This window comes from Mucilaginibacter puniceus, from assembly GCF_054783175.1.
Genome location: NZ_BAAGRB010000002.1, coordinates 461,243 through 518,913, shown reverse-complemented (window position 1 = coordinate 518,913; position 57,671 = coordinate 461,243). Strand labels below are relative to the sequence as shown.

Genomic DNA, 57,671 nt, shown 5'->3' with positions numbered 1-57,671 from the left:
CCAGTTAAATTTTTCAAAAGTGTAAAAGGTCCACACACTTTGTACAGATTGTGCTGCAAAATACACGAGGAACAGACTAACTGCCAATCCTAATACAGCAGGGTATTTTTTTAATTGTAATAATGAACCCAGAGGATTGGCCCTTTTAATATCAAACGGGCGACGGTGTGCCGCATCTAAAGATTCTGGCAATACAAAATAACCATAAGCTGCATTTAACAAGGCTAACACCCCTGCCGCTATAAACGGAAGATGTGTACTATATTTACCTAATATTCCTCCTATAACAGGCCCCACAATAAAACCTATACCAAAAGCAACACCTATCATTCCAAAGTTTTGGGCACGTTTTTCGGGCGTGCTTACATCAGCAATATAAGCCGACGCGGTAGTGAAACTTGCACCAGTGATACCTGCAACAATACGGCCTACAAATAGCCAGCCGATAGTTGGGGCAAATGCCATAAAAAAGTAATCTATCCCGAAGCCAAATAACGATCCCAGTAATACCGGGCGGCGGCCATATTTATCACTTAAGTTGCCCAGTATGGGGGCAAATAAAAACTGCGTTACAGAGTAGGCCACAGTTAATAACCCCGCATAGCGCGACGCTTCACTTAAGCCACCATGTATTAAAGTTTGTATCAGTTTAGGCAATACCGGGATGATGATCCCTAATCCCGTAACATCAATTAAAAGTGTGATAAATATAAAGCTGAGTGCAGCTTGCTTGTTAGGTTTGGCCATAAGGTGGCTAAAATAGATATTACAATGTTAACTTAATAAAAAATGTCATTTCGAAACGCAGTGAGAACTATATCTTGAGCGTAGTGAAAAAATCTATACATATGCTACTAACGCGTGTATGGATTTCTCGCTATGCCCGAAATGACAAGGAAATTTTTTAAAAATTCGGTTTAAGTACGTATTTGTTGTAGAAACGCGTGATATGTTCAACAGCTTCTTCGGCGGTATCAACCAGCCGGTATAAGTTCAAATCATCAGGGTGAATATTATGCTCTTCGTTCAGCATTTTATCTTCCACCCACTTGAATAAGCCGCCCCAGTATTCTTTGCCTACAAACACAATAGGGAAGCGGGCAATTTTACCGGTTTGTATCAAGGTTATCGCCTCAAATGATTCATCCATGGTGCCAAAGCCGCCCGGCAATACTATAAAGCCCTGCGAGTATTTCATGAACATTACCTTGCGGATGAAGAAGTAATCAAACTCCAGTATTTTATCCCTGTCGATGTATTTATTATGGAACTGCTCAAAAGGCAGCTCAATATTTAACCCTACAGATTTACCCCCGGCTTCATAAGCACCTTTGTTGGCCGCTTCCATAATACCGGGCCCACCACCTGATATTACACCATAACCGTGCTCGGTTAATAAGCGCGCAGTGTCTTCGGCCAGTTTATAAAACTTGTTATCGTTGTGTGTACGTGCCGATCCGAATATGGATACACACGGGCCAATTTTAGCCAGTTTTTCAAAGCCGTCAACAAATTCGGCCATTATTTTAAATATCTGCCATGAGTCGGTTACTTTTATCTCCTGCCAGTTTTTGTTTTCAAATGCTTGTCTTATTTTTTCGTCACCAGTCATATCTTCTTATTATATCAAATCATTAATCATCCGTCGTCGACTCACCCCGACTTCTCCCGATATTTATCGGGATCGTCGCCCCTCTCTTCCGCAAGCGGTAAAGAGGGTTTTTACTTTGCTTCCCTCTTTACGCCAAAGGCGAAGAGAGGGTGGTCGAGCAAAGCGATGACCGGGTGAGTCTATCACCGACCAATCCTACTAAACTAAGCAGTTGCTGCTTTTGTTTTAGCAGATGAGGTAAGCCATAACCCCGCAAAGGTAATCAAACCATTTACCAGGATGAGTTCGTTATCAAATTTATAGCCAATTAAATCTACAGAGTTGTTGCTTAAATAGTAACATATAGCAGGCGATAACAAACAAATAAACGGTACCAACTTATCCAAAACCTGTCTGTGGCCTACAAATAAGCCAAATGCATATAAACCCAATAGTGGCCCGTAGGTGTATGAAGCTACAGAGAATATGGCAGTTACCACCGCCGTGTCATTTATGGCGTTAAATATAATTATGGTTAAAAACAACAATCCCGAAAAAGCTATATGTACGTAATGTCGAGTAGTTACCCGTTTTTTACTGTTATTATCACCGCCCTTATTAAAATTTAAAAAATCTACACAAAAAGAGGTAGTTAAAGCTGTTAATGCCGAATCGGTTGTGGCAAATGTTGCTGCGGTTAAGCCCAACATAAATACTATAGCGGGTACAATACCCAAATATTGTAAAGCGATGGTAGGATATAAATAATCAGTTTTTTCAACGCTGATACCGTACTTGGCGGCATAAATGTAAAGCAAGGCGCCAACACTTAAAAAGAAGATATTGATCAGCACAAACACCGCGGTAAAGCTGAACATGTTTTTTTGCGCTTCCTTGATGTTTTTCAGGCTCAGGTTTTTCTGCATCAGGTCCTGGTCAAGCCCGGTCATGCCTACTGTGATGAATAAACCACCCAAAAACTGCTTGCTCAAATGCAAACGGCTGCTCATAAAATCGTTCACAAAAAATATTTTAGAGTAGCTGCTGTTTTTAATGGCATCTGCGGCTTCAAATATCGTGTAATCCAAACTATCACAAATAAAGTATATCGACAGGAAAACAGACGAAACCAGGAATAGCGTTTGCAAGCTATCAGTAATAATAATGGTTTTTAATCCGCCTTTAAAGGTATAGGCCCATATCAATACCAGGCATATTAATACAGTTACTGCGAAGGGCACATTATAGCTGTCAAAAATAAACTTCTGTAATACGATCACCACCAAATACAACCTAAATGCCGAGCCAATTACCCTGCTTATTAAAAATATTCCCGCCGCAGTTTTATAGCTCCATGTACCCAGGGCATGCTCAATGTAGCTATAAATGGAGGTCAGCTTCATGCGGTAGTATAAGGGAAGCAACACCGTAGCTATAATGATAAATCCTGCCGCGTTACCCAGTACGAACTGGAAGTAAGCAAACTCATCGCCGCTTGGCGCGCCAACTTTACCGGGTACGGATATGAAAGTAACTCCGCTCAGCGCGGTGCCTATCATACCAAAGGCCACCAAATACCATTTGGAGTTACGGTTGGCCACAAAAAAGGTATCATTATCTGATGATTTACGCGAAGTAAGCCAGGAGATAACCAATAGCACCAAAAAGTAACCGATGATGAAAGAGAGTAACAGGGCTGGGGTCATATATTTATGAGTTCTACCCACTTGTCATTTCGAACGAGGTACGAGGAGAAATCTATACACCTGCTACGATTTGCTTATGTATGGATTTCTCACTGTCGTTCGAAATGACAGTTGGGAATTTTTTCTTGCCGACAAGTTATCGATACTATTTTATTAATCAAAAATAAACTATTCTAACATTTCCGGACTTTCCGACTAAACACTATATTCGCATAATGAATTTCTCTTCTAAACTATTAGAAAACGCCGTTGCTGAATTTGCTAAATTACCGGGAGTAGGTCAAAAAACCGCTTTGCGCCTGGTGCTGCATTTATTAAAGCAGGAAAAGGCCGACGTAGAGCAGTTTAGCAGTACGGTAAGCAAACTGCGTAACGAGATTCAGTTTTGTAAAACCTGTTATAATATATCTGATCAAGCCGTTTGCGAAATTTGCGCGTCGCCCAAGCGCGACCAAAGTCTGGTTTGTATAGTTGAAGATACACGTGATGTGATGGCCATAGAAAATACCAACCAATATAATGGCGTATACCATGTGCTTGGCGGGTTAATATCACCCATGGATGGTATTGGGCCCAGTGATTTAGAGGTTGATTCACTGGTTGAGCGTTTAAAGCAAAGCGAAGCCAAAGAAATTATTTTTGCCCTTAGCGCCACCATGGAAGGCGACACCACTATATTTTATTTAGATAAACGACTTAAACATTTTAACTTAAAATTATCCACCATTGCGCGTGGCATAGCTTTTGGAGGTGAATTGGAGTACGTTGATGAGATCACCCTCGGGCGGTCTATCACTACACGTGTTCCGTATGAAAATTCATTAACCAGGTAGCTTATGAAACTAACAGTTATTATGGTAAATTACAACCAATGTAATTTACTCAAACAGGCACTAAATTCTTTAATTGTTGCCGGTAAAGGCATTGATTACGAAGTTATTATAGTTGACAATGCATCGTGTGATAATACGATAGAAATGTTGGCTTACCAATTCCCTCAATTTAAAATTTTGGCTAACCAGGTTAATGAAGGCATACCTAAAGCATACAATCGTGCCCTTGAATTGGCTAAAGGAGAGTATGTTTTACTGGTCAATGCGGATACAATTTGCGGCAAGGATACTTTAGAGAAAGTACTGGAGTTTATGGATACCCATGATGATGCCAGCGGAGCAGGCGTACGTATGTTATCCCCGCAAGGGAAATTTCTTGCAGAATCAAAACGCGGACTAACTAAACCATGGGTTGCATTTTTTAAACTGGTTGGCCTGGCCAGGCAGTTTCCTAAATCAAGGTTAGGTAACCGCAACCGTAAAGAATGGGTAGAAGAGTTTCAAACTACAGAGGTTGATATACTGAATGGCGCATTTATGTTGCTGCGCAGAGACATATTTAACGAAACCGGACTATTTGACGAGCGTTTTGTACGTTTTGGCTATGATATCGACCTGTCGTACCGTATGAAACTGGCCGGACTTAAAAACTATTATTTCCCAAAAACATACATTATCAACGCTAAAACCCAGACTATACCTAAATTTAGCTGGCAATACATTAAATACTTTTACGGCGCTATGTTTATATTCGCTGCTAAATACCTGTTTAAAGTACCCGAAATCAAAGTACAGGGGTTACCGCAGGTGTTTAAGCCGCAATATGAAGTTGAAAGATAAAATTGTAATTATCACCGGTGCATCATCAGGCATAGGTAAAGCATTAGCTATTGAATGTGCCAAGCGTGGTGCAAATTTGGTTTTAGCCGCGCGGCAATATGTCACCTTATGCGAGATAGCGCAAAATCTGCAACAGCAATATAATATTAAAGCTGTGGCTGTTGAATGTGACGTGGCAGTTGAAACAGATTGCGAACATCTCATTAAACAAACCCTTACTACTTTCGAGAAAATTGATGTACTCATTAATAATGCAGGCATATCTATGCGCGCTTTATTTAATGATGTTGACGTTAAAGTTTTACAGCAGTTAATGGATGTAAACTTTTGGGGTACAGTATATTGTACGAAATATGCTATGCCCGAAATTTTAAAAACAAAAGGAAGTATAGTAGGTGTATCGTCTATAGCAGGCTATAAAGGTTTGCCGGGGCGTACAGGATATTCGGCATCCAAATTTGCTATGAATGGCTTTTTAGATGCTCTACGGGTGGAGAATTTAAAAACCGGTGTGCACGTTTTAACGGCTTGCCCGGGTTTTACAGCATCCAATATTCGTAATACGGCTTTAGATAAAAGCGGCACACAACAAGGCGAGAGTACCCTACAGGAAGAGAAAATGATGACCGCTGAAGAAGTAGCCAAAATAATAGCTGACGGGGTTGAAAATCGCTCACGTACATTGATCATGACCGGCCAGGGAAAGCTAACTGTTTTACTCAATAAATTACTACCGGGTTTATTGGATAAATTGGTTTATAATGTGTTTACTAAAGAGAAGGACCCGTTATTGAAATAGCATGATCAAAAATATATTTTCCGCTTGCTTTTGGTAAAAACTATTTCCATCTTTGTTGTGCAAATGAACGTTACAAAAATAAATAATAGCTGGTGGTGGTTTAACGAGTAATCGTAAGGTAACCCCATGATTTAAAATATATAATATTCAAAAAGGGTTGCCGTAGGTAACCCTTTTTTGTTTTTAACAATTAAACGCATTCTAACTAAATTCCCTTTTGGGATATATATGAAACAAATACTAAATCGTCTTTTTGAGAATAAAGCTTTTACCAGGGAAGAATCAAAAAAAATCTTAACCGATCTGGCACAGGGTACTTATAATAACTCACAAATTGCTGCCTTTATGACGGCCTATTGCATGCGCAATATTACGGTTAGCGAATTAGAGGGCTTTAGGGATGCTATGTTAGAACTTGCTTTGCCGCTTGACCTGGAAACCGAAAACCTGATAGACCTTTGCGGTACAGGTGGTGATGGTAAGGATACTTTTAATATTTCAACCTTAGCATCATTTGTGGTGGCAGGTGCAGGTTATAAAGTGGCCAAGCATGGCAACTATGGCGTATCTTCTGGTTGTGGCTCATCAAACGTAATGGAGTATTTGGGTTACCAGTTTACAAACGATGCCGGTAAACTAAAAGACAGTATCAATAAAGCCAATATTTGTTTTTTACATGCGCCGTTATTTCACCCGGCCATGAAAACTGTGGCACCCATCCGCAGGGAACTGGGTGTAAAAACGTTTTTTAATATGCTTGGCCCAATGGTTAATCCGGCCCGGCCAAAAAACCAAATGGTTGGGGTGTATAATTTGGAGTTAGCACGTATTTACGCTTATTTATACCAGCAGTCTGATAAAAAATATACTATTTTGAATGCTTTAGAAGGTTATGATGAAGTTTCATTAACCTGCGATTTTAAAACTTTCTCTGCCGATGGCGAAAAGATAAACAGCATTGAAGCATTAGGTTTTGAAAAACTTGATCCGTCACAGATAGTTGGCGGCAGTACTGTTCCCGAATCGGCCGATATATTTATGAAAGTGCTGAATAACGAAGCTACAACCGCACAAAACAATGTGGTTTTGGCTAACGCTGCCGTAGCTATCAGGACTATCCATCCCGAAAAAACATTTGCCGATTGCTTTTATGAAGCCGAAGAAGCCTTATTAAAAGGATCAGCATTAAAAAGCTTTAAAACGCTGCTAAGTAACTAAAAATGAAAATCAAGGTCTGCGGTTTACGGGATAATATAGAAGCAGTAGCAGCTTTAGCGCCTGACTATATAGGTTTTATATGCTACGAGCCATCGCCAAGATATGTTAAAGATATACCTGTTGATCTGTTAGCCAAATTACCTTCATCTGTTTATAAAACAGCGGTGTTTGTTGACGAAAAAGAGGAAACTATTAATGGGCTAATAGATACTTTTGGTTTCAATGCCATTCAATTACACGGTAACGAAAGCCCGGATTTTGCTAACTCGTTTCGCGATAAAGTAACCGTGTTTAAAGCCTTTGGTGTAAATGCCGATTTTGACTTTGAAGAATTAACTCATTACGCCAACAAAGTAGATTATTTCCTGTTCGATACCAAGACGGACCTGCATGGCGGCTCGGGCAAAACTTTCGACTGGAGTATACTGGATAATTATACACTTAACGTGCCTTTTTTTTTAAGCGGAGGGTTAAGTTTGGATAATTTGGCAGAAGTTAAAACTATTACTCATCCGCAGTTTTTTGGGGTTGATTTAAATAGTAAATTTGAAACATCGCCGGGGGTAAAGGATATTGAAAAATTAAAAAAAGCATTTAATATGCTTAATAACAGAACTAATGAAATACGGAGTTAACGAACAAGGCTATTACGGAGATTTTGGGGGAGCGTACATACCGGAAATGCTATACCCTAATGTGGAAGAACTAAGGCAGCAATACCTGCAAATTATTAATGACGCCGACTTTAAATCCGAGTTTAATAAGCTGTTAAAAGATTACGTGGGTAGGCCTTCGCCATTATATTATGCTAAGCGTTACTCTGAAAAATATGGCGCCAATATATTTTTAAAGCGCGAGGATCTGAATCATACCGGATCGCATAAAATAAATAATGCCATAGGGCAAATTTTATTGGCGCAGCGATTAGGTAAAAAGCGCATTATAGCCGAAACAGGTGCCGGACAGCATGGTGTGGCTACCGCTACGGTTTGCGCGTTGATGGGTATTGAATGTGTGGTGTACATGGGCGAGGTGGATATGGCGCGCCAGGCACCCAACGTATCGCGTATGAAAATGCTGGGTGCAAAGGTTGTTCCCGCCACATCCGGTAGTAAAACGTTAAAAGATGCTACCAACGAGGCTATGCGCGATTGGATAGCTAACCCGGTTGATACGCATTATATCATCGGCTCGGTAGTAGGCCCATATCCTTACCCGGAAATGGTGGCTAAGTTTCAATCTATCATATCCGAAGAAACAAAATGGCAGTTGAAAGAACAAACCGGGAAAGAGCTGCCTGATTATGTTTTAGCCTGCGTAGGCGGTGGCAGTAACGCCATGGGTGCGTTCTATCATTTTTTAGATGATGAAAGTGTGAAATTAATTGCCGTTGAAGCAGCGGGTAAAGGTGTAGATAGTGGGCATTCCGCAGCAACTACTTTCCTTGGACGTGAGGGTGTTTTGCACGGTAGCCGAACCATATTAATGCAAACGGACGATGGGCAGGTTGTAGAGCCTTATTCTATCTCTGCCGGGTTAGATTATCCGGGCATTGGTCCGCAGCATGCGCACTTGTATAAAATTAAACGGGCGCAGTATGCCAATGTAACTGATGAAGAATCGTTACAAGCCGGTTTATTATGCTGCCAGTTAGAAGGTATAATCCCGGCAATTGAGTCGGCTCATGCTTTGGCATACTTAGAAAAAATGAAATTTAAAGCAGATGATAATGTAGTTATCTGTTTGTCAGGTCGTGGTGATAAGGACTTGGATACTTATATAAAATACTTTGGCTATTAGCCCCCTCTAAATCTCCCCCGGTAGGGGAGACTTGTTAATATTAAAATAAAAAATCCAATAGCCCCTCTCTACCGGAGAGGGGTTGGGGTGAGGCTTAATGAATCGCTTAAATAAACTTTTCGCAACTAAAAAAGATAATTTATTATCTATCTACTATACGGCGGGCTATCCTGCCATAAATACTACTATTGATATTGCGGAAGCATTGGAAAAAGCGGGGGCTGATTTTTTAGAGATAGGCTTCCCATATTCCGATCCGGTGGCTGATGGGCCGACCATTCAAAACAGCTCACAGCAGGCATTAGATAATGGCATGACGCTTAATGTGCTTTTTGAGCAATTGAAAGATCTGCGTAAACGGGTAACTATCCCCATTTTATTAATGGGCTATGTAAACCCGATAGTACAGTATGGTGTTGAGCGTTTTTGCAAAGCAGCAGCCGAAGCAGGGGTGGATGGCGTGATAGTTCCCGATTTGCCGATGTATGAATATGAAAATATGTATTCAGGCTTTTTTAAGGATAATAACCTGAGTAATATATTTTTGGTTACTCCTCAAACTGCCGAGGCACGCATCCGTAAGATTGATGAGTTGAGTAATAGCTTTATTTATCTGTTATCATCATCCAATATAACCGGGGGTAGTTTAAATGTATCTGATAGTATTGAAGGTTATTACCAACGTGTGAAGTCCATGAACCTTAAAAATCCAACCATCATTGGTTTTGGCATATCCAATAACGAAACCTATACCAAAGCTTGCCAATATGCTAATGGTGCTATTGTAGGCAGCGCGTTTGTGAAGCTGTTGGGTGAGGATGGGTATATGGAGAAGATACCCGGATTTGTGAAATTTATACGAGGTTGTTAACCAAACGTCATTGCGAGGAACGAAGCAATCTCTACGAAGGACATTCATTAAGATAAGTGTTCTTTTTAACTGGCATTGATGAGATTGACTGGCGAGTGCAGAGATTGCCACGCTACGCTCGCAATGACGCACGGGGGGTATTATTTACAAATACGCTTCCAAATCCCCTTTACCTTCACGAATGATCTCAAACTCGCCGGAGGTGCAGTCAACTACGGTTGACGGTATGTTATCACCATAACCGCCATCGATAACTATATCAACCAGGTTCTCATATTTTTCGTGGATCAATTCCGGGTCGGTTGAATATTCAATAATATCATCCTCATCATGTATGGAAGAGGATAGGATAGGGTGGCCCAATTCCTTTACAATACAACGGGCAATAGTATTGTCAGGTACACGTATACCTACTGTTTTTTTGTTAGAGCTTAACAGTTTAGGTACTTTATGGCTGGCGTTAAATATAAAGGTAAATGGTCCCGGTAATGCTTTTTTTAAAACGCGGAAAGTGGTGTTATCTATCGGTTTAATATAATCTGATATATGGCTCAAATCATAACACACAAATGAGAAATTAGCTTTTTCCGGTTTAATGTTCCTGATCTTGCAGATAGCCTCAATAGCTTTCTGATTAGTAATATCGCACCCCAAGCCATAAACCGTATCAGTAGGGTAAATGATGATGCCGCCTTTACGTAATACATCCACCACCTGCTGTATGGCTTTTTCATTAGGATTTTCGGGGTAGATTTTGATTAGCATATGGGGTAGAATTTCGGATTTCGGATTTTCGATTTCGGATTTTCTTTTCAAAAGTATACAAAAAAAGGCTCATGATGTTTTTAAACTTCATAAGCCTTTGTATAACGGTATAAATAAATCCGAAATCCGAAATCGAAAATCCGAAATTAATTATGCTTGTTTTGCAAACTGTACGCTGGCGTGTAATTTAATATCTTCGCCAACTACAATAGCACCGGCTTCGGTAATGCCATCCCAGGTTAAACCAAATTCTTTACGGTTAATTTTGCCGGTTACGTCAAAACCTGCTTTAGTGTTGCCATAAAAGTCAGCAGCCGAACCACCAAACTCTACATCCAGGCTAACCGGTTTGGTCACGTCTCTAATGGTAAGGTCACCTTGTAATTTATAATCATCACCGTCTTTAGTTAATGATGTAGAAGTAAAAGATATTTTTGGATATTTTTCCGCATCAAAAAAATCAGCAGATTTCAAGTGTCCGTCGCGTTGCTCCTGGTTGGTATCAATGCTGTTTACGTCTAACGTAATATTCACTTTCGCGTTTTGAAAATCTTCGCTATCAGTTTCTAAACTGCCTTCAAAGCTTTTAAATGCGCCTGTAACGGTTGATATAACTAAGTGTTTAACTTTAAATTGTACTTCTGAGTGTGTTGGGTCCAATACCCATTTTGTTGTTGCCATGATATGATTGTTTTTTTGTTAGGACAAATATACGAACAAAATAGATGTTTAAACATCTATTTATTATAAATTACATTTGTCAGACATTTTGCAACAAATTAACGTTGTAACACGCTTTTTGTTAGCAACAATCGTTTAGATTTACAATATAATTAAATACGCATGAGAAAACTTTTTATCGTATCAGTCATTATTATCATAGCCGTATTAGTAGGGTGGAGCATAATTTGGAGGCCGGCGGTGTGGTCGTTTGTTATATTTGTACCCATTTTTGTTTTGGGTGTTTATGATCTGCTGCAAACCAAACATACTATTGTGCGTAATTTTCCCGTGGTAGGCAGGTTGCGTTACCTGGCTGAAGATCTTCGCCCTAAAATATACCAGTATTTTGTAGAGAGCGATACCAATGGCAGCCCTTTTAACCGCCAAAACCGTAGCGTGATATATCAACGTGCCAAAAAGGTAGATGATACCCGCCCCTTTGGTACCGAGTTGGATGTCTATCAAAATGGGTACGAATGGTTAAATCATAGTATAGGTGCTATTGATCATCATACGCTTAATATTTCACCGCGTGTCAAAGTTGGCGGGCCCGAATGTACCCAACCCTATGATGCCAGCGTATTTAACATCTCTGCCATGAGTTTCGGCTCGTTAAGTACCAATGCTATTTTAGCCTTAAACAGTGGCGCCAAAATTGGCAATTTTGCGCATAATACCGGCGAGGGTGGCTTAAGCGATCATCATTTACAACCCGGCGGGGATATCATTTGGCAGATAGGCACAGGCTATTTTAGCTGCCGAAGCGCTGATGGTACCATCAATTATGAGGCGTTTGCCGAGCGGGCCAAATTGCCGCAAATAAAAATGATCGAGATCAAGCTATCGCAGGGAGCCAAGCCGGGGCATGGCGGTATTTTACCCGCGGCCAAGGTTACGCCCGAAATTGCAAGGATACGTTTGGTAGAGATGGGACAGGATGTAATTTCGCCGCCACATCACACCGCTTTTAGTAACCCCATTGAGATGATGCACTTTATTAAAAAGCTGCGCGGGCTTTCGGGCGGTAAGCCGGTTGGTTTTAAGTTATGCGTGGGCCATAAAAGCGAGTTTTTAGCTATCTGTAAAGCCATGATCAAAACAGGTATTTATCCTGATTTTATTACGGTTGATGGGGGCGAGGGTGGTACTGGTGCGGCACCGTTAGAGTTTTCCAATTCGGTAGGTATGCCGTTGCGCGAAGCGCTGGCTTTTGTTTATGATGCCCTAACGGGATTTGATTTGAAACAACATATCAAAATCATAGCATCTGGCAAAGTGGCTACGGGATTTGACCTGGTAAAGAACTTTGCTTTAGGTGCCGACATGTGCAATAGCGCCCGCGGAATGATGTTTGCGCTGGGCTGTATACAGGCGTTAGAGTGTAATACCAATACCTGCCCAACCGGCATAGCCACGCAGGATAAAAACCTGGTAGTAGGTTTAGTGGTGGATGATAAAAAAACACGGGTAGCAAACTTTCATAACCAAACGGTAAGCAGTGCTATACAAATGATAGGTGCTGCAGGCTTAAAGCACCCGGACGATATACACCGAATGTTTATTTACCGAAGGATAAGCCATAGCCAGATCATGACCTATGCCGAGCTTTTCCCTTACGCGCCTAAAGGTAGTTTACTGCAAACACCTTATCCGGCCAATTTTGAAATGGATATGGCCATTAGCAGCGCCGAAAGTTTTGTACCCGATTACAATAAAATTAGTACGATAGACAGGGTGGAGGCGAGTGCTTACACCAATAATTAAAATCGACGCGTCATTGCGAGGAACGAAGCAATCTCTACGTAAGCTAAGTATTCCCAGATTATAGCATCGGCCGCTCAATTGCCGCGGAGGCTGTTACTTTTGGCTTGATCCAAAAGTAACCAAAAGATCAAGTCAGCAGAGAGGCTTCTTTGCCGCACAAGCCTTTGCCCTGCAAATCAGGTAAAACCTGGGCTGCAAAAATTGCCCCAATGCTCAGCCAAACGCTTCGCAAATGTTGCTATGCCCTGCAGCTGCACCGCCCACCATTGTTTTACCTGATTTCGCCCGAAGCTTTTCTGCTGACGAGATGACAATTAATAATACATGGCTCAAAAATCCTTATGTTTATAACAAGTATCGCTTATCTTCAATCTATGGCACAACCCAAATTATCCAATACCGAATTAGTATCCGATTATATTGAAAAACTGGAAGAACCAACAAAAGAGATCGTTCAAGCCCTGCGCCAGATTATTTTAAGTACCGACCCTGAAATTTCCGAGGAAATTAAATGGAACGCCCCCAGCTTTTATTATACAGGCGAGATGAAGCCTTTTGATCCGAAAGAATACTTACGGTACATTATTGTGATGAACCTGCATAAACGAATCCTCATGGTTTTCCCGGGTGGTGCAAAGATCGACAACACATCGGGCCTGTTAACCGGCGATTATAAGGATGGCCGAAGGCTGGTATATGTAGAGACAATGGATGATGTAAAAAGCATAACCCCGGCATTGCAGGAGGCTATAAGGGATTGGTTGAGCAAGGTGGAGAAATGATAGCATAAAAAGGAGTTCAAACCGATCCACGTTTGAACTCCTTATATATCACTTAAAATTATTTTAAACTGGCCTGCAGTTGTTGTGCCCGTTCCAGGTGCATTTGTACAACAGGAGCAGTTTTGGCTGCAAAATCTTTCAAGTTTGCATCTAAACCCGTGGATGCCTGTGTTTGTAATAAATTCAGCATTTTTTGATGGCCCTCAACCATTGCGGTCATATAAGCCCTGTCAAATTCGGCCCCCGTTAAATTACGCAGGTTATCTGCTAAAGCTTTGTGTTCTGCATCAAGCGTATCAGGTAATACAAAACTTTTGTTTTTGGCCATATCCATTAATTCTTCACTTGATTTGGTATGGTCTGTTACCATCATATTGGCAAAATCTTTAACACTGCTATTGGCGGTTTTAGCCAATGCCAAATTGCCTAATTCAACTTCGGCCTTGCTACCGGCCGCTGCTTTTGCAATAAAGATCGAATCAGATAATAGTGCTGTGTCTGAAAGTCCTGCAGAGACACTATCTCCCATAGTTGTCTCGCTGGCTGATGAACATGCCTGGGCCAACCATAGTGTAGCCGCGCATGCTGATAATAAAAATAACTTCTTCATGTTTTTATAGATTGATATAATAAACTAACAACCAATAAATTAATTATGTTTTAAGAAGTTATTGTATAACGAAATTGTTATGTCGGTATTACTGAATTGAACAAAAAAAGGGGCTAAAAGCCTCTTTTGATCTTTAAAGCAAATATTTATTCTACTCAATCTTAAAAACCGCTGATGTAGCAAATGAAGTTTTAGCCGGATAGGTAATGGTAAGCCCATCAGCTTCCTGTTTCCATTGCAGGTTGCCGTTGTATCCCAATAGTTTTACCGATTTTATAGGTTTTTCCAGGTTTTTAGTTTCTGTACCAAATGATTTGATTCTTATTGATGTTCCCGCATCCGGTACGGTCATACAAAACGCGTATAGCGCATTGTTTTTGCCTACCGTAAAACGTATATCCTGCGTGTTAAATTTAAACTCAGCGTGTTTACGTCTTAATGCACCACCTGGTAACATTTTTAGTTTGCCGTTAACTTGTTCACCTTCGCCGGGTAGGGTCCAAGCATGGCTACCATAAACTGCTTCACCATTTCGGCGCATCCATACACCCACTTCCTTTAACATCTTTTGGCTACCTTCGTCTAAAGAGCCATCCGGTAGTATCGATATACATAAAGCAGCATTACCATCGCGGGCTATAGCTTCAATAATATAGCGTATCATCATACCTGAATCATACGTAAAATCTGGCTCGTAAAACCAATCGCCTACAGGTGCTTCGGCAATCCAGGGTTCGTTATTAATTATTTTTTCGGGAACACCAAATTCTTCAGTAGTAACTGTGCCGTTGGTTTTTTTACGGAACTTAACAATACTAAATGTATTTACCTTTCCGCGTCGTTGTAGGGTGCGATTATAAAAATCGGCAATAACACGCTGCATGGCATCGGCTTTAATACCCGTGCCTGTACCACTTCCGCTAAATGGCTGCTGGCTGGTGCCGTCAGTATAAATAAAATCTGGGTCGTAATGCTCAACAACATCCATCATGCGTAATGCCCATTGTGTGGTGTACCATTTGGAATAATCTATGTGGTTGATAAATATCCCTGCCGGTGCTGGTGACCAATCTGAATGCGCTTTTTCATTAACACCTTTATATTCGCGCAGGTCAATGCCATACAATAAGCGTGGATCATATCCTTCCCACCATTTTCCTTTTCCGTCACTTAGGGTAAGGTTGCCGTCATAGGGAATACCCTTTTTAGGGCCATTTTTGTCGCTGCCAAAAGCGGTTTGCCACCACCACCAGCTATATTCATGATGAAAGGTGACACCAAATCGTATTCCGTTGGCACGCGCCGCTTTGGCCCATTCGCCAATAAGATCACGTTTGGGGCCAATATTGACCGAGTTCCAGGGGTGATAGCGTGAGTTCCAAAGATCGTAATTGTCATGATGAACGCCTTGTATCATTAAAAAGCGTGCACCGGCGTCTTGGTATATTTTGGTAAGCTTAGCCGGGTCAAGTTTAGTCGGATTCCAGTCTCTTAGCACTTCTTTATAACCTACTTCAGATGGATGCCCATATTTTTTTAGATGATTTTTGTTGGCTTTTGTATCTTGTGAGTATAGTCTGCGGGCATACCAGTCGCCACTTTCTCCTGCAGATTGTGGGCCAAAGTGAACCCAAATACCAAACTTAGCATCACGAAGCCATGCAGGTTCTCCCGGATAATTTTTTTCGATAGATTCCCATGTAGGTTCAAATGGTCCGGGTGCAATTGGTATATCCAGTTTTATTTCCGTAAAGGTTCTGAAATTACCGACAGTTACACTATCAATAGGTAGCCTGGCCGGTATCGCCGGATATGGAGGTAATTTGGGAAGCTGGGTTTTGGTAGTAGCTTTTGTTTTTGCAACAACTTTTGCCCTTGGTGAACTTTTGGACTTTACTTTAATGTTTTGTGCATTTAGGTTAAATGACACAACTGTAATAATAAGGATCGCTCCTAAAATTCTTTTCATAATTAATTACTAATAGGTTTGATATTCAAGTTGGTAGCTTGATATTGGTATTTGTACCTGTTTTTAAGGCTTAATCAAATATAGATGGCATAAAGGGTAAATATTTGACTAAATGAGACTTTTTTTATACAAAGACAGCCCTTTAAATTAACTTTATATATTCAAACATCATTATGCTAAATAAAAGAGTTTTAAAACAAAGGCTATCTCTACTAAATACCGACTATGTTAAGTTAGATGACCGGTGGAACTATAAAAATATAGTAAGTCCATATCATCGTATATATTATATTGATGATGGGGAAGGAGAAATTTCAGATACCAGCCAAACTTTAAAACTTGAGCCGGGGTACTTGTATATCATACCAAGCTATACTTTATGCAACCTGATTTGTAAAAGTTATTTAAGTCAATATTTTGTGCAATTTTTTGAAGACTCTTCGGATGGCACAACCATATTTGGAGGGGTAAGAAGGGTGTCAAAAATAAAGGCTTGTGAAGTTGATATTATAAATTTCACACGTTTGGTTAATATTAATCCTGGCAGGGGAATCAATCGTTCATACAATCCTAAAATTTACGAGAAGCATGATTATTATGATGAGTATCAGGAGCTGAATAATTTACAAAACATGTCAAATTTTGTTGAAACCCAAGGTATTTTGTTACAGTTAATATCAAGGTTTTTAGCACCCGACATGCTTTATGCTGATAATGGCGGAGCAGTGCCTGTTAAAATTTTAGATGCTATGCATTTTATTATGGTGAATATTCACCTGCCAATATCAGTTGTTTCTTTAGCAGAGCGAGCCAATTTGAATACAACCTATTTTTCAAGGTTGTTTGAAAGGCATACCGGTATTCGTCCACAAAGTTATATTATCGAGAAAAGGATTGAACGCGCTCAGCATATCATGTCAACAAGCCAGATATCTTTATTGGAGGTAGCAGAACTCGTAGGATTTAAAAGTTTGTCTAATTTTTCAAGGATATTTAAAAAAGTTACAGGCTACTCGCCCAGACATTTTAAACACCCTAAGAAGTTAAATATGTAGCAACAAAAAAAGGGGCTAAAAGCCCCTTTAATATTTAATATGCTTGATAAGCTTATGCTAAAACTTGCTTAACTATCTCCGCAGCTTCTTTTAATAAAATAGCCGAGTAAACTTTTAAGCCTGAATTATCTATCAGTTCTTTTGCTTCTTTGGCGTTGGTACCTTGTAAACGTACAATGATAGGTACAGGTATGTTTCCAATTTCTTTGTAAGCATCAATAACACCTTGTGCTACACGGTCGCAACGTACTATACCACCAAATATATTGATGAGGATAGCTTTAACGTTAGGGTCGCTTAATATGATGTTAAAACCGGCTTTAACTGTTTGCGCGTTAGCGGTTCCGCCTACGTCCAAAAAGTTGGCAGGCTCGCCACCGGCCAGTTTAATAATATCCATGGTTGCCATAGCTAAACCGGCACCGTTAACCATACAACCAACGTTACCGTCAAGCTTTACATAGTTAAGGTTTGATTTACCTGCTTCAACTTCGGTTGGGTCTTCTTCAGTAACATCGCGCATAGCGGCATAATCAGCATGGCGGTATAAAGCGTTCTCGTCTAAATTTACTTTAGCGTCAACAGCTAATATTTTATTATCAGATGTTTTTAATACCGGGTTAATCTCAAACATTGATGAATCGGTAGCATCATAAGCTTTATATAACGACGCGATAAATTTGGTCATTTCTTTAAAAGCCTCGCCTGATAAGCCTAAGTTAAAGGCTATTTTACGGGTTTGAAAACCTTGTAAACCAACCTTAGGGTCAATTTCTTCTTTAAATATCAGGTGCGGCGTATGTTCAGCAACTTCTTCAATATCCATACCGCCTTCGGTAGAATACATGATGATGTTGCGGCCCGCAGCACGATCTAACAATACGCTGATGTAAAACTCTTTAGTTTCGGTTTCGCCCGGGTAGTAAACATCCTGGGCTACCAATACTTTACGTACCAGTTTACCTTCGGCACCGGTTTGAGGGGTTACCAGTTGCATACCTAATATGGCGCCTGCTTTTTCCTTAACCTCATCAAGGTTTTTAGCTAATTTAACGCCACCGCCTTTACCGCGGCCACCGGCGTGTATTTGTGCTTTTACAACAACCCAGCTTGAGTCGTAATCTTCCTTTAATTTTTTAGCAGCTTCTACAGCTTGCTCAGCAGTATCGGCAACTATGCCTTCCTGAACTCTGACACCAAAACTTTTTAAAATGGCTTTACCCTGATATTCGTGAATATTCATGCTTTTTGAAGTATTTGCGGTAAATCTACATTTTTTTTGATTTTAGTTTAGTAGTAAGTTAAAATTGTTGCAATTAAGTTTTAAAATAGGTTCATTATTATGAAATTGTTAAATTTTAAGGTGTAAAACCCGTTGTAATTTTTAATTTAATAACTGTAGGTATGGTTATAACTTCTGTGCCGAAAAAACTAACTTTGTAAAATGCTGAAAGCACAATCCATCCATAAGTCATACGGGCAATTACAGATATTAAAAGGCGTTGATTTTACTGTTGAACCTGGCGAAATTGTAACTATTGTCGGCGCATCAGGTGCGGGAAAAAGTACGTTGTTAAATATTTTGGGTACGCTGGATAAGCCCGACTCGGGCCGACTTTTTATTAATGATGTGGAACTGAATAAACTAAGCAATAAAAACTTAAGCGCGTTTAGGAATAAAGAGATCGGTTTTATTTTTCAATTCCATCATCTACTGGTTGAGTTTAACGCATTAGAGAATGTTTGCATCCCGGCATATATAGCAGGTACATCACGTGCCGCAGCCGAGAAAAGGGCTACCGAATTATTGCAGTTATTGGGGTTAGGAGACAGGTTGACACACAAGCCCAGCCAACTATCGGGCGGTGAGCAGCAGCGGGTAGCAGTAGCACGTGCATTGGTTAACAGCCCTGCTTTAATATTTGCTGATGAACCATCAGGTAATTTAGATTCGGCAAACGCTACGGAACTGCATCAGTTATTTATTCAGCTGCGCGATGAATTTAACCAGGCCTTTGTAATAGTAACCCATAACAAGGACCTGGCCGATATAGGCAACCGCAAGGTGTTAATGAAGGATGGTTTAATAGTAGATCAGCTGTGAGTATATTGATAACATCGGCTATGTCGGCAAACGCCCAAAGGCTAAAAGCACTACTCAATACCGAAAAAATCATACTGGGCGATCATGCGGATATACCCTCTTTTATGCTGCAACCCGGTAAAATGATCAAACTGCCCAGTCCGGAATCTGACTCCTATACTCACCAAATGCTTGCGCTGAGCCTGGATAATCATATTAGCCAACTGTATGCTTTAGAAGAAGCTGAGTACCGGGTTTTAGCCTTAGCCACCCAGTTATTTGACGAGTATGGCATCCAAATTTTAAATGGTAATGAAATATATTGATATAGATAAAAGCAAGCAGGCATTTGTATTTGAGCTGGATAATGTGATCTATCCTGAAAAGGACTATCTGTTCCAGGTTTATTACCTGTTTGCCGGTGCTATTGAATATACCGAACTCATAGACGCAAAAACTATAACCGATTTGATGGTTGAAACGTATAATGCAGGTAATAAAGACAAAGTTTTTGATGTAATAAAAGAGAAGTTGGGCGTAAACGAGAAGTATCGCCTTAACCTGCATCATTTATTACACACGGTTAAACTTCCCTTAAAACTATTGGTCTATAAAGGAATACTTGACCTGATGCAGGAAATTGTGGTTGACCGTAAAAAGTTGTTTATAGTTACCAACGGAAATCCTGCGCAGCAGTTAAATAAAATAAAACAAACCGAATGGCACGGTTTGGAGCCATATTTAACCTGCTATTTTGCAGAAGAAACTAAGCCCAAACCCGAAACTGATAGTTTGGAACTGTTATTAACCGATCATAACTTACTGCGTAAAGATATTCTGCTCATTGAAAACTCAGAAACAGACAAGCTTTTTGCCGAAGCTTGCGGCGTTGATTATTTAAATGTGACCGAATTTATTGGTTAGGCAATTAGTTATAATATAAATAGTTAACTTACGTTTAATATTCGCTAAAAAATATAAATGAAGAAATTAATCTACCTGTTTTTAATCCTTTCAGCAGGATTAATTATATCCTGCAAAAAGGATAATAAACCAGATAATAATAATACTATAGCCCCTTCAAAAACAGGCTCAACGCTTGACCTGATAAGGGATTCCATCTATTTATACGCACAAGAGTCATATTTATGGTATGATGGCTTGCCTGATTATGCTACGTTTAATCCGCGCAGTATAAGCGGAACCAATGATCTCTCGGCTCTGGTAAAAGAGGTTGATAAATTATCACAATATAAAATTAACCCGATCACCAATAAGCCTTATGAATATTATGAACCATCACCTGGCGAGGCCAAATACTCATTTATTGATGAGGGTGGAACATCTGCTCAATTAGGTGGTGTAAATGGCGATTTTGGTTTTGCACCGTTATATAATACAACTACTGATTTGCGCATTAAATATGTTTACGCAGGGTCACCAGCAGCGGCAAAGGGGATAAAACGCGGTTACCAGATCACTAAAATTAATGGTCAAACCAATTTAACCTATGATAATGGCGGAGCTACCACGCAATTTGTAGTAAATGCCATGTTTAATAGCAGTACAGTTTCAATGACTTTAAAAAGGCCTGATAATACCACTTTTGATGTTGATCTTGCTGTTGCTAATTATAATGTTAACCCTGTTATTATCTATAAAGTAATTGACCTGGGTGGCGGGAAAAAAGTGGGCTATATAGTATTTAACAGTTTTGTAACTGAAGATGTTGCTAAACCAAAATTGCAGGAAGCCTTTAACAGTTTTACTGCTAATGGTATTACTGACCTTGTGGTTGATTTGCGTTACAATGGCGGTGGTTATGTATCAACTGCAGAGTATTTGAGTAATTTAATAGTACCTGCCGGCAAAACCGGAAGCGCAATGTATACCACCTATTTTAATGATAAGCTGGCAGCGGGTAAAGCCAGTATTTTGGCTAACCAAATACGTAAAGATCCTACAACCGGCAGAACATATAATTATGCTCAGTTTGATTATACTCCAGATACTGAAAACTTTGCAAAAGAGGGCTCGCTTAACATTACCGGTAAAGTATTTTTTATTGTTTCGGGAAATACCGCTTCATCAAGCGAATTATTAATTAATAACCTGCGCCCCCACATGAATGTACAGCTTATTGGTACTAAAACCTATGGCAAGCCGGTTGGCTTTTTTGATATCCAGATCAATAAATACGAGTTATATGTGCCCCAATTTGTAACCAAAAATTCAGCAGGGCAGGGCGATTACTTTGACGGAATGTTGCCCGGAAGTATTAATTACCCCGGTATTATGGATTATGACGATGTTACCAAAGAATTTGGCGACCCTACCGAGGGTTTATTGGCCCACGCTTTAAATTTTGTGAAGACTGGTAATTATACTTCCACAGTGCAATCCAATCAATCAGTAGATGCCGGTTTAAGGTCATTCTCCGTATTGCAGTCAAGAGAAGCTGCATTGAAGTTAGATGACCATAAATTTAACGGTATGGTACATGATAAGCCGTTGAAGATAAAATAAAATATCAATCAATGTCATTTCGAACGAGGTACGAGGAGAACTTTCTCTTGAGCGTAGCGAAAAAATCTTTACATCCGTTCATATCGCAAGTGTATGGATTTCTCGCGTTGCTCGAAATGACAGTTGGGATTAAGCCAGTTCCCGCATATCAACAGGCACTACGCGCGATATTCCCTGCTCAACCATCGTAACACCGTAAATAACATCGGTGCTGGCAATGGTGCGTTTATTATGCGATACGATGATGAACTGCGAATCCTTAGAAAACTCGCGAATGATATTATTGAACTTATCAATGTTTGTATCATCCAAAGGCGCGTCCACCTCATCAAAAATACAGAATGGCGCAGGCTTTAACAGGTAAAGCGAGAAAAGGATAGCCGTAGCTGTCAGCGTTTTTTCGCCACCTGATAGCTGGTTGATAGATAGCGGCCTTTTCCCTTTTGGCTTCGCGATAATGTCAATGTCTGATTCTAAAGGATGCTGCGGATCGGTTAATATCAAATCGCACGAATCCTCATCATTAAACAACGAGCGGAATACTTTGATAAAGTTCTCGCGGATGCCGGTAAACGCCGCCATGAATTTTTCTTTGGCCGTATCATCTATCTCCTGTATAGTTGCCAGTAAAGAGGCCTTAGCTTCGCCCAGATCTTTCTTTTGCGTTTGGATGAATTCGTACCGTTCGTTCATTTCGGCATAAGCCTCCATGGCCATAGGGTTAATGGCACCAAACTCGTCCAATTGCCTTTTTAGTTTATCAGTTTTTTCGCGCAGGTCGTGCTCATTTTCACCTTCCGGAACCTGGGTATCCAGTAACTCTTCTATGTCAATATTAAACTCAACCGACAGTCGCTCTTTTAAGGCGTTCAATTCCAGTTTAAGGTTGTTGCGTTCGTCTTTTAGCTCATTCTCGATAACTTCAGCATTATCTTTTTTGCGCCTTAATAAGGTAAGCTCATTCTCACTTTCGGTAACATTACCGCGCCAGGTGTAGTATTCCTGTTCAGCCTCCTGTGTGGCTTTTTCCAGTTCTTCTTTCTGGCTATACATTTCCAGCAGGCTATCATCTGATGTATCTGAATTTTGCAGATGCTCCTGAATAGCCGCTTTTACAATTTCTAATTCAGCACTGTTTTGTTTGATCTGTTTCTCTAAAGTTTCTTGTTGGGTGTAACGATAGTCCATATCTTTCTCTAACCCCGAAACCTTGTTTTGCTGCTGATGAAAGCGGATATTCTCCTGGTTATAAGCGTTTGATTGCATTGTAACCATTTCATTCAACTCATTGAATTCAACTTGCTTTTCGGCTAATAGATCGCTTTTAATTTGGCGCTGTTCTTTAAGCTCAATTACTAATGGTTGCAGGCGCTCCATATCCGCTTTGATGGTAGCTATTTTTTGAGCTATGTCGTCCTTACGGTTAAGGCTGTTTTCAATAAAGGTTTGGTATTGCTCTTGCCGCGTTTTAACGGTAATTAGTTCGGTATTTAATTTATTCAGGTCTTCCTGTTTCTGTTTTATTTGTGCCGATTTGCCGGAAGCTTTTAAACCATCTAATTGGTTCTTCAATTCCTCTAAACGGGTTTTTAAATCAAATACACGTTCATCAGTTTGTTTGATCTCTTTGGCAAGGTTCTCTAAATTCTTGGCCCGGCCTATTCGCTTACCCTCAAATAAACCTACAGATCCACCGGCCATGGTATATTTGGTTTTATTGAATTTCCCGCTTTTACCTATTAACACTAACCCTTCTTCAATAGGCGCGTTGTTTAACTCATGTCCCAGGTCATCATTAACTAAATAAACGTTTTTAAGCAAATGGTTACAAAGTGGCAGGTAACGTTTATCTACCTCAATAACACTTAAAGCGGGTATCCAATTGGTATTATCGGGTGCTGTTGGGGTAGTGGTTACATGACTATAGTTATCCAACACAAAAAACTGGGCGCGTCCCTTTGACGAATTGCTGAGTAAGTTAATAGCGCGGATAGACTCATCATAATTCTCAACTACGTAGTAGTTCATTAATGGCTCCAGGTAATTTTCAATAGCTATACGGTACTCTTCTTTACAAAAAAGCACATCGCTAAACAAAGGCACGTTTTTTACCCATGCCGCGTTGTTTTTCAGGAAACGGATAGATTCAGGGAAGCCCTCCAGATTATCAACCAAACTTTTGGTCAAATTGTACTCATTTTGTTTGGCATCCAGCTTACGGCTCTCTACAATAATGGTTTCTTTAACCGTGTTCAGTTCGCTATCAAGTGCGGTAATTTGTTCCTGTAGCTGGGTTTCCTGCTCAACTTCCTCCTGGTATTCCTTTTCTGCCGACTCTGCACGTTGTTGCAGTTCAGCTACCACCTCTGTAAAATGCGAAAGCTCCGTCGTTTTATCAGCCGCGTCTTCCATATTCCGCTGGCTTTCCTGCTCTAATGCCTGCTGCTGTATTTGTAATATTTCGATATCCTTTTCTGCCTTGTAAGCCTGGTTTTGCAGGCTGGTATTGCTTTGGGTAAGATCGTTTAATTCGTTACGGGCGGCGGTTTGTGTTAGCTTTAACTCATCTACTGCCAGTTTTAAGTCGGCTACTTTATCAGTAAGTGTTTGCAGGCTTTCTTCTTCCTGCGCTTTTTCTTCGGATAGGCGCTTGATATTATACAGTACGTGGTTCAGCTGGTTGCGGTCGCGTTCCAAATCAGCACTTAGCCTTGCTTCCTTATCCTGCTGAAACTTAAGCTGCTCGTTCTTTATCTTTTTATCACTTTCGTAAGCACGTATTTTGGCTACGTACTCGTTGGTAGCTTTTTGCTGTGCCGCCAGGTTTTTTTCTTTGGTAATGCTATCCAGCTTTTGCTGTTGTAATGCGGCCTCCAACGTATCTATTTGCGTAACTATGCCGGTTTTGCTTTCACGTTCCTTTTGTTCCTGCTCCTCAATTTTACTTAACGATTCGCTGAAGGACACAATGCGGAAAGAAGCCAGCATCACACTTAACGTTTTATATTGCTCTTTCAAACGATAATAGCGTTCTGCTTTTTTGGCCTGGTTCTCCAGCATTTTGAGGTTCTTCTCTATCTCGAAAAGTAAATCCTCTACACGCTCCAAATCGGCTTCGGTATCTTTTAACTTATTGAAAGTTTGCTTTTTACGGAGTTTGTATTTAGATATACCCGATGCTTCCTCGAACAAATTACGCCGCGAACCTTCTTTATTGGATATGATCTCCTCGATCATTCTTAATTCAATAATAGCGTACGAATCTGACCCCACACCCGTATCTAAAAACAGGTCGGTAATATCCTTTAAACGGCATTGTACATCATTTAAACGATACTCGCTATCGCCGGTACGGTATAGCTTGCGGGTTAAGGTAACCTGCGAGTAATCAGTAGGGAGTATATTCTTAGTATTATCAAAAGTTAAGGAGACTTCGGCTAAATTTGCGGGCTTACGGCTTTTGGAGCCATTGAAGATCACGTTATCCATCTTCTCTGACCGTAACATGCGTGTACTTTGCTCGCCCAGTACCCAGCGTATAGCATCAACCACGTTTGATTTGCCGCAGCCATTAGGGCCAACTATAGCGGTAACACCCTCATTAAAATTGATGGTGATCTTATCGCCAAAGCTCTTGAAACCCTTTATCTCTAACTGTGTAAGCTGCATTTAAAGTTGATATCCCTCGCTATAAATTCGAGCCTTCAAATTAATCATAAATTATTGATATTTTAAAGGTAAAGGCCGTATCGTTTAATAAAAAATCCTCCTTACGTCAAAGACGAAGGGAAGATGTTGCGCATAGCGATGACAGGAGGGTAAATTATAACGTCTTAAACAAAAATCTCTCCCTTCAAATAAGTAACAGCTTTGCCACTCATTAATACGCGGTCGCCTTTTAATTCGCACCATAACTCGCCTTTGCGGGCAGATAACTGGTAGGCGTGTAGTTTGTCCTTACCTAATTTTTTGGCCCAGTAAGGTATCAAATTACAATGTGCCGATCCGGTAACCGGGTCCTCGGGTATGCCCGCCCCAGGCGCAAAAAACCGTGACACAAAATCTGACTTTTTACCTGGCGCAGTTATGATTACACCCACCGTATCCATTTTTGAGAGGGCGAAGAAATCGGGAGTAATGCTCAATATATCATCTTCGGTTTCATAAACCACAAAATAGTCTCTTGAGCGTAATATGGCTATGGGTGGTTTTCCCAAAGCTTCCGTCAATCCGTTAGGTATTTCAATAGGGATAGGCGGCCTTGAAGGAAAATCCATGGTATATTTATCACCAACTTTTTTTACGGTAAGCACACCTGCTTTAACGGTTTCAAAATGTATGGTATCGCCATTATAAGCTAATTCAGTGAACAGGATATGTGCTGCCGCTAATGTGGCGTGGCCGCATAGGTCTATCTCATATGTGGGGGTAAACCAGCGCAGGGCAAAGCCTTTGGCTGTTTTTACAAAAAAAGCAGTTTCGGCCAAATTATTCTCTTTAGCTATTTGCTGCATCATCTCATTGGGCAGCCATTTGTTTAGCGGACAAATAGCCGCCGGGTTGCCGCCAAATAATTGGTCGGTAAATGCATCGGCCTGGTAAATAGGAATAGTCATAGGTTATCTGTTTACAGTACTAATATAACCTAAAAGCTATTAAATAAGAAAGGCCGGATAATATATCCAGCCTTTCTTAATTCTTGACTCTTACTTCTTGATTCTAAATTATCCTAAATATGATTTCAGGATCTTACTTCTTGAAGTATGACGTAATCTTTGTAATGCCTTGTCTTTTATCTGGCGAACACGCTCGCGGGTTAGGTTGAATTTCTCGCCAATCTCTTCTAACGATAGGGGATGATTACTACCTAAGCCAAAGAATAATACAATGATCTCGCGCTCGCGCTCAGTTAATGTCGATAGTGAGCGTTTGATCTCTTCAGATAAAGATTCATTAATTAGTATCGAATCCGTATTAGGCTCGGCGTTTTCCAATACATCTAACAGGGTATTTTCTTCACCTTGTACAAACGGTGCATCCATAGATACATGGCGGCCCGAGTTACTTAGCGTATCAGATATTTTATCAACCGTAGTTTCCAGTATATCGGCCAGTTCTTCGGGTGAAGGCTCGCGCTCATACTCTTGCTCCAGTTTGGAGAATGCTTTACTTATTTTGCTTAATGAGCCTACCTGGTTCAATGGCAAACGTACAATACGAGATTGCTCGGCAATGGCCTGCAAAATAGATTGACGGATCCACCATACGGCGTATGATATAAATTTAAATCCTTTGGTTTCGTCAAAACGTTTAGCTGCCTTAATTAAACCTAAGTTTCCTTCGTTAATTAAGTCGCCAAGTGTTAAACCCTGGTTTTGGTATTGCTTAGCAACTGATACCACAAAACGCAGGTTGGTTTTTGTTAAACGTTCTAAAGCTGCCTGGTCACCCTCTCTGATCTTCTGCGCTAAAATTACCTCTTCTTCGGCTGTAATCAGGTCAACTTTACCTATTTCGTGAAGATATTTATCCAGTGATTGTGATTCACGATTGGTTATGGATTGGGTTATCTTGAGTTGTCTCATTTATATATAAACCTGATTCTTGATTTAATTTTAGAATTGAACGTGCAAAAGTATAAAATTGTTATGAAAAATTTTCACTATAATACTACATAATAAAAAGTTTACATTCTGCTAATTTTTTCAAAAAAATAGCACGGTTTTTGAGGTATTTCTGATTAGATAAATTATATTTCGGATAACTTAAATACCTGCTTTAATCGCACCCCTTTTTCTGTTTGCTGTACCGTACAGCACTCATTTACGGCATCATGCTCTAAAAATAAAATAAATTCTTTTTCTACAGCTTCATTTAAAAATATTTTTTTTTCGGCTAAAGTTTTCAGCGGAAACATATCATAAGCGGGTATATAGGGCAGGGGAATATGGCCTGTAGTTGGCACCAAATCTGCTACATATAATATTGTTTTTTCTTTATAAATAATAAGTGGCAGCATCATCGCTTCGGTATGGCCCGATACAAAACGGATGTGTATATTATCCGTAAAGGTAACACCATCCTGCACCTCAATAAATTGCAATTGGCCGCTTTGCTGTAAGGGTAAAATATTTTCTTTTAAAAAGGATGCTTTTTCGCGTTCGTTAGGGTTAATGGCCCAGTCCCAATGTTGTTGGTTGCTCCAATAGGTGGCATTTTTAAAAGTTGGGGTGAGGGTTTCGCCATCGCGTTTTATGGCACCGCCAACATGGTCTAAATGAAGGTGTGTTAAAATTACATCGGTAATATCATCAGTAGAAAAGCCCAGTGCAGCCAATGATCCCTCTATACTATCATCGCCATGCAGATAATAATAACTTAAAAATTTAGGGTCCTGTTTGTTGCCTATGCCGGTATCAATCAAAATTAATCTATCGCCATCTTCAATCAACAAACAACGCATAGCCAATGTGCACAGGTTGTTTTCATCCGCCGGATTGGTTTTGCTCCAAATAGTTTTGGGCACTACGCCAAACATTGCGCCGCCATCTAATTTGAAAAGGCCCGTATTGATAGTATGTAGCTTCATATTAAGTCAAAAGTAAAAATTAAAAAATCAAAAATGTGTGCATAAAAAAAGACCGATGGGTGAACCATCAGTCTTTTTGAATTTTGACTTTTTAATTTTGAATTACAAATGTATCACCTCGCCATACGCATCAGCGGCAGCTTCCATTACTGCTTCGCTCATGGTTGGGTGTGGGTGTACCGATTTAATGATCTCATGGCCGGTTGCTTCCAGCTTGCGGGCGGTAACAACTTCGGCAATCATTTCGGTAACATTAAGGCCTATCATGTGCGCGCCCAAAAACTCGCCATATTTGGCATCAAATATTACTTTAACAAAGCCATCTTTAGCACCCGCAGCACTTGCCTTGCCCGATGCCGAGAATGGGAACTTGCCAATTTTTAATTCGTATCCTGCTTCGCGGGCTGCTTTTTCGGTATAACCTACTGATGCAATCTCAGGGCTGCAATAGGTACATCCCGGTATGTTGTTATAGTCTAATGGCTCGGGTGAATGACCTGCAATTTTTTCGACACAGATAATGCCTTCTGCAGAAGCTACATGCGCCAATGCCTGTCCTTTTACAATGTCGCCAATGGCGTAAACGCCTTCAACGTTGGTTTTATAATAATCATCAACCAATACTTTGCCTTTATCGGTTTTTACACCATTTTCTTCTAAACCTAAACCTTCTAAATTGGTAGATATACCAACGGCTGATAAAACTATTTCCGCTTCTAAAGTTTCAGTTCCGGTAGCAGTTTTAACCGTTACTTTGCAAACATCACCACTGCTATCTACAGCCTCGACATTTGAGCCTGTCATGATATTGATGCCTTGTTTCTTCAAAATACGGTTAAGCTGCTTTGATATTTCTTCGTCTTCTAATGGTACAATATTGTCCAGATATTCAACTACGGTAACCTGCGTGCCTATGGAGTTATAAAAGTAAGCAAACTCAATACCTATGGCCCCAGAGCCAACCACGATCATTGATTTTGGTTGTTTGGGTAACGACATAGCCTGGCGGTAGCCAATAACCTTTTTACCATCTTGTTTAAGGTTAGGTAACTCGCGCGAGCGGCCACCTGTTGCCAATATGATATGTTTGGCAGTTATATCTTTAGTGCCTTCTTCGCTTTTTACTTCAACTACGCCTTTGCTTTTCAGCTTACCAACACCCATTATTACATCGATCTTGTTTTTCTTCATTAAAAACTGAACGCCTTTGCTCATGCCATCGGCTACACCACGGCTTCTTTTAATTACAGCTTCAAAATCAACCTCGCCGGGGCTTGGTACTCTTATACCATAATCAACAGCGTGGTTAATATATTCAAATACTTGTGCGCTTTTTAATAATGCTTTGGTGGGTATACAACCCCAGTTAAGGCATATACCGCCTAATGATTCTTTTTCAACTACTGCAGTTTTTAAACCGAGCTGCGAAGCACGGATTGCAGCCACATAACCACCCGGGCCCGACCCTATAACAATTACATCGTAGTTCATATAGATATAGCTATTTATTTTTTGAATGGCAAAGCTAAGTAAAAGGGCTGAAATGTAGAAAAATGATTGAAGGGTAACAATTTTTTTGACCTGATTATGCTAATAGACATATATGGTGTATAAAGGCACACCAAAAAAATGCGATTTTCTTATTAAATAAGCTATATTATTTAATACTTTTTGGTAATTACTATAAAATGTTAATAAATATATAATAAATATTAACATAAATTTAATATTACGTATAGTAACTACGATTATATTTGTGCAGTTAATTGATTTTATTATTATTCATTAAAGTACATGCAAATGAGGAAGTTTTTACTATTATTATTCGCCTGTGTTATTACTGCAACCTCTCTTTTTGCGCAGGTAACCACAGGTAGCTTAACAGGTACTGTTAACGATTCAAAAGGGGGGTTGCCCGGTGCAACCGTTGTAGCAACCCACGTTCCATCAGGAACTGTTTACACTACAGTTACAAGGGCAACGGGGCAATTTACCCTGCCAAACATGCGTGTTGGTGGGCCCTACACTGTTAAAATATCCTTTATTGGATATAATGACCAAACGTTTAACGACCTAAATGTTACTTTAGGTACACCGGTTAGTTTGGATGTTACCTTAGAGGATAACAGCAGGCAATTAAGCGAGGTAAGTATAACCGGAAGCAAAAAAGGTGCGGCTATCAGTTCTGAAAGAAATGGTGCATCAACCAGGGTTTCATTACAGGCATTACAAAGTTTACCTACTTTAAGCAGGAGCTTACAAGATTTTACCCGTTTAACTCCACAGGCAATTGCTACTACAAGCAATTCAGATGGCAGCCCGTTAGGTATATCATTTGCCGGACAAAACAATCGTTACAACCAATTTACTATTGACGGTGCAAACGCCAGCGATGCATTTGGTTTAGCCGGTGCAGGTACTAACGGCGGCCAGTCGGGCATTAACCCAGTACCTTTAGAGTCCATACAGGAAGTTCAGATATTATTATCACCTTATGATGTTACACAAGGTGGTTTTACAGGCGGTGGTATTAACGCGGTTACCAAAAGCGGTACCAACACTTTTCATGGTTCTGCTTACTACACTTATCAAAACCAGGATCTGGTGGGTAAAAGCTATTTAACAGGTGATAAATATGCAACATTTAGTAACAAAACTTTTGGTGCAAGTTTAGGTGGACCTATTGTTAAGAACAAATTGTTTTTCTATGCGAATTATGAGCGTTTTGACAATATCACTCCTGTAGCATTTGATCCGTCAATTTCAACCAGTGGTTCAAAATTTGATGTAAATACGTTGCAGCAGATACGTGATTATATGCAAACCACCTATAATTATGATATTGGCGATTTTAAAGCAATAAACAAATCTATCTATTCAAACTCTGCTTTTGCTCGTTTAGATTGGAATATCAACAATAAAAACAAGTTGACTGTACGTCATAGTTATGTTGAAGGTGCTAACTTTAATATCAGCCGCAGCCCAACTTCAATAACCTTTACCAGCGGTGGATATTATTTCAGAAATAAAACTAATTCAACGGTTTTAGAGTTAAATAGCACAACATCTGCCAATACATCAAATGTATTGCGTTTAACTTATACCAGTGTGCGCGATGCCAGGGAAACTTCACCTTTATCAAACGTGCAGATCAATAGTGCAGGTTTAACTTATAATTTTGGTGCTGATTTTTCTTCATCTGCCAACTCTTTAGATCAGAATAACTTTACGTTAACTGATAACTTTACTATTTATAAAAACAACCACACTATTACTTTTGGTACCACCAATGAATTTATAAATACTAACAACGTATTTATGCAAGCTTATAGTGGTGCGTATACGTACAATAAAGCTAATACTGATAATATTGCCGCGTTTGAGGCTAATAATGCACCTCCTCAGCAGTACACATTAACTTATAACCCATCTGATCCGGGGAATAAATTCGGAGCTAAAATTTCGGCTGCACAACTTGCTATATACGGACAAGATGTATGGACCGTTAATCCGGATTTTAAATTAACCTATGGTTTAAGAATTGATATGCCGGTGTATTTTAATAGACCGGAGGCTAATCCAACTTTTAACTCAGCTGGATATTTTGGCGGTATTCAAAACAACCAGGTGCCCAAATCAAAACCATTATTTTCACCAAGAGTTGGATTTAACTGGAATGTTGATGGTGTCAGCGAAACGCAAGTACGAGGCGGTTTAGGATTATTTACAGGTCGTGTTCCATTTGTATGGGTATCAAACCAGTATGGTGGTACAGGTATATCAACTATCAGGTATACAAGCCCTATCCCTACTACATTACGTTATACTTATAACCCAAGTGCGCCATTAAATGGTGCTTATATACCACCAAGCAATTCATTCCCGGCCTCTGAGGTTGATGTTACTGATCCTAACTTTAAAGTTCCGCAAACGTTACGTGCAAACTTAGCCGTTGATCAAAAATTACCTTTCTGGGGATTGGTTGGAACTTTAGAAGGTATTTACACCAAAGTGATCAACAATATTTTATATAAACAATTAAACATTGGTCCTGTTACAGCAACGCCTTCTACTATTGGCGGCAGCTCACGTCCTTATTACAATTTTGTACGTGTGGATACAAGGTTTACTGATGTGTTAATGTTAACTAATACCAATGCCGGTTATGCTTATAACATTACTGCACAAATCCAAAAGCCATTAAGCCGCGGATGGACAGGTAGTATAGCTTACACATTTGGCGAGTCCTTCTCACTTAATGATGGTTTAAGCTCAACAGCTACTTCAAACTGGAGAGCCATTAATGAAAATGGCTTAAATAATTTGTACCAAACACGTTCAAATTTTGATCCGGGATCACGTGTAATAGGTAACGTTAGCAAAACGTTCACCTATGCTAATAAACGCATGTCTACTACCATTGGTTTAGTTTATATAGGTCAATCAGGTCAGCCATACTCTTACGTTTATAATCGTAATATAAATGGTGACGATGTTACTAACCGAAATAGCACTTCATCATTCTATGCAGTTGAATATATACCTTCTGCTGCTGAATTTGCAGATCCAAACGGTTATACAAAATACCAGTTGGTTAATATAAATGGTGGTGCTACTGCTGCACAACAGTGGATAGATTTTGCAAACTTTGTTGAGGGTAATCCAAACATTAAAGCCTATCAGGGTAAAGTTATACCACGTAACGGTATAAGGTTGCCATGGGAAAACCATATCGATGTTAAAATTGCACAGGATTTTAATTTAGTTAATCAACATAAATTGCAAGTAGCACTTGATGTGTTAAATGTGGGTAACATGATCAATAAAAACTGGGGTTTAAGCTACGGTACAACAAATCAAAACGTTTCGCCTTTGCAAGCTCAAAGCAACGGAACGCAGCCAACGTTTACTTTTGATCAAACAAGATTAAATTTAATTAAAGGTGTGTTAAGGCCATATTTCATCAACGATTTGCTTTCTCGTTGGAGAGCTCAGGTTAGTGTGAAATATAGTTTCTAAGCATTCAAGTGATATCAAACAAAAAGGCCTCCCGAATTTCGGGAGGCTTTTTTGTTTGAGGGTAGAAATTTTTTATATAAAAGCCTTTTGTTGCTGATTGTCTAATTCTATAAATCAGTTAACCAGTTGGGTAATGATTATAATTGTGTGTAGTAAAAATGTTTGGAATGGATATATATTTATAAAAGATGTTTGATAGTTGCGGTAAAAATTCGAGTTAAACTCATTTTAAGCCTGGTTATAACGCAAAAAAGCCTCCCGAAATTCGGGAGGCTTTTTTGTTGAATACAAAAATGATTACATTTTTGCAGCAGTGTCAGCAGCCATTGTATCAGCAGCCATTGTATCAACAGCCATTGAATCAGCAGCAACAACAGTTGTGTCAGTAGTTTCAGCTTCTTTATTTCCGCCACAAGCTGCGAATGAAGTTGCGATTACTAATGCTAAAAGAGCGATTTTGAAAGAATTTTTCATGTTAATTTTTTTTTAAAGTGACTATATAGTTTTGGTATTAATACACGAAAATATAAAAGGTAACCCATACTTTTCAAAAAAGTAACCATTTTTTTGCTAAAAAGTTAAAAATCAACTATAAAAAGGTGAAAATTTATTTTTTACTCATAACCTAATTCTAAGAAATATCTATCAATATTAATACATTATTCAAAGAACCACCGTGATATATAAATAAGAGAGTGCGTTATTCACTGAAATGCAAAATACAACCGTAATATTTATTTAATTTAGATTTTTCTTTCAAGCGATGGGTTACAATTTTGTATAAATAGTATTAAGTAGTGAATAAAGGTTTAAAAGATTCAGCGCCAACAGATAGCGAAGTCATTCTTGGGATACTAAATAATTCGGAAAGTGCTTTAAAACGGCTATATATAGCTTATTTTCCGATGGTATTGCAGCTTATTATAAATAATAATGGCAACGAGGATGACGCAAAGGATATTTACCAGGAGGCGATAATAGTTCTTTATAATAAAGTTAAAGCGGGTGATTTTGAATTAAGCAGTAAGCTTAAAACGTATATCTACTCAATTTGTCGAAGGCTTTGGTTAAAAAGGTTGAGCCAGTTAAACAGGTATGCCGGTGACATAAAAGATTTTGAGGAGTTTATACCCGCTGATAATGATGATAGTGAACAAAGTAGTGACAAGGATATACAATTTAATAAAATGCATAATGCCCTGCAGCAACTGGGCGAACCTTGTAAAACTATAATGGAAGATTTTTATATAAATAACAGATCGATGCAGGATATCTGTGAACGTTTTGGGTATACTAATGCGGATAACGCCAAAACACAAAAGTATAAATGCCTGCAAAGACTGAAAAAGTTGTTTTTTCAGCAAAATTAAAAGAGGAGTAAAGCAATGAGCGAGAGCCAACTTTTAGAAGTAATTGAACAGTATCTGAATGGCGAAATGAGCCGGGAAGAACTTAGGGAGTTTGAGTTACTGCGTAAACAAAATGCTGATATTGATGCAAAGGTGATTGAACATCAACTTTTCACCAACCTGTTAAAGCAATATAGCAAACGCGTGGAGTTAGAAAACCGTTTAAATGCTATACATGAGGAAATTGATGTAAATGAGTTGAAGGAAAGCCTGATGGCGCATCCGATATGGGTAGTGCAGATGTGGCGCAACCATCACTCAAAAATATCGGTAGCTGCATCAATTGCCATATTTGCGGTATTAAGTTTATTGTGGGTAACCGGTAAGTTTGACGATAATAACCATAATAACATTGCTCAGTTAAAAAATGAAGTACGTGCACTTAAAGGTTCAAACGCCAAGTTGAGTCGCTCTATTAATGATATTAAGGCTCAAACTAATGTAGTAATACGTGATAAGGAGAGCAGTACAGGCACCGGTTTTGCAATTACCTCTGATGGGTTAATAGCAACTAATTACCACGTGATACGAGGAGCTGATTCAGTATATGTTCAGAATGATGCCGGTCATTCTTTTAAAGCGAAGGTACTTTATACCGAGCCACAAAATGATATTGCGATTTTGAAAATCACTGATCATTTATTTAGTAATTTAGGTAACATACCTTATATTATAAAAAGGTCTGAAAGCCCTTTAGCCGAAGAGATTTCTACTTATGGCTATCCATATGGTTATGCAATATATTTAAAAGGGAATTTATCTGCTAAGTTTGGATTAAATGGCGACAGTGTACATTACCAAATAGATATTCCTATCAATCCCGGCAATAGCGGAGGCCCTTTGTTGGATAATAAAGGTAATGTAATAGGAATAACTGATGCAAAGCAAGCGCGTTACGAGGGTGCCCACTTTGCGATAAAATCAAAATACTTATTAGATGCTATACATAACATTCCTTCTGAATCATTAGATGGAAAGACCATCACATTAAATAAGAAAAATGGTTTAGTAGGTTTAAACCCCGTTCAGACAACGCAAAAAATAAGTAAATATACTTTTATGGTTAAGGTATATAACAACTAATATCTACAAGTTTACGATAATATAAAAAAGACGCTTAATAGCGTCTTTTTTTATGTAAAATTATTTAGAAATAGTTGTCCATTTATCTATCAACCTCGCCCAATACAAAGTCAATAGAGCCCACAATGGCTATCAGGTCGGCTATCATTACACCTTTTGATATTTCGGGCAATACAGACAGGTTATTAAAGCTTGGGCCCCTTGCTTTTGCACGGAAAGGTATCTCCGTTTTTCCATCAGCAATAAAATAAAAACCCAGTTCGCCCCGTGCACCTTCGCAGCGGGCGTAGTAATCTTGCGCTTTAGGTGTTATTTTGCGTGGAAGTTTGGCGCGTGGGTCAAAATCCGGAGTGCGTTTCAACTCATTTTGTAAACGATTCAAACATTGATCAATAATTTTTAAGGATTGCTCAACCTCGTCAACACGTACTTTGTAACGGTCCCAGCAATCGCCTATTGTACCCATGGCACCCGTGCCTACCGGTATATCAAAATCCAATTCAGGGTAAGCGGAGTAATTGTCGATACGCCTCAAGTCATATTTTAAACCTGAACCACGCAACACAGGACCTGAGCAGCCATTGTTAATAGCCACATCCATTGGCAATACGCCAACATTGGCGGTACGACTAATAAATACTTGGTTATCAGTTAACAAACGATTTAACTCAACCATTTTGGGCCTAAAATAGGTTACAAAATCTTTACATCGTTCTTCAAAACCAACAGGCAAATCGTAAAATAAGCCACCCACCCAAATGTAATTATATAAAAGCCTTGAGCCTGATGCCCACTCCAGCATACCCATAATGTGCTCCCTATCGCGGAAACACCATAGAAAGGGGGTGAATGCTCCGATATCGATACCATAAGTGCCAATAGCTATCAGGTGCGATGCGATGCGGTTCAATTCGCAAACCAATACACGGATGTATTCCACGCGTTTAGGAATGTCCTGATCAATGCCGAGCATTTTCTCAACACCCATTACCCAGGCGTGGCTATTATTCATAGATGCCAGGTAATCCATCCTGTCGGTAAACGGGATAGTTTGTTGGTAGGTTAATGATTCGGCATGTTTTTCAAAACAACGATGCAGGTAGCCCATATGAGGAATAACCTCTTTAACTATTTCCCCATCGGTAATTAATTCCAATCGCAATACACCATGTGTTGACGGATGTTGCGGCCCCATATTGAGCACCATATCCTCAACGCTGGCAGATTTAATCTTCTCGTTGTAATTATTTAATGCCGTTTGATATTTCGAATTTCGGATGTTCAATTTCGAATTTATTTTTTTTGATTTTTGATTTTTTGATTTTCTTTTGCTGTCTTACCAATAGCTGTAAAGATAGCAGTAAGTTCTGTTGCTTCCTTTTTTAAAGGTGCTATTAATGATGTAGAAACCAAACCTGATTCTTCCATCAATTCAAACCAATAGATTGATTCATCGGCCTCTTCTTCAGAAATAATTATTTTATTTATAAAATCTGCTGTAGATTTCCCTTTGCAAGCAGAGCGATAATTTGCTCCGATAGATGTTGAACTTCTGATCAATTGTTTTGATAAAACATTAAGCGAAGAAGAGTTCGGCAAAACTTCAATTAACTTGATTACGTCAACTGCGAACTTTTGGGTTCTTCTTTTTAACTCTATTTTATCCACTTAATAAATTCTAAATTAACAATTCAAGAAAATTTCGAAATTGAAAATTCGAAATTCGACATCTATCAAAAATCTATCTTAATTCCTTTATAATACTCCGCTGTTTTATAATCTTTTCTTAGCGGGTAACCTTCCCAATCATCAGGCAATAAAATGCGGCGCAGGTCGGGATGGCCCTCAAAATATATTCCTAACAGATCATAGGCTTCACGCTCATGCCAATTTGCAGTGCGATACACTGATGTTACGCTTGGGAATTCAGGCAATGCAGGATTATCACGGTTGTGCTCCTTGCTTATTTTTAAAGTTAATTGCAGATGGTAGGGGATGGATGCCAAATGATATACAACACCAAAGCGGTTTACTTCTGTACCATAATCAACACCGGTTAGGCAGGCTAAAAAATCAAAATAAGTTTTTGGATTATTACGTAATTCAAGGCAAACATCGGCAATGCGCTCCGGCTGAATTAGCAGGGCAGGTTGTAAACCACCCAATTCTTCACCGGTAATGAGTTCATTACCAAATTTTTCAATCAGCAATAATTTAATTTCTTCAAAACTCATGGCGCCAAACGAACTGTTTTCCAGGTACTATTATCTATTTTTTTATATAAAATTCGGTCATGCAGGCGGCTTTGCTGGCCCTGCCAAAACTCAACCATACGCGGCTTTAAAATATAGCCACCCCAGTATGATGGTTTAGGTATATCCTTATCGGCATATTCAGTTTCTAACTGAGTCATTTTGCTTTCCAATACTTCGCGCCCGGCTATTTCCTGGCTTTGTGGCGAAACTAATGCACCTAATTGACTGCCTTTAGGCCGCGACTGAAAATATTTTTCTGACTGCTCCTTGCTCAATTTTTCAATAGTGCCTTCAATACGCACTTGTCTTTCCAACTCTCCCCAAAAAAAGTTTAAGGCACCTACCGGGTTCTTGGTTATTTCTTTACCCTTACGGCTTAAATAATTGGTATAAAAAACAAAACCATAATTATCATAACCTTTTAATAATACGATGCGTGCAGATGGTACACCATCGCGTGTGGCAGTTGCCAGTGTCATCGCATTGGGCTCATGCAATTTTGCTTCAATGGCTTCGTTAAACCAAATATCAAACTGTTTTACAGGGTTGATATTAATTGTTGTTTCAGATAATTGCGCTAAACTATATTCGCGCCTTAAATTTTGCAGATCGTCTCGATTCATGTTATGCAAACTTACAAATTTATTGTCCTCAATAGGATAATATTATATTTGAACATATTTTTGTTGAGCTTGTTGTTTTGTAACTATATTAAACCCATATGCTAAGTACTATATCGGCCGCCGCAGGGCGATTGTTAATTTCTGAGCCGTTCATGCTCGACCCTAATTTTAAAAGGTCGGTTGTATTGTTGACGGAGTATGCCGACACCGGTGCCCTGGGTTTTATACTAAATCATCCCGGCGAATATTTACTTGGTGATGTATTACCTGATACCTCTTATTCAGAATTACCCGTTTATACCGGTGGACCCGTAGGCGAAAATACCTTGCATTTTATACATAACTGCCCTGATAAAATTGATGGGGGTATTGAAGTTTGCGATGGTATATTTTGGGGTGGCGATTTTGAAACTGTAAAGCAACTCATATCAAGTTATCAATTAGATAATAGCGAGATAAAATTTTTTACAGGGTATTCAGGATGGGAGCCCACCCAGTTGGAGGCAGAATTGCGCGAAAATGCGTGGATAGTATCTGATAAGTTTACTGCCGAAACCATATTCTCCAATAACGAACAAACGCTTTGGCGCGAGGCGGTTATTAATTTAGGGCAACGTTATGCTCATATTGCAAATTTCCCTGAGAACCCGGAATTAAATTAAAATTGGCAAAAGTGTAGCATTAATAGGGTGTGATACGTAATAATTAGAAAACCTAACTATTATGAAAAGATTCATCATCCTATATATTTTAGTTATTGTATCATCAGCTTGCAGCAAAAGCAACTTAGACGGCCAGGGCTGTGCAGCAAAAGTATGTACGCAAGAATTTGCATCTATAACCATTAATTTTGTTAATAATGCAGATCAGCCTCAAAATGTAAATAGTTTTAGCGCCATAAATCAACGTACAGGTTTAGAAGTGGAGCGGTCACCATCACCATTAAGTTCACTTCATACATTTGTTATTGCTGATGATAGCAAACTATCTCAATTTTCTACTAAAGGAGATAATGTTTTGATAACCGGTAAAACATCTAACCAAACTAAAACAGCAGTGGTTAATATTTCTGGTGGCTGTAATTGCCACGTGGAAAGAAAAAGCGGCCCGCAAACTATAAAGTTCGACTAAGTTTATTTTTTAGCATCCATTTCGTCTGCTGATTCTTCCACCTTTTGTTTTAACGCTTCTTTGTATTTGATCAAATTATCTACCAAATATTCATCAGCGGTTGATATGATCTGTGCAGCCAAAATACCGGCATTTTTAGCCGCGTTTAAAGCTACAGTTGCTACCGGGATACCATTTGGCATTTGCAATATAGATAGGATAGAATCCCAACCATCGATAGAGTTACTTGATTTTACAGGTACACCAATAACCGGCAGGTGGGTTAATGAAGCAACCATGCCCGGTAAATGTGCAGCACCGCCTGCGCCTGCAATTATCACTTTTAAACCACGGTCGGCAGCTGCACGGGCGTAGCTAAACATCCTATCAGGTGTGCGGTGTGCTGATACAACAGTAATTTCGTATTCAACACCCAGTTCTTTTAAAATGTCAGCGGCATCCTGCATAACCGGAAGATCCGATTTGCTGCCCATAATTATCGCAACTTTAGGTTGGCTCATAGTTTTTGTCAATAGACCATGGACAATGGTCCATAGTGTTAATTTATAAATATGATCTATGGACTATCGACCATCGACCATGGACTAATCTAACTTATTACCTTTAAAGTCTCCTGCACATATCTCGCTTTCTCAATTGCTTTTTCTCTATCCCCATCCACAATAGTAACATGCCCCATTTTACGGAAAGGCTTGGTTAAAGCTTTGCCATATAAATGTACGTATACACCGGGGCATTTTAATATTTTTTCAATACCCTGGTAAACGGCGGGGCCTTCATGTCCGGCTTCGCCTAATACATTTATCATGATGGCATTGCTAATGGTAGCGGTATCGCCCAAAGGTTGGTTAAATATCGCCCTTAAATGTTGCTCAAATTGCGATACCACGTTACCTTCAATACTTTGGTGCCCGCTGTTATGCGGACGAGGTGCCAACTCGTTGACCAAAATCTTACCGTCTTTGGTTAAAAACATCTCCACTGCCAATATACCCACTATATTAAGGTCAGTAGCTATTTTTTCGGCGATTACCCTGGCTTGTTCATGTATATCAAACGGCAAGTTAGATGGTGATATTAAAAACTCTACCAAATTAGCTTCCTGGTTAAACTCCATTTCCACTAATGGGAAGGAACTTACCTCGCTATTTTCGTTACGGGCTACAATAACTGCTATTTCCTTTTCAAAATCTATCCAGCGTTCAATTAAGCTTGGTTCGGTAAAGGCACCATCCAGATAGCTCTCGTCAATTACTTTATAAACACCTTTCCCATCATAGCCATCGCGTCTTAATTTTTGTATGTAAGGGAAGGGTATATGGCTGTTTTTTAACTGCTCTGCAGATGAAATAACCTGGAACTCGGCAGTAGGGATATTATTCTCTTTAAAAAATTGCTTTTGCAGGCCTTTATCCTGTATCAGGCGAATTATTCTTGGCTGAGGGTATACTAACACGCCTTCTTTTTCCAGTTGCTCCAGCGCGTCTACATTTACCTTTTCAATCTCGATGGTCAGTAGGTCAACCTTTTTACCGAATTTATAAACGGTATCATAATCGCTTAACGAGCCCACTACAAATTCATCACATAATTTTCGGCATGGAGCCTCGCGGTCGGGGTCAAGTACTTTTACAGTAACATTGTAATTAATGGCTTGTTGTATTAACATACGGCCAAGTTGTCCGCCGCCTAAAATGCCAAGTTTAAGATCTCCGTAAAATGCTTTCATTTCTGTACTGCAAGTTTACCCTAAATCTTTTAAAAAGCATAGGCAAATTTGGATTTTGCTGATGAAAGCTGTGGTTTTATTTCACCTTATAAAAATAATACCCTGTAGAAATATACGATATAGGCAATCCCACACAAAGTATGATAACGCTGCAAGCTTTTACCGTGCTAACTAAAGTAAATGATGGGAGCGGTGCATACGATAACGGAACTACGCCATGGCTCATAATTAACCATATTACTATGCCGTAAATAATACCTGTTAAGAATTTGGTGCGGAACCAGGAGTAAAACATAGGATGCAGTAAAAAAAGCGCGGTAGTAAATAGCAGGGCAATGCCATAGTGAAATAGCAACCCATACCAAACCATTTCGTTACCACCATCAAAAGCTGATGGGCCAAACACACCACTGGCAATGTATTTAAGTATACCGGCGGGGCCGGTTTTCCAGTTCATGAGGACAGCCGCCAACAGATCTAAAGTGCCAACCAATAAGGTTATGCCAATAATATAAATCAATTTACTATTTCTTTTTGTGCTGATTTCCAGTGCCATAGTCAGGTATTATTATATCTAAATTTAGATATAATAAATGGAAATGCAATAGTTGGTAGTTAGACAGTTTCAGCTTTAGGCGCTCCAATTAAACTTTCGCCTTCCAGCTTAGTTTGCAATTCTAAAATAGCACCTATTAAAGCTTCAGGACGTGGGGGGCAGCCTTGCACGTAAACATCAACCGGGATAACCCTGTCAACACCTTTTACTACGTGATAGCCATGCTGCCAGTAAGGTCCGCCGCAGTTAGAGCATGAACCCATAGATATAACATATTTAGGCTCGGGCATTTGCTCATACAATCGTTTAATACGCTCGGCCATTTTAAAAGTAACGGTACCGGCAATAATGATCACATCTGCCTGGCGGGCAGATGGGCGAGGGAAAACACCAAATCTTTCAAAATCATAAGTAGAGGCATAAGAGCCCATCATTTCAATGGCACAGCAAGCTATACCAAAACCTAACGGCCATAATGATGACATCCTCGACCAGTTTAACAAGTCATTTAACTTAGTGACTATTACACCACCATTTTCTTGGGTCAGATCAGGCGTCATTACTTGGTTTTTTAAAGGTTGGTTTAAACATAGGCTTCCTTATCGGTGTCGCTTCGGTTGTAGTAGGTGCAATCGGTGTATCAACAACAACGGTTTCAACTACAAATTGCTTAACAGTAAAGCTGCTTTGCTGCTGGTTGAGTTTTTCATATAATGATGCCGGAACATGCGCATCAGTAGTAGGTATATGTTGTTTGGGTTTTATCCAGTCCAGGTCGCCTTTGCGCCATACGTATACTAAGCCTAATATTAGTATCCCTAAAAATATAAACATCTCTGCTAATGAGAACCATCCCCAGCGTGGGTCGGTTGCTATAATTTCGTGATTGCCAAATACGGTAGCCCAGGGGAAAATGAAAACCATCTCCACATCAAACAATAAAAAAACAAGGGCTATTACATAAAAGCGTGAGTTAAAGGGTAACCAGGCATTTCCTGTAGTTTCTTCACCGCACTCGTACGAGGTTAGCTTTTCGGCAGTAGGATTACTGGGGGCTATTAGCCTGTTTACGCCAAATAGGGTGCACAGTAATAATATTCCTGTAATTAAAAAGATAAGTATCTTACCAAATTCCGATATTTGCGAAACCTCACTCATGCCAGCAAATTTAATAAAACATTCACAGTTTGATGCTATAATTATTGGTGGCGGCGCATGCGGACTTATGTGCGCTGTGCAAGCCGGATTTTTAGGCAAGCGTACATTGATATTAGAAAAGAATAGCCAGGTTGGTGCTAAAATATTAATTAGCGGTGGCGGCAGGTGTAATTATACCAACCTATATGCCTCGCATCAGCAGTTTATCTCACAAAATGAGCACTTTGTAAAATCGGCCTTTGCGCAATGGACAGTTGATGATACCGTTAGCTTTTTTGAAAACTACGGAATTCATGGCAAGGAAAAAACTTTGGGCCAGCTCTTCCCTACAACAAATAAAGCTAAAGATGTGGTGCAGGTTTTCACCAACTTATGTGCCGATCTGGGGCAGGAGATTCGATGTGACGCTGATGTAACCGGGGTTTATAAGGTAGATGATGGCTTTATTGTGACTTATGAACAAAATGGTAAAGAAGAAAAGCTACATGCACCCAAAGTTGTAATTGCAGCAGGCGGGTTACCCATACAAAAAATGGGTGCTACCGATTTTGGCTTGCGCATAGCCCGCGATTATGGGCTGAAAATAATTGATACAGCACCGGCATTAGTGCCTTTAACCATTACCGGGAAAGACCAACGCTGGTTTGAGCAATTATCAGGCAGTAGTATTTTTTGCAGGGTGTGGAACGATAGGGCAAGTTTTGAGGAAAATATTTTATTTACCCATTGGGGATTAAGCGGGCCGGCTATTTTGCAGATATCATCCTACTGGAAACCGGGCGAATTTATTTATATTGATCTGTTACCAAATGAAAATATTATCGACCTTATAAATGAGGAAAGGGAAGAAGGTGGTAAAAAAGCATTGATCACTTTATTATCCGGTTTATACACCCGCAAGTTTGCCGAAGTATTAGGCAGATATTTACCCATTGATAAAAACCTGGCATCATTAAGCAAGGCGGATATGGAAAAAATTGAGAGCCTGATACATAATTTTAAAGTAAAGCCGGCAGGGGATAAGGGCTATGATAAAGCCGAAGTAATGCGTGGCGGTGTAGCTACGGATGAACTCTCCTCAAAAACACTGGAAGCTAAAAAAGTACCGGGCTTATTTTTTGGCGGCGAGTGTGTAGATGTTACCGGTTGGCTTGGGGGCTATAATTTTCAATGGGCCTGGGCAAGCGGGTTTGTTATTGCGCAAGGAATATAGTTAGTCATTGGTCATTGTGTTATTAATCTTTCGGACTTTGCTGACTTACCGACTTTCGGACTTATGAAATGCCTCCACTGATCTATAATAAGCTATCAGCTTTTCAATAGTGCCTAAGCTGAATTTTTTGGCCCGTATTTGTTCAACTACTTCCGGTTCATCGCCCATTACTTCCACCATAATATCAATAAACGCCTGGTTGCTTATGGGTTTCATTCCTGCTGTGGTTGTACCAAAAAAGTAAACCTCTGTTGAAGCTGCCCGGCCGCTACCTCCAATAGGTATACCTATACCACCACTAACGCCTCCACCGAAACCGCCTCCGTAACTTCCGCCACCAATACCTGTACCGATGCCTATTTGCGGAGAAAAGCCGCCTTTGCTACTGCCGCCCACATTGCCAAATGCAGCAAATAGTTTTAGGTCGGTATCTAAAGCTACACGTACAAAATCCAATATTTTTTCAGACCACCTGTCTGTAGCAGCAACAATAAAGCTATCCCGGCCAACCACGTATGATTTTAGGTCGCTTGCGCTTAATTTGATGGTAGGGGCTTTTGCATCTTCTTTAAATTCAATAAAACCCTCATCTTTCATCGGCGCTTTACCGCGGGGGTATTGATTAATGAACCCCGTTACTTTATTCCCTTTGGTATCATAAAAATAACCCTGCGGCCATTTTTGAGCCATTGCGGTATTAGCTGCAACTATAAATAACAAAAGAAATAAAACCAATCTACTCATATTACAAACTTAACGATAGTAAGTTCAAAATGTGATTGGATAGTTGTTAAATTATGTGAAATAAACTATCCAATCACTAAGTAACTTATTTTAACTTCCTGTCTGCTGATTGGCGCTCAACCATCCATTGCGGGTATTCTTTAGTTAAGGCGCTTACCTCGTCTATCTTTTTCAGATCATCTGCAGATAACGTAATATCTACCGATTTAATATTATCCTTTAACTGATCAATATTTTTTGCGCCAATAATAGTACTGGTAATGCCTTTTTGTAAGCGTACCCATGCCAAGGCAACCTCAGCCGGTGTGGCATTATGTTGCTTACCTATTTCGGCAATTACATCAATGATATCGTAAGTTTTATCTTTATTAATAGGTGGGAAATCAAAATTATCACGGCGTGATCCTGTTTTTTCATTATTACGGGTATATTTTCCGGACAAAAAACCACCTGCTAATGGGCTCCATGGCATCATCGCCAGGTTTTGATCAATAGCCACAGGAAGTACTTCGCGCTCAATGTCCCTGCTGGCTAACGAGTAATAATATTGCATACCTACAAATTTGTTCCAGCCATATTTATCGGCAGTACCTAATGCTTTCATCACCATCCATGCCGGCCAGTTGCAAACCGCTATGTAGCGAACCTTCCCGGTTAGTACAATATCATTTAAAGCACGCATGGTTTCTTCAATAGGTGTCAGCAAATCGGTGCCATGTACATATAAAATGTCCACAAAATCCATTTGTAAGCGCTTTAAACTGGCATCTACAGATTGAAATATATTTGAACGCGTTAAGCCTACATTATTCATGCCTTCGCCCATACGGCCACGTACTTTGGTGGCTATTACTAAGTCATGTCGATTAAGTTTAAGGTCGATAATAGATTGCCCCAGTAATTGCTCCGATTCGCCGAACGAATAAATATTTGCTGTGTCAATAAAGTTAATACCCGAGTCAACTACGGTTTGCATGAGGGTGTTTACCTCATCCTGTTGTACTTTACCTATGTTGGTCCATATACCACCGTTGCTACCGCCAAAGGTCATGGTGCCAAAACAAATTTCGGATACTATAAGCCCGGTGTTACCTAATAAATTGTATTTCATACTAATTGGTTTTGATGTATTATGTAAAGGTACAATACGCTGCGATTGTTTAAAATAAAATGGTCAGGAACAAGTCAAACTTATAACGAATGCCTACGTTATTAGTGTGAATGAACCGACTTATAAAAAAATTCGAAAAAATTGGCCGCGACCCCAAAGTAACTGCAAAAGCAGTGGGCCTGCGTTACGTTTCAGACTCAACTCCGGGATATACTCGTAAAAGTGTTGGTGATAAGTGGACCTACCTGAATGCCGATGGGAAAACAGTTAAGGACAAAGAATTAATTAACCGTTTTAATAAACTGGTTATCCCGCCGGCATATACTAATGTTTGGATATCGCCACATGAAAACAGCCACCTGCAATTTACAGGTATTGATGCCGCAGGCAGGAAGCAATACCGGTATCATGCCGACTGGAACAAAATACGTAATCAGTCAAAATACCATCGTTTGCAAACTTTTGCTTCATATTTACCGGCCATACGCGCACAGGTAGATAAGGACCTGGCAAGACATGATCTTGACCATGATAAGGTTGTTGCTTTAGTAGTGCGATTAATGGAACTAACCAGCATAAGGGTAGGGAATGAATCTTATAAAAAGCTATATGGATCATTCGGATTAACCACCCTACAGGATAAGCATGTAAAGTTTGATGGAACCAAAATGAAATTTGAGTTTAAGGGTAAAAAAGGTGTGTTTCATAAAGTTGCGCTACAAAGCCGCAAGTTGGCCAAATTAGTAAAACAGTGTAGAGATATACCTGGTAAAGAATTATTCCAATTTTATAATAGCGAGGGAAAACGATGCTCCATAGGATCTGGAGATGTAAATACATACTTAAAAAATATAACCGGCGAAGACTTTACGGCAAAGGATTTCCGTACATGGGCAGGTAGTGTGAGCGCACTATACGCATTTAAGGAAGTAGGTGAGTTTGAAACTGTAACTGAGTGCCGAAAAAAAATTGTAAGCGTACTGGACGAGGTTGCTATAAATCTGGGTAATACACGCACAGTTTGTAAAAAATATTACGTACATCCCAAGGTGATTAAAAGCTATGAAGAAGGTACTTTGTTTAATTATATTAAAGAATTAAATGAAGATAAAGACGTTAAAGCTGCAGAATTAAATTTAGCCGAAAAGGCACTATTAGAACTTTTAGAAAAGGAAAAATTTGCCGAAGCAAGTTGAAAAATTAGTAACATATATATTACAAAATTAATTTCATTAATGTTGTAACACTCATAATTAAATTATACTTTAGATGACTTAATTATGACAAACTATGAACTTTAATAAAAAAATGCTAGCCGTGACAGGCTTATTGGCTGGTGTTGTGTTAATGGCATCAATGACCACTGTTCAACAACAGGTACCTCAAGGTCCGCAGCAACCACGTGAAGATCCTAAATTGACCAATTTAAAAGTATTTCCTAAAAGTATTAAATACAGGGAATTGGATCATATTATGGATGAGTGGGCAAAAGCTTTAGGTGTTAGATGTAATTTTTGCCATGCCAACAATACAACCGGCAGGGGATTTAACTATGCAAGCGATGCGAAACCTGAAAAATTAATGGCCCGCAAAATGTTTGTAATGGAAGGCAAGATCAATAAGAAATTTTTTGGTGCTAAAAAAGACTCATTAGGTTTAATGAAGGAAACGGGTATAAACTGTAACAGTTGTCACCGCGGTGTTTCGCATCCAAAAGTAGTTTATGCTAATGTTCCTCGTCCTGCCGGTGCTCCGGGCGCAGCGCCAGGTGGATTTGGCGGTCCGGGTGGATTTGGTGGTGGTGCTCCGGGTGCTGCCCCTGCAGGTGCTCCAAGACCAGCTGCTCCGGCTACACCTCCGACAGCAGCGCCGAGAACTAACAGATAGTATTTTAATCCATATAAATAAAAACGCCGCTCAGCATAAGCTAAGCGGCGTTTTTTGTTGGTTATAATTTTGAATTAAGCTTTGTCTAATTCAAAAGGTAACTTACGCATACGTTTACCCGTAGCCGCAAAAATTGCATTAGCAAGGGCAGGAGCGGCAGGCGGTAAGCCCGGTTCGCCCAAACCAGTTGGTGCGTCTTCTGAAGGTACAAATTTTACAACCACATCTATTGGCGCGCTGTTCATGCGTAAAAACTTATACTTATCAAAGTTAGTTTGTTCAACAGCACCGTCCTTAAAGGTAACCTTGCTAAACATAGCATGGCTTAAACCATCTACAATAGCACCTTGTACCTGACCTTCGGCACCGCTTTGGTTTACCACACGCCCGCAATTAACCGCACAAAATACTTTAGTAACCCTTAAATCACCTTTAGGTGACTTGGTTAATTCAACCACATGGGCCGCATAAGTACTAAACGAATAGTGCATGGCAAAACCATAATAAGTATTAGGCTTCTTATTTTTGCCCCAGTTACTCATCTCCGCAACCAAATTTACTACGCTTTTAAATTTATCAACATCGTAATTTGATCTGCCGGTAGGGTTGTTTTTGTATTTATCTAACAATTCCAACCGAAGCGCAACAGGATCTTTTTTCATTTCATGTGCCAGTTCATCTAAAAATGATTCGTCCGCAAAACATACCGCGTTACTGGTAGGTGCCCGCCATGCGCCGGTTTGTATATTAGTTGGCAAACTATGGTTATCCATCCTGAAATTAGGAATTGATGCCGCGGGGAAACCATTAGCAATACCCGCATTTCCTCCACTTAACACGGCTCCATTCATGTGCCAGGCAGCAATGGTATTATCTGCGCCAATTGCTGCGCGATACTTATACATATAAGCCGGACGGTAAAAATCGCCCTGCATATCATCTTCACGCATCCAAAGCATCTGTACCGGTACTTTTGCAGCTTGCGAAATTAATGCCGCATCAACGCCGTTATCTGTTTGTAATTTACGTCCAAAACCACCACCCTGGCGCGGCATTTTTAAAGTTATGGTTTCTTGCGGAACTTTTAACTCACGTGCAACTGCCGATCTTAAGTTAGACGGTAACTGTGTAGGCCCATAAAGGTCAACCTTGTCATCTCTCACGTCCGCAAAAAAGTTAAGCGGCTCCATAGTAGCATGAGATAGGGCAGGTACTTCGTAAACCGATTCAATAACCTTTCCTTTTGCAAAAACGGCTTCTACATCACCATCGTTTCTTGACGGCCTGTCGGTTGTTTTACTCAACATCTCCGTAAATGAGGCTGTATGCTCTGTAGAACTTTCAAGCTTGGTTTTGTCTTCCCATTCTACCTTTAAAGCAGCCTTGCCTTTTTTTGCGGCCCAGGTAGACGTAGCTAAGACAGCTACTAAATTCCTTGATGGTATGGCTACTACATTTTTAACACCCGCAACTTTACGTGCTTCGGTATCATCAAATGATTTTAATACTTTACCAAATGCAGGTGGACGTTCAACCACGGTATATAACATGCCATCGCGTCGTGTGTCGATACCGTACAGCGATTGGCCCGTAACAATTTTTTTGTTATCAATATTTCCAACCCTTGTTCCAATGATCTTAAAATCTTTCGGGTCTTTTAATTTGACATCGGTAGGCACCGGTAATGTGGCAGCTTTTGCAGCTAACTCACCATAGCTTAGTTTTTTGCCGGTTGGTTTATGTATTACAAAAGCATTTTCTGCGTAGCAATCAGCTTCGCTTACACCCCAGGTTTGGGCTGCTGCTGTTATTAACATTTGGCGGGCTGTGGCCCCTGCCTGCCTGATAGGTGTATAACGGCTTCTGATAGCACCGCTGCCACCAGCTGTTTGACTACCATATTTTGCTTCTAATGGTGCCATTTCAACCTCAACCTTATCCCATTGCACATTTAGCTCTTCAGCCAATATCATCGGCAAAGCGGTTTTTACACCCTGGCCGATTTCCGGGTTTGGAGACATTAACGTAATAACACCTTTTGAGTCGATAGACACATAAGCGTTAGGCGTAAATGCGCCTGGGGTATCTGCCACGGCTGTTTCTGTTGAAAGTAGGTTAAATCCTACAACCAATCCGCCGCTGGCAATTGAGGTCACTTTTATAAAGTGGCGTCTTGAAACTGTTTGCTTACTCATTTCTTAGCTCCTCCTTTCTGTGCTTGTAATGCTGCTGCCTCATGAATGGCCTTGCGTATACGTACGTGTGTACCGCAACGGCAAATGTTATTCATGTTAGCATCAATATCCGCATCCGTAGGTTTGGGTATCTTATTTAATAATGCAGCCGCAGCCATGATCTGGCCCGACTGGCAATAACCGCATTGCGCAACATCCACTTGTTCCCAGGCTATCTGCAAAGGGTGAGTGCCCGTAGGACTCAAACCTTCAATGGTAGTGACTTTTACATCACCAACTGCAGAAATCGGGTATTGGCATGACCGGATTGCGGTACCATTAATGTGCACGGTGCAGGCGCCGCATTGGGCAATTCCGCAACCAAATTTTGTGCCCACTAAATTCAAATGATCGCGTAATACCCACAATAGTGGTGTATCAGCGTCGGCATCAACACTAAGTACCTTATTGTTGACGTTGATTTTGTAAGTAGCCATATATCGATTTAATTGATTAGTTATTTCAAATATATCATATATATGATGTTCTGCACTATGAATAGGGTAATACCAATGTTACAATTGGCTAATTTGTAGAAATTTAGAATGATTAAAAATAGGGGAGGTGTTATGAAGCGAAAAGATAATTAATTGAGGATATTTTTCAGCGTGCGCCTAACCCGGTCGGCATCAATGGTCATGTCCTCATTTACCTGCCAGTATTCTGTAGGTACTACACCATCTTCAAAAATAGCGAAGTAGTTTAGGTTAAAAATATGGGCCATAAACCTAAAGTAATCCGGGTGGTAATCGTCAGGGAATAGTTCAATTAAAATAGTGCCGGGGTTACAATTTAAAATATTGGCAAATGAGGCGCCATGCGGACCTATGATAACTTTTGCATTGCGGTAAATAGTAACCTGTTCGGCAACTGATCGTGGCTCATCCTGCAAAATAGTAAAATCAAACTCCTTTAAAACCCTAACAAGTGCCTCCTCATTCAACACCCGGCGGCGGCCTTTTCTTGATATATAAACACGCTCATAAGCAGGGCCGCTATTTTTAACTTTACTTAAGGTTTCTCTTACCAGGTTTAGGTCGTAACGATTATGGTGATACCAGTTATCGTTATTGGCCAGGTAATAAGTTTTTGCTTCGATAGTATACGCACGGCTATCAATTATCTGGTATTCGTCAACCCCAGCATATCTTAATAATTCAATTTCAAACCCTGTACCTACCAGTGGGTAAATGATCTTACATTTTTTAAATTCGGCTTCGCCGATAGCACTTTTTATGCGTAACAGTTTAGCATACACAAACAATATATAATCATAAAATCCCTCGCCCCAGTAATGCGACCACAGTACAATGCAACTGTCGGTTTTGATAGTTTCACGGTCATCGCTTTTAAAAAGGGTATTGATAAAAATGGCCGAACCAAAATCCATATCCAGTACATCGTTACCCAATTTTACACCACCGTAAGGATAAATGGTAAAATCAGGGGCATCAGTAATTTTATAAACGCCAATGGATGAAGTAGTAGCAGATCGGTCTACTTGATAAGTTTCAGGTATTTCAGAATCGGTAACACCCGCAATTGGCATTATAACGGTTTCTCCGTCTTGACTAAATATTTGATAGGGCTTAAGCTTTTTTAATGAAGCTTTTTTATTCAACAGTTTAGGGCCAAATAGTTGAACTATAGCAATGACCAGTTTCTTGGCGTTTTGATAAAGAAAATTTTTGATCTTGTTCATCCGGTTACTGCAATAATAGCAAATTCTAGTCTTTTAAAATAACCGATTCTAACTCATCAATTAAAGCTATTTGCGCGGGATTTACCTTAACTTTTGCTACCGGGGGTTCAAACCATGCGGCACGGTCAACTTCCACAAAGCTTGCCATTTTGCCTGACCTGGGCGGCCATTCCATCTCAAATAAATTGCTTGTAATTATATCCTGATCAATATTACCCTCAACTGCCCAGGCATGAACGGTTTTACCACTTTTTAATTTAATGGGTTTAAGCTTAATGAAATTGCCTTCAATGCTTTGCCCGGTTTCTTCCTCAAACTCTCTTTTGGCGGCTATTAAAGCATCTTCATCATCTAAAAATTCGCCTTTCGGGATAGACCATACACCATCATCTTTATTCTTAAAAAATGGCCCGCCGGGATGCACCAGGAAAACTTCTAATTGGCGATTTACTTTTCGATATAATAAAATTCCGGCGCTTTGTTTGGGCATATGCTTATGATAATACTATGAGATAAACTTAAATTAATATATTTAGTTTTGCGCAGTATGTTTACAGGTATTATAGAAACTTTAGGTAAAGTAATTGATCTGCAACAGGATCAGGGTAACCTGCATATAACTGTTGAGTCAAGTATTTCTAACGAATTAAAGATAGATCAGTCAGTAGCGCATAATGGCGTATGCCTTACAGTAGTTGCCGTTGCTGATGGCCAGCATACCGTAACCGCTATTGAAGAAACCTTAAGCAAAACCAGCCTGGGCCATTTAAAGCTAAACGAGCCTGTAAACCTGGAACGCTGTATGCAAATGAATGGTCGACTGGATGGCCACATTGTTCAGGGCCATGTTGACCAAACCGCCGTTTGTACCCAATTTAATGAACTGGACGGCAGCTGGGAATATACCTTTGAATATGATGCTACAATCGGCAATGTTACCGTAGAGAAGGGCTCTATATGCGTAAATGGCATAAGCTTAACGGTGGTTAACTCACAGGTCAATAGTTTCTCAGTAGCCATTATACCTTACACTTATGAGCATACCAACCTGCACAATGTACGTGAAGGATCAGTTGTAAACCTGGAGTTTGATATTATTGGTAAATATGTAGCGCGCTTAATGAGCCGATAAAGCTGCTATCCGGTTTTTGCTGTAATCTACGTACCCTTTGTCTTCGTCCGTCGGGTTAGTGGCCAAGTATTTTTTATAGTATAATAATGCGTTTTTCTTATCTTTTATTTTTGTGTCGTAAAGTATTGCCATACTATAATATGTCATTGGTAATTGACCATATAACAACCCTTTTTTGTAAGTTGCCTCTGCAGTTTTAAACTGGCTAAGTTGCTGGTAGCTATCGGCTAATTCGTTGTAATAGGTATCCGTACTACCAGCCAAACTTTTTTTAATAGCCTTTTGAAAATAGGGAATTGCTTTTTTTTGACCGTTTAATTTTTTATAGCAGCTGGCAATAAAATAATAGCTGGTTTCAGTATGGTCACCAGCAGTAATAGGCATTAGCGTCTCTAATCCACATATATAATTGTTAGCATAGTAATAAGCTATACCTAAAAAAATACGCATGGTATAATCGCCAAGGGTAAATAATTGTTCGCCTGTTTTTATTACTTGTTGCCATTTTTTTTGGCTAAATGCAAGTTCGAGGTTATTTTGTAATAAAACAATGTTTTCCGGGTCAGCAGCCAACGCTATATTTAAAACCTTTTCGGCCTCTTTATATTTTTTAAACTTTATATAAATTTCTGTGAGATCCGATGCAATATCAAAATCGATAGGGTTTAATATATTTGCTTTCTCCAAGTGTTTTAGATAGCCGACAGAATCAATCTTTCTAAGACGAATATTTGCCAAATACTTATATATCTGATAGTCGGTTGAATCGGTTGAAAGGATCTTTTTATAATATGTTTCTGCTTTATTATAATTACTTCTACGATAGTTTACAGCAGCCAAATTATAAAGCACTGCCTTATTGGTAGAATCCAATGTGTACATCCGCTGATAGTATCCTTCCGCGTCAGGTAATTTCCCTGCCATTTGCGAAGTATACGCTAACCGGGAAAGCGCTTTTATATCATTTATGGGTTCGGGATATATACTTTTTAAATAATTAGAAGCTTCTAAGTAGCGCTGGTTTTGATAATAGTCCAATAGTAGCGCGTCATTAACTTGTTGTGAATATGCCGACAGGGTTAATAAAGAAAGAATGATAAGGTTTAGGATACGTTTCATAAAACTAAATTATTAGTTTTATTTGATATATCCAAATTCAAAACAATTTTGAGGTAATAGGGTTGATAAAGTATTGTAAAATTAAATTAGAAAGATACTACTATGGATAAGTTAAAGAAGTTTGGATTGATGGAAAAGATAGTCCATGAATTAGAAGATTTAAAGAATAGTCAGCAGGCAATTATTAGCAAACTGGCTAAAATTGAAGTTGATAATATGGAACTGGGCGATAAAAGGTTAGAAAAAGACCTGCCGGATATGCACCAAAGGGTTGCCGATAATTTGGATACCATAGCAAGTATATTAGAAGACTTTGCTAACCAGACGGATACCTTTAGTGATAAAAACAATATCACTGCCCTGAAAGAACAGGAAGCAATAAATAACTTATAATCAAAAAAGGCTTGCAATAATTTGCAAGCCTTTTTTGTTATTCAATACTCTTGCCCTTCATGGCATGGCTTATGGCCGTATCCATCAGCCGCTCGGCAAAAGGGCGGGTAAATTCATTTACTTCATCAATTTTTTTCAGTATCAGGTCCTTTTCTCCGGTGGATAGGGCTGCCCTTAACTCTTCGTTATATTTACGGGTTTCATCAATTTCTTCTGCAGAAAGATGGCTGCCGTTCTTTTCGATAAAACGTTCTATTGTGTAAACCATTTGTTCACCTTCGGTACGGGCCTCTATCAGCATGCGCTGCGCCACATCGTCTTTGGCGTGGGTAATACTGTCCATCAGCATTTGTTCCACCTGGTCGTCGGTAATACCGTAGGTAGGGGTCACTTCTATTTCCTGTTTAACACCCGAGCGTAACTCAACTGCTTGTATTTTCAATATACCATCCGCATTCAGCAAAAAGTTGATGTCAACTTTAGGGAAACCAGCCGGCATAGATGGGATGCCTTTTAAATTAAACTCAGCCAGTTTGCGATTTTCTTTGATCAGGTCGCGCTCGCCCTGGTAAACGGCAATTTTCATGTTGACCTGCCCGTCTATCGAGGTAGTATACTGCCTGCCTGCTTTGGTAGGCACTTTGGAGTTACGAGGAATAATTACATCCATCAACCCGCCCATAGTTTCAATACCTAATGATAGCGGAGTAACGTCCAGCAATAAAATATCTTTACGGTTGCCTGCTAATATATCGGCCTGTATAGCAGCGCCTAAAGCAACTACTTCGTCGGGGTTTACCTCATCATGTACCGGGCGGCCAAAAAAATCGGCTACCAATTTTTTAACTAAAGCAGTACGGGTTGAACCACCTACCATCACCACCTCGTCAATTTGATCAACGGTTAGTTTCGCATCCGTCAAAGCATTCTGACAAGCTGTAATAGTTTGCTGTACCTTAGGTAATATTAACTGCTCAAAAGTATCTCGGTCAAGTGTGCACCATATCTCGCCTATCTTTTCGTTAAACAGGCTTTGGTGGCTAAATGCTTTTTTAGCCTCCTCAGCTTTTAAGCGCAATTGTTGACCAAGTTCATGGTTGGCTACTACTTCGGCTTTATTCAGGTTGTTTTTCTCTATCCAGTAATCAACTATAGCACGGTCAAAATCATCACCGCCTAAAAAAGTATCGCCATTAGTGGATAGTACTTCAAAAATTCCATTTTGTATTTGCAGGATAGATACGTCAAATGTACCACCGCCCAAATCATATACCGCTATGGTTTTGGTTTCTTCAGGATTTAAGCCAATACCATAAGCCAAACTCGCGGCGGTAGGTTCGTTTACAATACGTAACACATCTAACCCGGCCAGTTTACCTGCATCACGTGTTGCCTGGCGCTGCGAATCATTAAAATAAGCCGGAACGGTTATTACCGCGCGGTTTACCGGGGTTTTTAAAGCATGTTCGGCACGGGCCTTTAGTTCTTTTAGTATTAGTCCTGATAATTCAATAGGGGTATAAAACTTATCACCCACATTAATTTTTACCAGGCTCTCGCTATCATCATCAATAACCTTATAGCTAAAAAAGTCTTTATAATTCTCAATGTCTTTATATGAGCGGCCCAATAAACGCTTTACCGAAAATATGGTATTGTGCGGATCGGTTATTAACAGATCGCGCGCCTCATTACCAACGGTAATATCGCCCGCAGGGCTAAAATGCACTATGGAAGGTACCAAAACACCTTTACCGGTATCATTTATTACCTGCGGATTTTTATCCGGGTTGATAAACGCCACTAACGAGTTGGTGGTACCCAAGTCAATACCTACAATTAATTCTTCTTTTTGTATAGAACCTGTTGCCAGGTTAATAGAAACTTTAGCCATATTTTATTGTAACAACGGGCAAATGTAGGTAGTTTTAACTATTCCAATGTCTTTTGAATATCTAATTATTTATTTTGTAAACTACTTACCCCATTTATGAAGAAAACCCTGCTGTTATTATTGTTTATTGCTGCTATTACAGTAGCTAAAGCACAGCAGTTTGGCGCTAACCCGCCATCTATCAAATGGAAGCAAGTGAACACATCTGCGGCCAAGGTCATTTTCCCTGCGGGGATGGATTCATTAGGGTTTAGGGTAGCCAATACCATTGAGCGGATAAACAAAGCCACGCAGCCAACCATCGGCACTAAACAGAAACAAGTAAGCATTGTACTACAAAACCAAACCACTATATCTAACGCCTATGTAGGGTTAGCCCCATTTAGAAGCGAGTTTTATCTAACCCCTGCCCAAAATAACTTCGAATTAGGCAGTTTGCCCTGGACAGATCAGTTAGGCATTCACGAGTTTAGGCATGTGCAGCAATACAATAACTTTAATGTGGGGCTATCAAAAGTAATAAGTACCGTGTTTGGACAGGGCGGACAGGCCATAGCCAATTCCATAACTGTGCCCGACTGGTTTTTTGAAGGCGATGCGGTTTTTAATGAAACAGAAGTGAGCCAACAGGGCAGGGGGCGGATACCTTATTTTTTGAATGGATATCGGGCTTTATGGTCGGCAGGAAAGGATTATAGCTGGATGAAGCTCCGTAATGGCTCGTTGGTTGATTATGTGCCGAATCATTACCCCTT

56 protein-coding genes (2 of these 56 running past the window's edge) are annotated in these 57,671 nt (G+C 39.8%); 25 read left to right on the top strand and 31 right to left on the bottom strand.

Features of this window, described 5'->3' with window-relative positions; translation table 11 throughout:
* From ACYVJ6_RS09260 to ACYVJ6_RS09250, 3 genes are all read right to left on the bottom strand, one after another.
* On the bottom strand, positions 1-747 hold the 5' portion of the coding sequence (locus ACYVJ6_RS09260; RefSeq protein WP_460693775.1) for a TCR/Tet family MFS transporter. The gene continues 471 nt to the left of window position 1, outside the view; 747 of the gene's 1,218 nt are visible here — the first part of the coding sequence; it begins with the start codon at positions 745-747; its stop codon lies off the left edge, out of view.
* 157 nt (positions 748-904) lie between these two features.
* Positions 905-1,612 carry an LOG family protein gene (locus tag ACYVJ6_RS09255; protein WP_460693774.1) on the bottom strand — a complete coding sequence of 236 codons (708 nt, stop codon included), beginning with the start codon at positions 1,610-1,612 and terminating at the stop codon, positions 905-907.
* 203 nt (positions 1,613-1,815) lie between these two features.
* Complete coding sequence (locus tag ACYVJ6_RS09250; protein ID WP_460693773.1) at positions 1,816-3,297, bottom strand: sodium:solute symporter; 1,482 nt, start codon at positions 3,295-3,297, stop codon at positions 1,816-1,818.
* A gap of 215 nt (positions 3,298-3,512) precedes the next feature.
* Here ACYVJ6_RS09250 and recR point away from each other — a divergent pair, with 215 nt between their 5' ends.
* The 7 genes from recR (at position 3,513) to trpA (ending at position 9,658) form a co-directional block, all read left to right on the top strand.
* On the top strand, positions 3,513-4,130 hold the full coding sequence (gene recR, locus ACYVJ6_RS09245) for a recombination mediator RecR (RefSeq protein WP_460693772.1): 618 nt from the start codon (positions 3,513-3,515) through the stop codon (positions 4,128-4,130).
* Between the two features lie 3 nt (positions 4,131-4,133).
* A complete protein-coding gene (locus tag ACYVJ6_RS09240; protein ID WP_460693771.1) occupies positions 4,134-4,970 on the top strand; it encodes a glycosyltransferase family 2 protein in 837 nt (278 codons plus the stop codon).
* The gene (locus ACYVJ6_RS09235) at positions 4,954-5,769 is read left to right on the top strand and encodes an SDR family oxidoreductase (protein ID WP_460693770.1); all 816 of its coding nucleotides are present in this window, start codon (positions 4,954-4,956) and stop codon (positions 5,767-5,769) included. Before ACYVJ6_RS09240 ends, ACYVJ6_RS09235 begins: the two co-directional genes overlap by 17 nt.
* Before the next feature lie 228 nt (positions 5,770-5,997).
* Positions 5,998-6,987, top strand: a complete 990-nt coding sequence (trpD, locus tag ACYVJ6_RS09230) for an anthranilate phosphoribosyltransferase (RefSeq protein WP_460693769.1) — start codon at positions 5,998-6,000, stop codon at positions 6,985-6,987.
* A 2-nt stretch (positions 6,988-6,989) separates the two neighbouring features.
* Positions 6,990-7,622, top strand: coding sequence for a phosphoribosylanthranilate isomerase (locus tag ACYVJ6_RS09225; protein WP_460693768.1), 633 nt, complete (start codon positions 6,990-6,992; stop codon positions 7,620-7,622).
* Positions 7,606-8,787 (top strand): tryptophan synthase subunit beta, encoded by a 1,182-nt coding sequence (trpB, locus tag ACYVJ6_RS09220; protein WP_460693767.1) that lies wholly within the window; start codon positions 7,606-7,608, stop codon positions 8,785-8,787. The genes ACYVJ6_RS09225 and trpB overlap by 17 nt, the downstream gene beginning before the upstream one ends.
* 97 nt (positions 8,788-8,884) lie before the next feature.
* Positions 8,885-9,658: a tryptophan synthase subunit alpha gene (gene trpA, locus ACYVJ6_RS09215; RefSeq protein WP_460693766.1), complete on the top strand. Its 774-nt coding sequence runs from the start codon at positions 8,885-8,887 to the stop codon at positions 9,656-9,658.
* Positions 9,659-9,802: 144 nt separating this feature from the next.
* Here the strand turns inward: trpA and ACYVJ6_RS09210 are convergent, their stop codons facing one another.
* Together ACYVJ6_RS09210 and ACYVJ6_RS09205 are read right to left on the bottom strand one after the other, a co-directional pair.
* Positions 9,803-10,423, bottom strand: coding sequence for an L-threonylcarbamoyladenylate synthase (locus ACYVJ6_RS09210; RefSeq protein WP_460693765.1), 621 nt, complete (start codon positions 10,421-10,423; stop codon positions 9,803-9,805).
* 150 nt (positions 10,424-10,573) lie between these two features.
* Positions 10,574-11,104: a YceI family protein gene (locus ACYVJ6_RS09205; protein ID WP_460693764.1), complete on the bottom strand. Its 531-nt coding sequence runs from the start codon at positions 11,102-11,104 to the stop codon at positions 10,574-10,576.
* Between the two features lie 162 nt (positions 11,105-11,266).
* On the opposite strand from ACYVJ6_RS09205, the gene ACYVJ6_RS09200 reads away from it, so the two are divergent.
* Together ACYVJ6_RS09200 and ACYVJ6_RS09195 are read left to right on the top strand one after the other, a co-directional pair.
* Positions 11,267-12,910 (top strand): FMN-binding glutamate synthase family protein, encoded by a 1,644-nt coding sequence (locus ACYVJ6_RS09200; RefSeq protein ID WP_460693763.1) that lies wholly within the window; start codon positions 11,267-11,269, stop codon positions 12,908-12,910.
* A 374-nt stretch (positions 12,911-13,284) separates the two neighbouring features.
* Positions 13,285-13,692 (top strand): DUF1801 domain-containing protein, encoded by a 408-nt coding sequence (locus tag ACYVJ6_RS09195; protein ID WP_460693762.1) that lies wholly within the window; start codon positions 13,285-13,287, stop codon positions 13,690-13,692.
* A 58-nt stretch (positions 13,693-13,750) separates the two neighbouring features.
* On the opposite strand, the gene ACYVJ6_RS09190 is transcribed toward ACYVJ6_RS09195, so the two are convergent.
* Together ACYVJ6_RS09190 and ACYVJ6_RS09185 are read right to left on the bottom strand one after the other, a co-directional pair.
* Complete coding sequence (locus tag ACYVJ6_RS09190; RefSeq protein WP_460693761.1) at positions 13,751-14,302, bottom strand: DUF4142 domain-containing protein; 552 nt, start codon at positions 14,300-14,302, stop codon at positions 13,751-13,753.
* A 151-nt stretch (positions 14,303-14,453) separates the two neighbouring features.
* Positions 14,454-16,271, bottom strand: a complete 1,818-nt coding sequence (locus ACYVJ6_RS09185) for an alpha-L-fucosidase (RefSeq protein WP_460693760.1) — start codon at positions 16,269-16,271, stop codon at positions 14,454-14,456.
* 173 nt (positions 16,272-16,444) lie between these two features.
* Between ACYVJ6_RS09185 and ACYVJ6_RS09180 the strand changes: the two genes are divergently transcribed.
* Positions 16,445-17,326: a helix-turn-helix domain-containing protein gene (locus ACYVJ6_RS09180; RefSeq protein ID WP_460693759.1), complete on the top strand. Its 882-nt coding sequence runs from the start codon at positions 16,445-16,447 to the stop codon at positions 17,324-17,326.
* A 52-nt stretch (positions 17,327-17,378) separates the two neighbouring features.
* Here ACYVJ6_RS09180 and sucC read toward each other — a convergent pair whose 3' ends face one another.
* A complete protein-coding gene (gene sucC, locus ACYVJ6_RS09175) occupies positions 17,379-18,569 on the bottom strand; it encodes an ADP-forming succinate--CoA ligase subunit beta (RefSeq protein ID WP_460693758.1) in 1,191 nt (396 codons plus the stop codon).
* Between the two features lie 201 nt (positions 18,570-18,770).
* Between sucC and ACYVJ6_RS09170 the strand changes: the two genes are divergently transcribed.
* From ACYVJ6_RS09170 to ACYVJ6_RS09155, 4 genes are read left to right on the top strand one after another with little or no spacing between them, the layout of a single operon-like run.
* Complete coding sequence (locus ACYVJ6_RS09170; RefSeq protein WP_460693757.1) at positions 18,771-19,430, top strand: ABC transporter ATP-binding protein; 660 nt, start codon at positions 18,771-18,773, stop codon at positions 19,428-19,430.
* Positions 19,427-19,735: a hypothetical protein gene (locus ACYVJ6_RS09165; protein ID WP_460693756.1), complete on the top strand. Its 309-nt coding sequence runs from the start codon at positions 19,427-19,429 to the stop codon at positions 19,733-19,735. Before ACYVJ6_RS09170 ends, ACYVJ6_RS09165 begins: the two co-directional genes overlap by 4 nt.
* The gene (locus ACYVJ6_RS09160; RefSeq protein WP_460693755.1) at positions 19,722-20,333 is read left to right on the top strand and encodes an HAD family hydrolase; all 612 of its coding nucleotides are present in this window, start codon (positions 19,722-19,724) and stop codon (positions 20,331-20,333) included. The genes ACYVJ6_RS09165 and ACYVJ6_RS09160 overlap by 14 nt, the downstream gene beginning before the upstream one ends.
* Before the next feature lie 57 nt (positions 20,334-20,390).
* A complete protein-coding gene (locus ACYVJ6_RS09155; RefSeq protein WP_460693754.1) occupies positions 20,391-21,935 on the top strand; it encodes a S41 family peptidase in 1,545 nt (514 codons plus the stop codon).
* Between the two features lie 129 nt (positions 21,936-22,064).
* Here ACYVJ6_RS09155 and smc read toward each other — a convergent pair whose 3' ends face one another.
* From smc to lpdA, 5 genes are all read right to left on the bottom strand, one after another.
* A complete protein-coding gene (gene smc, locus ACYVJ6_RS09150) occupies positions 22,065-25,604 on the bottom strand; it encodes a chromosome segregation protein SMC (protein ID WP_460693753.1) in 3,540 nt (1,179 codons plus the stop codon).
* A gap of 164 nt (positions 25,605-25,768) precedes the next feature.
* Positions 25,769-26,551, bottom strand: coding sequence for a PhzF family phenazine biosynthesis protein (locus tag ACYVJ6_RS09145; protein WP_460693752.1), 783 nt, complete (start codon positions 26,549-26,551; stop codon positions 25,769-25,771).
* A gap of 108 nt (positions 26,552-26,659) precedes the next feature.
* Positions 26,660-27,520, bottom strand: coding sequence for a sigma-70 family RNA polymerase sigma factor (locus ACYVJ6_RS09140; protein WP_460693751.1), 861 nt, complete (start codon positions 27,518-27,520; stop codon positions 26,660-26,662).
* Between the two features lie 164 nt (positions 27,521-27,684).
* Positions 27,685-28,524, bottom strand: a complete 840-nt coding sequence (locus tag ACYVJ6_RS09135) for an MBL fold metallo-hydrolase (protein WP_460693750.1) — start codon at positions 28,522-28,524, stop codon at positions 27,685-27,687.
* Positions 28,525-28,626: 102 nt separating this feature from the next.
* Positions 28,627-30,015 carry a dihydrolipoyl dehydrogenase gene (lpdA, locus tag ACYVJ6_RS09130; protein WP_460693749.1) on the bottom strand — a complete coding sequence of 463 codons (1,389 nt, stop codon included), beginning with the start codon at positions 30,013-30,015 and terminating at the stop codon, positions 28,627-28,629.
* A 309-nt stretch (positions 30,016-30,324) separates the two neighbouring features.
* Here lpdA and ACYVJ6_RS09125 point away from each other — a divergent pair, with 309 nt between their 5' ends.
* Complete coding sequence (locus ACYVJ6_RS09125; protein WP_460693748.1) at positions 30,325-33,543, top strand: TonB-dependent receptor; 3,219 nt, start codon at positions 30,325-30,327, stop codon at positions 33,541-33,543.
* A gap of 297 nt (positions 33,544-33,840) precedes the next feature.
* Here ACYVJ6_RS09125 and ACYVJ6_RS09120 read toward each other — a convergent pair whose 3' ends face one another.
* Complete coding sequence (locus tag ACYVJ6_RS09120) at positions 33,841-34,017, bottom strand: hypothetical protein (protein WP_460693747.1); 177 nt, start codon at positions 34,015-34,017, stop codon at positions 33,841-33,843.
* 323 nt (positions 34,018-34,340) lie between these two features.
* On the opposite strand from ACYVJ6_RS09120, the gene ACYVJ6_RS09115 reads away from it, so the two are divergent.
* Together ACYVJ6_RS09115 and ACYVJ6_RS09110 are read left to right on the top strand one after the other, a co-directional pair.
* Complete coding sequence (locus ACYVJ6_RS09115; RefSeq protein ID WP_460693746.1) at positions 34,341-34,913, top strand: RNA polymerase sigma factor; 573 nt, start codon at positions 34,341-34,343, stop codon at positions 34,911-34,913.
* A 15-nt stretch (positions 34,914-34,928) separates the two neighbouring features.
* On the top strand, positions 34,929-36,035 hold the full coding sequence (locus ACYVJ6_RS09110) for a S1C family serine protease (RefSeq protein ID WP_460693745.1): 1,107 nt from the start codon (positions 34,929-34,931) through the stop codon (positions 36,033-36,035).
* Positions 36,036-36,117: 82 nt separating this feature from the next.
* Here ACYVJ6_RS09110 and ACYVJ6_RS09105 read toward each other — a convergent pair whose 3' ends face one another.
* The 4 genes from ACYVJ6_RS09105 to pdxH form a co-directional block, all read right to left on the bottom strand.
* Positions 36,118-37,242, bottom strand: a complete 1,125-nt coding sequence (locus ACYVJ6_RS09105) for an NADH-quinone oxidoreductase subunit D (RefSeq protein ID WP_460694622.1) — start codon at positions 37,240-37,242, stop codon at positions 36,118-36,120.
* An 86-nt stretch (positions 37,243-37,328) separates the two neighbouring features.
* Positions 37,329-37,703 carry a four helix bundle protein gene (locus ACYVJ6_RS09100; RefSeq protein ID WP_460693744.1) on the bottom strand — a complete coding sequence of 125 codons (375 nt, stop codon included), beginning with the start codon at positions 37,701-37,703 and terminating at the stop codon, positions 37,329-37,331.
* Between the two features lie 65 nt (positions 37,704-37,768).
* Positions 37,769-38,269, bottom strand: coding sequence for an NADH-quinone oxidoreductase subunit C (locus ACYVJ6_RS09095; RefSeq protein ID WP_460693743.1), 501 nt, complete (start codon positions 38,267-38,269; stop codon positions 37,769-37,771).
* Positions 38,266-38,913, bottom strand: coding sequence for a pyridoxamine 5'-phosphate oxidase (pdxH, locus tag ACYVJ6_RS09090; RefSeq protein WP_460693742.1), 648 nt, complete (start codon positions 38,911-38,913; stop codon positions 38,266-38,268). The genes ACYVJ6_RS09095 and pdxH overlap by 4 nt, the downstream gene beginning before the upstream one ends.
* A 98-nt stretch (positions 38,914-39,011) precedes the next feature.
* Between pdxH and ACYVJ6_RS09085 the strand changes: the two genes are divergently transcribed.
* Positions 39,012-39,575, top strand: a complete 564-nt coding sequence (locus ACYVJ6_RS09085; RefSeq protein WP_460693741.1) for a YqgE/AlgH family protein — start codon at positions 39,012-39,014, stop codon at positions 39,573-39,575.
* 61 nt (positions 39,576-39,636) lie between these two features.
* Positions 39,637-40,044, top strand: coding sequence for a hypothetical protein (locus tag ACYVJ6_RS09080; RefSeq protein ID WP_460693740.1), 408 nt, complete (start codon positions 39,637-39,639; stop codon positions 40,042-40,044).
* A gap of 2 nt (positions 40,045-40,046) precedes the next feature.
* On the opposite strand, the gene purE is transcribed toward ACYVJ6_RS09080, so the two are convergent.
* The 5 genes from purE to ACYVJ6_RS09055 all read right to left on the bottom strand — a co-directional run bounded on the left by purE (position 40,047) and on the right by ACYVJ6_RS09055 (position 43,487).
* Positions 40,047-40,544: a 5-(carboxyamino)imidazole ribonucleotide mutase gene (gene purE, locus ACYVJ6_RS09075; RefSeq protein ID WP_460693739.1), complete on the bottom strand. Its 498-nt coding sequence runs from the start codon at positions 40,542-40,544 to the stop codon at positions 40,047-40,049.
* Between the two features lie 89 nt (positions 40,545-40,633).
* Positions 40,634-41,773 (bottom strand): 5-(carboxyamino)imidazole ribonucleotide synthase, encoded by a 1,140-nt coding sequence (locus ACYVJ6_RS09070; RefSeq protein WP_460693738.1) that lies wholly within the window; start codon positions 41,771-41,773, stop codon positions 40,634-40,636.
* Between the two features lie 76 nt (positions 41,774-41,849).
* Entirely contained in the window at positions 41,850-42,329 is a 480-nt protein-coding gene (locus tag ACYVJ6_RS09065; protein WP_460693737.1) for a hypothetical protein, read from the bottom strand.
* 59 nt (positions 42,330-42,388) lie between these two features.
* Positions 42,389-42,889 carry an NADH-quinone oxidoreductase subunit B gene (locus tag ACYVJ6_RS09060; RefSeq protein ID WP_460693736.1) on the bottom strand — a complete coding sequence of 167 codons (501 nt, stop codon included), beginning with the start codon at positions 42,887-42,889 and terminating at the stop codon, positions 42,389-42,391.
* A complete protein-coding gene (locus ACYVJ6_RS09055) occupies positions 42,879-43,487 on the bottom strand; it encodes an NADH-quinone oxidoreductase subunit A (protein ID WP_460693735.1) in 609 nt (202 codons plus the stop codon). Before ACYVJ6_RS09055 ends, ACYVJ6_RS09060 begins: the two co-directional genes overlap by 11 nt.
* Between ACYVJ6_RS09055 and ACYVJ6_RS09050 the strand changes: the two genes are divergently transcribed.
* The gene (locus ACYVJ6_RS09050) at positions 43,486-44,700 is read left to right on the top strand and encodes a BaiN/RdsA family NAD(P)/FAD-dependent oxidoreductase (protein ID WP_460693734.1); all 1,215 of its coding nucleotides are present in this window, start codon (positions 43,486-43,488) and stop codon (positions 44,698-44,700) included. The two genes, ACYVJ6_RS09055 and ACYVJ6_RS09050, sit on opposite strands and share 2 nt — an antisense overlap.
* Positions 44,701-44,745: 45 nt before the next feature.
* Here ACYVJ6_RS09050 and ACYVJ6_RS09045 read toward each other — a convergent pair whose 3' ends face one another.
* Positions 44,746-45,444, bottom strand: a complete 699-nt coding sequence (locus tag ACYVJ6_RS09045) for a hypothetical protein (protein WP_460693733.1) — start codon at positions 45,442-45,444, stop codon at positions 44,746-44,748.
* An 85-nt stretch (positions 45,445-45,529) separates the two neighbouring features.
* On the bottom strand, positions 45,530-46,555 hold the full coding sequence (locus ACYVJ6_RS09040; RefSeq protein WP_460693732.1) for an aldo/keto reductase: 1,026 nt from the start codon (positions 46,553-46,555) through the stop codon (positions 45,530-45,532).
* A 110-nt stretch (positions 46,556-46,665) separates the two neighbouring features.
* Between ACYVJ6_RS09040 and ACYVJ6_RS09035 the strand changes: the two genes are divergently transcribed.
* Entirely contained in the window at positions 46,666-47,751 is a 1,086-nt protein-coding gene (locus tag ACYVJ6_RS09035) for a DNA topoisomerase IB (RefSeq protein WP_460693731.1), read from the top strand.
* 112 nt (positions 47,752-47,863) lie between these two features.
* Positions 47,864-48,442: a c-type cytochrome gene (locus tag ACYVJ6_RS09030; RefSeq protein ID WP_460693730.1), complete on the top strand. Its 579-nt coding sequence runs from the start codon at positions 47,864-47,866 to the stop codon at positions 48,440-48,442.
* Positions 48,443-48,516: 74 nt separating this feature from the next.
* On the opposite strand, the gene ACYVJ6_RS09025 is transcribed toward ACYVJ6_RS09030, so the two are convergent.
* The 4 genes from ACYVJ6_RS09025 to ACYVJ6_RS09010 form a co-directional block, all read right to left on the bottom strand.
* On the bottom strand, positions 48,517-50,637 hold the full coding sequence (locus tag ACYVJ6_RS09025) for a xanthine dehydrogenase family protein molybdopterin-binding subunit (RefSeq protein ID WP_460693729.1): 2,121 nt from the start codon (positions 50,635-50,637) through the stop codon (positions 48,517-48,519).
* A complete protein-coding gene (locus ACYVJ6_RS09020; RefSeq protein ID WP_460693728.1) occupies positions 50,634-51,113 on the bottom strand; it encodes a (2Fe-2S)-binding protein in 480 nt (159 codons plus the stop codon). The genes ACYVJ6_RS09025 and ACYVJ6_RS09020 overlap by 4 nt, the downstream gene beginning before the upstream one ends.
* A 149-nt stretch (positions 51,114-51,262) precedes the next feature.
* Positions 51,263-52,378 carry a glycosyltransferase family 61 protein gene (locus tag ACYVJ6_RS09015; protein ID WP_460693727.1) on the bottom strand — a complete coding sequence of 372 codons (1,116 nt, stop codon included), beginning with the start codon at positions 52,376-52,378 and terminating at the stop codon, positions 51,263-51,265.
* Between the two features lie 25 nt (positions 52,379-52,403).
* Positions 52,404-52,868 carry an NUDIX domain-containing protein gene (locus ACYVJ6_RS09010; protein WP_460693726.1) on the bottom strand — a complete coding sequence of 155 codons (465 nt, stop codon included), beginning with the start codon at positions 52,866-52,868 and terminating at the stop codon, positions 52,404-52,406.
* 57 nt (positions 52,869-52,925) lie between these two features.
* Between ACYVJ6_RS09010 and ACYVJ6_RS09005 the strand changes: the two genes are divergently transcribed.
* Positions 52,926-53,510 carry a riboflavin synthase gene (locus ACYVJ6_RS09005; RefSeq protein ID WP_460693725.1) on the top strand — a complete coding sequence of 195 codons (585 nt, stop codon included), beginning with the start codon at positions 52,926-52,928 and terminating at the stop codon, positions 53,508-53,510.
* On the opposite strand, the gene ACYVJ6_RS09000 is transcribed toward ACYVJ6_RS09005, so the two are convergent.
* The gene (locus tag ACYVJ6_RS09000) at positions 53,496-54,629 is read right to left on the bottom strand and encodes a tetratricopeptide repeat protein (protein WP_460693724.1); all 1,134 of its coding nucleotides are present in this window, start codon (positions 54,627-54,629) and stop codon (positions 53,496-53,498) included. The genes ACYVJ6_RS09005 and ACYVJ6_RS09000 overlap by 15 nt on opposite strands.
* Positions 54,630-54,731: 102 nt before the next feature.
* Here ACYVJ6_RS09000 and ACYVJ6_RS08995 point away from each other — a divergent pair, with 102 nt between their 5' ends.
* Positions 54,732-55,022 carry a hypothetical protein gene (locus tag ACYVJ6_RS08995; protein ID WP_460693723.1) on the top strand — a complete coding sequence of 97 codons (291 nt, stop codon included), beginning with the start codon at positions 54,732-54,734 and terminating at the stop codon, positions 55,020-55,022.
* Between the two features lie 37 nt (positions 55,023-55,059).
* Here ACYVJ6_RS08995 and hscA read toward each other — a convergent pair whose 3' ends face one another.
* Complete coding sequence (gene hscA, locus ACYVJ6_RS08990) at positions 55,060-56,916, bottom strand: Fe-S protein assembly chaperone HscA (RefSeq protein ID WP_460693722.1); 1,857 nt, start codon at positions 56,914-56,916, stop codon at positions 55,060-55,062.
* 96 nt (positions 56,917-57,012) lie between these two features.
* On the opposite strand from hscA, the gene ACYVJ6_RS08985 reads away from it, so the two are divergent.
* Positions 57,013-57,671, top strand: partial view of a TolB family protein gene (locus ACYVJ6_RS08985; protein WP_460693721.1) — the 5' portion only. 2,152 nt of this gene lie beyond the right edge of the window; the window shows 659 of its 2,811 coding nt (coding positions 1-659); it begins with the start codon at positions 57,013-57,015; its stop codon lies beyond the right edge, outside the window.

Excerpts from the sequence above, each read along its gene's own strand:
- ACYVJ6_RS09255 (WP_460693774.1), bottom strand. The coding sequence starts at position 1,612 with ATGACTGGTGACGAAAAAATAAGACAAGCATTTGAAAACAAAAACTGG.
- ACYVJ6_RS09250 (WP_460693773.1), bottom strand. The coding sequence starts at position 3,297 with ATGACCCCAGCCCTGTTACTCTCTTTCATCATCGGTTACTTTTTGGTG.
- recR (WP_460693772.1), top strand. The coding sequence starts at position 3,513 with ATGAATTTCTCTTCTAAACTATTAGAAAACGCCGTTGCTGAATTTGCT.
- ACYVJ6_RS09240 (WP_460693771.1), top strand. The coding sequence starts at position 4,134 with ATGAAACTAACAGTTATTATGGTAAATTACAACCAATGTAATTTACTC.
- ACYVJ6_RS09235 (WP_460693770.1), top strand. The coding sequence starts at position 4,954 with ATGAAGTTGAAAGATAAAATTGTAATTATCACCGGTGCATCATCAGGC.
- trpD (WP_460693769.1), top strand. The coding sequence starts at position 5,998 with ATGAAACAAATACTAAATCGTCTTTTTGAGAATAAAGCTTTTACCAGG.
- ACYVJ6_RS09225 (WP_460693768.1), top strand. The coding sequence starts at position 6,990 with ATGAAAATCAAGGTCTGCGGTTTACGGGATAATATAGAAGCAGTAGCA.
- trpB (WP_460693767.1), top strand. The coding sequence starts at position 7,606 with ATGAAATACGGAGTTAACGAACAAGGCTATTACGGAGATTTTGGGGGA.
- trpA (WP_460693766.1), top strand. The coding sequence starts at position 8,885 with ATGAATCGCTTAAATAAACTTTTCGCAACTAAAAAAGATAATTTATTA.
- ACYVJ6_RS09210 (WP_460693765.1), bottom strand. The coding sequence starts at position 10,423 with ATGCTAATCAAAATCTACCCCGAAAATCCTAATGAAAAAGCCATACAG.
- ACYVJ6_RS09205 (WP_460693764.1), bottom strand. The coding sequence starts at position 11,104 with ATGGCAACAACAAAATGGGTATTGGACCCAACACACTCAGAAGTACAA.
- ACYVJ6_RS09200 (WP_460693763.1), top strand. The coding sequence starts at position 11,267 with ATGAGAAAACTTTTTATCGTATCAGTCATTATTATCATAGCCGTATTA.
- ACYVJ6_RS09195 (WP_460693762.1), top strand. The coding sequence starts at position 13,285 with ATGGCACAACCCAAATTATCCAATACCGAATTAGTATCCGATTATATT.
- ACYVJ6_RS09190 (WP_460693761.1), bottom strand. The coding sequence starts at position 14,302 with ATGAAGAAGTTATTTTTATTATCAGCATGCGCGGCTACACTATGGTTG.
- ACYVJ6_RS09185 (WP_460693760.1), bottom strand. The coding sequence starts at position 16,271 with ATGAAAAGAATTTTAGGAGCGATCCTTATTATTACAGTTGTGTCATTT.
- ACYVJ6_RS09180 (WP_460693759.1), top strand. The coding sequence starts at position 16,445 with ATGCTAAATAAAAGAGTTTTAAAACAAAGGCTATCTCTACTAAATACC.
- sucC (WP_460693758.1), bottom strand. The coding sequence starts at position 18,569 with ATGAATATTCACGAATATCAGGGTAAAGCCATTTTAAAAAGTTTTGGT.
- ACYVJ6_RS09170 (WP_460693757.1), top strand. The coding sequence starts at position 18,771 with ATGCTGAAAGCACAATCCATCCATAAGTCATACGGGCAATTACAGATA.
- ACYVJ6_RS09160 (WP_460693755.1), top strand. The coding sequence starts at position 19,722 with ATGAAATATATTGATATAGATAAAAGCAAGCAGGCATTTGTATTTGAG.
- ACYVJ6_RS09155 (WP_460693754.1), top strand. The coding sequence starts at position 20,391 with ATGAAGAAATTAATCTACCTGTTTTTAATCCTTTCAGCAGGATTAATT.
- smc (WP_460693753.1), bottom strand. The coding sequence starts at position 25,604 with ATGCAGCTTACACAGTTAGAGATAAAGGGTTTCAAGAGCTTTGGCGAT.
- ACYVJ6_RS09145 (WP_460693752.1), bottom strand. The coding sequence starts at position 26,551 with ATGACTATTCCTATTTACCAGGCCGATGCATTTACCGACCAATTATTT.
- ACYVJ6_RS09140 (WP_460693751.1), bottom strand. The coding sequence starts at position 27,520 with ATGAGACAACTCAAGATAACCCAATCCATAACCAATCGTGAATCACAA.
- ACYVJ6_RS09135 (WP_460693750.1), bottom strand. The coding sequence starts at position 28,524 with ATGAAGCTACATACTATCAATACGGGCCTTTTCAAATTAGATGGCGGC.
- lpdA (WP_460693749.1), bottom strand. The coding sequence starts at position 30,015 with ATGAACTACGATGTAATTGTTATAGGGTCGGGCCCGGGTGGTTATGTG.
- ACYVJ6_RS09125 (WP_460693748.1), top strand. The coding sequence starts at position 30,325 with ATGAGGAAGTTTTTACTATTATTATTCGCCTGTGTTATTACTGCAACC.
- ACYVJ6_RS09120 (WP_460693747.1), bottom strand. The coding sequence starts at position 34,017 with ATGAAAAATTCTTTCAAAATCGCTCTTTTAGCATTAGTAATCGCAACT.
- ACYVJ6_RS09110 (WP_460693745.1), top strand. The coding sequence starts at position 34,929 with ATGAGCGAGAGCCAACTTTTAGAAGTAATTGAACAGTATCTGAATGGC.
- ACYVJ6_RS09105 (WP_460694622.1), bottom strand. The coding sequence starts at position 37,242 with ATGGTGCTCAATATGGGGCCGCAACATCCGTCAACACATGGTGTATTG.
- ACYVJ6_RS09095 (WP_460693743.1), bottom strand. The coding sequence starts at position 38,269 with ATGAGTTTTGAAGAAATTAAATTATTGCTGATTGAAAAATTTGGTAAT.
- pdxH (WP_460693742.1), bottom strand. The coding sequence starts at position 38,913 with ATGAATCGAGACGATCTGCAAAATTTAAGGCGCGAATATAGTTTAGCG.
- ACYVJ6_RS09085 (WP_460693741.1), top strand. The coding sequence starts at position 39,012 with ATGCTAAGTACTATATCGGCCGCCGCAGGGCGATTGTTAATTTCTGAG.
- ACYVJ6_RS09080 (WP_460693740.1), top strand. The coding sequence starts at position 39,637 with ATGAAAAGATTCATCATCCTATATATTTTAGTTATTGTATCATCAGCT.
- purE (WP_460693739.1), bottom strand. The coding sequence starts at position 40,544 with ATGAGCCAACCTAAAGTTGCGATAATTATGGGCAGCAAATCGGATCTT.
- ACYVJ6_RS09070 (WP_460693738.1), bottom strand. The coding sequence starts at position 41,773 with ATGAAAGCATTTTACGGAGATCTTAAACTTGGCATTTTAGGCGGCGGA.
- ACYVJ6_RS09065 (WP_460693737.1), bottom strand. The coding sequence starts at position 42,329 with ATGGCACTGGAAATCAGCACAAAAAGAAATAGTAAATTGATTTATATT.
- ACYVJ6_RS09060 (WP_460693736.1), bottom strand. The coding sequence starts at position 42,889 with ATGACGCCTGATCTGACCCAAGAAAATGGTGGTGTAATAGTCACTAAG.
- ACYVJ6_RS09050 (WP_460693734.1), top strand. The coding sequence starts at position 43,486 with ATGCCAGCAAATTTAATAAAACATTCACAGTTTGATGCTATAATTATT.
- ACYVJ6_RS09055 (WP_460693735.1), bottom strand. The coding sequence starts at position 43,487 with ATGAGTGAGGTTTCGCAAATATCGGAATTTGGTAAGATACTTATCTTT.
- ACYVJ6_RS09045 (WP_460693733.1), bottom strand. The coding sequence starts at position 45,444 with ATGAGTAGATTGGTTTTATTTCTTTTGTTATTTATAGTTGCAGCTAAT.
- ACYVJ6_RS09040 (WP_460693732.1), bottom strand. The coding sequence starts at position 46,555 with ATGAAATACAATTTATTAGGTAACACCGGGCTTATAGTATCCGAAATT.
- ACYVJ6_RS09035 (WP_460693731.1), top strand. The coding sequence starts at position 46,666 with ATGAACCGACTTATAAAAAAATTCGAAAAAATTGGCCGCGACCCCAAA.
- ACYVJ6_RS09030 (WP_460693730.1), top strand. The coding sequence starts at position 47,864 with ATGCTAGCCGTGACAGGCTTATTGGCTGGTGTTGTGTTAATGGCATCA.
- ACYVJ6_RS09025 (WP_460693729.1), bottom strand. The coding sequence starts at position 50,637 with ATGAGTAAGCAAACAGTTTCAAGACGCCACTTTATAAAAGTGACCTCA.
- ACYVJ6_RS09020 (WP_460693728.1), bottom strand. The coding sequence starts at position 51,113 with ATGGCTACTTACAAAATCAACGTCAACAATAAGGTACTTAGTGTTGAT.
- ACYVJ6_RS09015 (WP_460693727.1), bottom strand. The coding sequence starts at position 52,378 with ATGAACAAGATCAAAAATTTTCTTTATCAAAACGCCAAGAAACTGGTC.
- ACYVJ6_RS09010 (WP_460693726.1), bottom strand. The coding sequence starts at position 52,868 with ATGCCCAAACAAAGCGCCGGAATTTTATTATATCGAAAAGTAAATCGC.
- ACYVJ6_RS09005 (WP_460693725.1), top strand. The coding sequence starts at position 52,926 with ATGTTTACAGGTATTATAGAAACTTTAGGTAAAGTAATTGATCTGCAA.
- ACYVJ6_RS09000 (WP_460693724.1), bottom strand. The coding sequence starts at position 54,629 with ATGAAACGTATCCTAAACCTTATCATTCTTTCTTTATTAACCCTGTCG.
- ACYVJ6_RS08995 (WP_460693723.1), top strand. The coding sequence starts at position 54,732 with ATGGATAAGTTAAAGAAGTTTGGATTGATGGAAAAGATAGTCCATGAA.
- hscA (WP_460693722.1), bottom strand. The coding sequence starts at position 56,916 with ATGGCTAAAGTTTCTATTAACCTGGCAACAGGTTCTATACAAAAAGAA.